The 57,671-nt window shown below is 60.3% G+C and carries 48 protein-coding genes and 1 pseudogene (1 of these 49 running past the window's edge); 18 read left to right on the top strand and 31 right to left on the bottom strand.

Features of this window, described 5'->3' with window-relative positions; genetic code table 11:
* From HNR46_RS15310 to HNR46_RS15250, 13 genes are all read right to left on the bottom strand, one after another.
* Window positions 1–1,449, bottom strand: partial view of a ClcB-like voltage-gated chloride channel protein gene (locus HNR46_RS15310; protein ID WP_184020349.1) — the 5' portion only. 321 nt of this gene lie to the left of the window's left edge; the window shows 1,449 of its 1,770 coding nt (coding positions 1–1,449); the start codon lies at window positions 1,447–1,449; its stop codon lies off the left edge, out of view.
* Entirely contained in the window at window positions 1,446–1,886 is a 441-nt protein-coding gene (locus tag HNR46_RS15305; protein ID WP_184020347.1) for a PTS sugar transporter subunit IIA, read from the bottom strand. Before HNR46_RS15305 ends, HNR46_RS15310 begins: the two co-directional genes overlap by 4 nt.
* A gap of 140 nt (window positions 1,887–2,026) precedes the next feature.
* Window positions 2,027–2,437, bottom strand: coding sequence for an ATP synthase F1 subunit epsilon (gene atpC, locus HNR46_RS15300; RefSeq protein WP_184020345.1), 411 nt, complete (start codon window positions 2,435–2,437; stop codon window positions 2,027–2,029).
* A gap of 100 nt (window positions 2,438–2,537) precedes the next feature.
* Window positions 2,538–4,001, bottom strand: a complete 1,464-nt coding sequence (atpD, locus tag HNR46_RS15295) for a F0F1 ATP synthase subunit beta (protein ID WP_184020343.1) — start codon at window positions 3,999–4,001, stop codon at window positions 2,538–2,540.
* Window positions 4,002–4,042: 41 nt separating this feature from the next.
* On the bottom strand, window positions 4,043–4,546 hold the full coding sequence (locus tag HNR46_RS15290; RefSeq protein ID WP_221285203.1) for a hypothetical protein: 504 nt from the start codon (window positions 4,544–4,546) through the stop codon (window positions 4,043–4,045).
* 17 nt (window positions 4,547–4,563) lie between these two features.
* A complete protein-coding gene (locus HNR46_RS15285) occupies window positions 4,564–4,950 on the bottom strand; it encodes a hypothetical protein (protein WP_184020339.1) in 387 nt (128 codons plus the stop codon).
* A 22-nt stretch (window positions 4,951–4,972) separates the two neighbouring features.
* Entirely contained in the window at window positions 4,973–5,869 is an 897-nt protein-coding gene (gene atpG, locus HNR46_RS15280) for an ATP synthase F1 subunit gamma (protein WP_184020337.1), read from the bottom strand.
* Between the two features lie 112 nt (window positions 5,870–5,981).
* Window positions 5,982–7,523, bottom strand: a complete 1,542-nt coding sequence (gene atpA, locus HNR46_RS15275; protein WP_184020335.1) for a F0F1 ATP synthase subunit alpha — start codon at window positions 7,521–7,523, stop codon at window positions 5,982–5,984.
* A gap of 48 nt (window positions 7,524–7,571) precedes the next feature.
* Entirely contained in the window at window positions 7,572–7,964 is a 393-nt protein-coding gene (locus HNR46_RS15270; protein WP_184020333.1) for a F0F1 ATP synthase subunit delta, read from the bottom strand.
* Window positions 7,965–7,999: 35 nt separating this feature from the next.
* Window positions 8,000–8,566 carry a F0F1 ATP synthase subunit B gene (gene atpF / locus HNR46_RS15265; protein WP_184020331.1) on the bottom strand — a complete coding sequence of 189 codons (567 nt, stop codon included), beginning with the start codon at window positions 8,564–8,566 and terminating at the stop codon, window positions 8,000–8,002.
* Between the two features lie 87 nt (window positions 8,567–8,653).
* A complete protein-coding gene (locus tag HNR46_RS15260; RefSeq protein WP_184020329.1) occupies window positions 8,654–8,863 on the bottom strand; it encodes an ATP synthase F0 subunit C in 210 nt (69 codons plus the stop codon).
* Window positions 8,864–8,934: 71 nt separating this feature from the next.
* Entirely contained in the window at window positions 8,935–9,837 is a 903-nt protein-coding gene (atpB, locus tag HNR46_RS15255) for a F0F1 ATP synthase subunit A (protein ID WP_184020327.1), read from the bottom strand.
* 129 nt (window positions 9,838–9,966) lie between these two features.
* Window positions 9,967–11,280 carry a YiiX/YebB-like N1pC/P60 family cysteine hydrolase gene (locus HNR46_RS15250; protein ID WP_184020325.1) on the bottom strand — a complete coding sequence of 438 codons (1,314 nt, stop codon included), beginning with the start codon at window positions 11,278–11,280 and terminating at the stop codon, window positions 9,967–9,969.
* A 167-nt stretch (window positions 11,281–11,447) separates the two neighbouring features.
* Here HNR46_RS15250 and HNR46_RS15245 point away from each other — a divergent pair, with 167 nt between their 5' ends.
* The 4 genes from HNR46_RS15245 (at window position 11,448) to HNR46_RS15230 (ending at window position 15,224) form a co-directional block, all read left to right on the top strand.
* Window positions 11,448–11,723, top strand: a complete 276-nt coding sequence (locus HNR46_RS15245; protein ID WP_184020323.1) for an HU family DNA-binding protein — start codon at window positions 11,448–11,450, stop codon at window positions 11,721–11,723.
* A 219-nt stretch (window positions 11,724–11,942) separates the two neighbouring features.
* Window positions 11,943–12,626 (top strand): hypothetical protein, encoded by a 684-nt coding sequence (locus tag HNR46_RS15240; protein ID WP_184020321.1) that lies wholly within the window; start codon window positions 11,943–11,945, stop codon window positions 12,624–12,626.
* Window positions 12,627–12,639: 13 nt separating this feature from the next.
* Window positions 12,640–14,025 carry a permuted SH3 domain-containing protein gene (locus HNR46_RS15235; protein WP_184020319.1) on the top strand — a complete coding sequence of 462 codons (1,386 nt, stop codon included), beginning with the start codon at window positions 12,640–12,642 and terminating at the stop codon, window positions 14,023–14,025.
* Window positions 14,026–14,030: 5 nt separating this feature from the next.
* Entirely contained in the window at window positions 14,031–15,224 is a 1,194-nt protein-coding gene (locus tag HNR46_RS15230; RefSeq protein ID WP_184020316.1) for a prenyltransferase/squalene oxidase repeat-containing protein, read from the top strand.
* On the opposite strand, the gene HNR46_RS15225 is transcribed toward HNR46_RS15230, so the two are convergent.
* The 5 genes from HNR46_RS15225 to HNR46_RS15205 all read right to left on the bottom strand — a co-directional run bounded on the left by HNR46_RS15225 (window position 15,202) and on the right by HNR46_RS15205 (window position 20,133).
* A complete protein-coding gene (locus HNR46_RS15225) occupies window positions 15,202–15,819 on the bottom strand; it encodes a hypothetical protein (RefSeq protein WP_184020315.1) in 618 nt (205 codons plus the stop codon). The two genes, HNR46_RS15230 and HNR46_RS15225, sit on opposite strands and share 23 nt — an antisense overlap.
* A 121-nt stretch (window positions 15,820–15,940) precedes the next feature.
* Window positions 15,941–17,218, bottom strand: coding sequence for an adenosylmethionine--8-amino-7-oxononanoate transaminase (gene bioA, locus HNR46_RS15220; RefSeq protein ID WP_184020313.1), 1,278 nt, complete (start codon window positions 17,216–17,218; stop codon window positions 15,941–15,943).
* Window positions 17,219–17,452: 234 nt separating this feature from the next.
* Entirely contained in the window at window positions 17,453–18,151 is a 699-nt protein-coding gene (locus tag HNR46_RS15215; protein WP_184020311.1) for a tellurite resistance TerB family protein, read from the bottom strand.
* Window positions 18,152–18,184: 33 nt separating this feature from the next.
* Window positions 18,185–19,558 (bottom strand): MATE family efflux transporter, encoded by a 1,374-nt coding sequence (locus tag HNR46_RS15210; RefSeq protein WP_184020309.1) that lies wholly within the window; start codon window positions 19,556–19,558, stop codon window positions 18,185–18,187.
* Window positions 19,555–20,133: a DinB family protein gene (locus HNR46_RS15205; RefSeq protein WP_184020307.1), complete on the bottom strand. Its 579-nt coding sequence runs from the start codon at window positions 20,131–20,133 to the stop codon at window positions 19,555–19,557. The genes HNR46_RS15210 and HNR46_RS15205 overlap by 4 nt, the downstream gene beginning before the upstream one ends.
* Window positions 20,134–20,184: 51 nt before the next feature.
* On the opposite strand from HNR46_RS15205, the gene HNR46_RS15200 reads away from it, so the two are divergent.
* From HNR46_RS15200 to HNR46_RS15180, 5 genes are all read left to right on the top strand, one after another.
* Window positions 20,185–20,577, top strand: a complete 393-nt coding sequence (locus HNR46_RS15200; protein ID WP_184020305.1) for a winged helix-turn-helix transcriptional regulator — start codon at window positions 20,185–20,187, stop codon at window positions 20,575–20,577.
* A 348-nt stretch (window positions 20,578–20,925) separates the two neighbouring features.
* Complete coding sequence (floA, locus tag HNR46_RS15195) at window positions 20,926–21,966, top strand: flotillin-like protein FloA (protein ID WP_184020303.1); 1,041 nt, start codon at window positions 20,926–20,928, stop codon at window positions 21,964–21,966.
* Entirely contained in the window at window positions 21,963–22,442 is a 480-nt protein-coding gene (locus HNR46_RS15190; RefSeq protein WP_184020301.1) for a hypothetical protein, read from the top strand. The genes floA and HNR46_RS15190 overlap by 4 nt, the downstream gene beginning before the upstream one ends.
* Complete coding sequence (locus tag HNR46_RS15185) at window positions 22,439–23,896, top strand: NfeD family protein (RefSeq protein ID WP_184020299.1); 1,458 nt, start codon at window positions 22,439–22,441, stop codon at window positions 23,894–23,896. Before HNR46_RS15190 ends, HNR46_RS15185 begins: the two co-directional genes overlap by 4 nt.
* A gap of 128 nt (window positions 23,897–24,024) precedes the next feature.
* Window positions 24,025–24,372, top strand: coding sequence for a P-II family nitrogen regulator (locus HNR46_RS15180; RefSeq protein WP_184020297.1), 348 nt, complete (start codon window positions 24,025–24,027; stop codon window positions 24,370–24,372).
* Between the two features lie 278 nt (window positions 24,373–24,650).
* Here the strand turns inward: HNR46_RS15180 and HNR46_RS15175 are convergent, their stop codons facing one another.
* From HNR46_RS15175 to HNR46_RS15165, 3 genes are read right to left on the bottom strand one after another with little or no spacing between them, the layout of a single operon-like run.
* Window positions 24,651–26,843: a transglutaminase domain-containing protein gene (locus tag HNR46_RS15175; protein WP_184020295.1), complete on the bottom strand. Its 2,193-nt coding sequence runs from the start codon at window positions 26,841–26,843 to the stop codon at window positions 24,651–24,653.
* A 34-nt stretch (window positions 26,844–26,877) separates the two neighbouring features.
* Window positions 26,878–27,621: a M14 family metallopeptidase gene (locus HNR46_RS15170; protein ID WP_184020293.1), complete on the bottom strand. Its 744-nt coding sequence runs from the start codon at window positions 27,619–27,621 to the stop codon at window positions 26,878–26,880.
* A 10-nt stretch (window positions 27,622–27,631) separates the two neighbouring features.
* The gene (locus HNR46_RS15165; RefSeq protein ID WP_184020291.1) at window positions 27,632–28,762 is read right to left on the bottom strand and encodes a citrate synthase; all 1,131 of its coding nucleotides are present in this window, start codon (window positions 28,760–28,762) and stop codon (window positions 27,632–27,634) included.
* Window positions 28,763–28,892: 130 nt separating this feature from the next.
* Here HNR46_RS15165 and tsaB point away from each other — a divergent pair, with 130 nt between their 5' ends.
* Window positions 28,893–29,546, top strand: coding sequence for a tRNA (adenosine(37)-N6)-threonylcarbamoyltransferase complex dimerization subunit type 1 TsaB (tsaB, locus tag HNR46_RS15160; RefSeq protein ID WP_184020289.1), 654 nt, complete (start codon window positions 28,893–28,895; stop codon window positions 29,544–29,546).
* Window positions 29,547–29,611: 65 nt separating this feature from the next.
* On the opposite strand, the gene HNR46_RS15155 is transcribed toward tsaB, so the two are convergent.
* Window positions 29,612–31,183 carry a LamG-like jellyroll fold domain-containing protein gene (locus tag HNR46_RS15155; protein WP_184020286.1) on the bottom strand — a complete coding sequence of 524 codons (1,572 nt, stop codon included), beginning with the start codon at window positions 31,181–31,183 and terminating at the stop codon, window positions 29,612–29,614.
* A 12-nt stretch (window positions 31,184–31,195) separates the two neighbouring features.
* Window positions 31,196–31,771, bottom strand: coding sequence for a sigma-70 family RNA polymerase sigma factor (locus tag HNR46_RS15150; RefSeq protein ID WP_184020284.1), 576 nt, complete (start codon window positions 31,769–31,771; stop codon window positions 31,196–31,198).
* 105 nt (window positions 31,772–31,876) lie between these two features.
* On the opposite strand from HNR46_RS15150, the gene HNR46_RS15145 reads away from it, so the two are divergent.
* The 4 genes from HNR46_RS15145 to HNR46_RS15130 are packed head-to-tail and all read left to right on the top strand — an operon-like array spanning window position 31,877 to window position 39,871.
* Window positions 31,877–32,725, top strand: a complete 849-nt coding sequence (locus HNR46_RS15145; protein WP_184020282.1) for a hypothetical protein — start codon at window positions 31,877–31,879, stop codon at window positions 32,723–32,725.
* A 32-nt stretch (window positions 32,726–32,757) separates the two neighbouring features.
* A complete protein-coding gene (locus tag HNR46_RS15140) occupies window positions 32,758–33,783 on the top strand; it encodes a hypothetical protein (protein WP_184020280.1) in 1,026 nt (341 codons plus the stop codon).
* Between the two features lie 35 nt (window positions 33,784–33,818).
* A complete protein-coding gene (locus tag HNR46_RS15135) occupies window positions 33,819–36,818 on the top strand; it encodes an FAD-dependent oxidoreductase (protein ID WP_184020278.1) in 3,000 nt (999 codons plus the stop codon).
* Window positions 36,819–36,853: 35 nt separating this feature from the next.
* Window positions 36,854–39,871, top strand: coding sequence for a hypothetical protein (locus tag HNR46_RS15130; protein WP_184020276.1), 3,018 nt, complete (start codon window positions 36,854–36,856; stop codon window positions 39,869–39,871).
* A 44-nt stretch (window positions 39,872–39,915) separates the two neighbouring features.
* Here HNR46_RS15130 and HNR46_RS21225 read toward each other — a convergent pair whose 3' ends face one another.
* Complete coding sequence (locus HNR46_RS21225; RefSeq protein ID WP_184020274.1) at window positions 39,916–41,940, bottom strand: glycosyltransferase; 2,025 nt, start codon at window positions 41,938–41,940, stop codon at window positions 39,916–39,918.
* A 93-nt stretch (window positions 41,941–42,033) separates the two neighbouring features.
* Between HNR46_RS21225 and HNR46_RS15120 the strand changes: the two genes are divergently transcribed.
* A complete protein-coding gene (locus tag HNR46_RS15120) occupies window positions 42,034–43,296 on the top strand; it encodes a Glu/Leu/Phe/Val family dehydrogenase (protein ID WP_246418128.1) in 1,263 nt (420 codons plus the stop codon).
* An 11-nt stretch (window positions 43,297–43,307) separates the two neighbouring features.
* On the opposite strand, the gene HNR46_RS15115 is transcribed toward HNR46_RS15120, so the two are convergent.
* Together HNR46_RS15115 and HNR46_RS15110 are read right to left on the bottom strand one after the other, a co-directional pair.
* Complete coding sequence (locus tag HNR46_RS15115; RefSeq protein WP_184020272.1) at window positions 43,308–45,950, bottom strand: GH92 family glycosyl hydrolase; 2,643 nt, start codon at window positions 45,948–45,950, stop codon at window positions 43,308–43,310.
* Window positions 45,951–45,988: 38 nt separating this feature from the next.
* Complete coding sequence (locus HNR46_RS15110; protein ID WP_184020270.1) at window positions 45,989–47,530, bottom strand: Na+/H+ antiporter NhaC family protein; 1,542 nt, start codon at window positions 47,528–47,530, stop codon at window positions 45,989–45,991.
* A 111-nt stretch (window positions 47,531–47,641) separates the two neighbouring features.
* Here HNR46_RS15110 and HNR46_RS15105 point away from each other — a divergent pair, with 111 nt between their 5' ends.
* Complete coding sequence (locus HNR46_RS15105; RefSeq protein WP_184020268.1) at window positions 47,642–48,097, top strand: YkgJ family cysteine cluster protein; 456 nt, start codon at window positions 47,642–47,644, stop codon at window positions 48,095–48,097.
* Window positions 48,098–48,136: 39 nt separating this feature from the next.
* Here the strand turns inward: HNR46_RS15105 and HNR46_RS15100 are convergent, their stop codons facing one another.
* The 4 genes from HNR46_RS15100 to HNR46_RS15085 all read right to left on the bottom strand — a co-directional run bounded on the left by HNR46_RS15100 (window position 48,137) and on the right by HNR46_RS15085 (window position 54,490).
* Complete coding sequence (locus HNR46_RS15100) at window positions 48,137–48,499, bottom strand: hypothetical protein (RefSeq protein ID WP_184020266.1); 363 nt, start codon at window positions 48,497–48,499, stop codon at window positions 48,137–48,139.
* Window positions 48,500–48,677: 178 nt separating this feature from the next.
* Window positions 48,678–50,864 (bottom strand): sulfatase-like hydrolase/transferase, encoded by a 2,187-nt coding sequence (locus HNR46_RS15095; protein ID WP_184020264.1) that lies wholly within the window; start codon window positions 50,862–50,864, stop codon window positions 48,678–48,680.
* Between the two features lie 16 nt (window positions 50,865–50,880).
* Complete coding sequence (locus tag HNR46_RS15090) at window positions 50,881–52,176, bottom strand: DUF1552 domain-containing protein (RefSeq protein WP_184020263.1); 1,296 nt, start codon at window positions 52,174–52,176, stop codon at window positions 50,881–50,883.
* A gap of 37 nt (window positions 52,177–52,213) precedes the next feature.
* Window positions 52,214–54,490 (bottom strand): DUF1592 domain-containing protein, encoded by a 2,277-nt coding sequence (locus tag HNR46_RS15085; protein ID WP_184020261.1) that lies wholly within the window; start codon window positions 54,488–54,490, stop codon window positions 52,214–52,216.
* Between the two features lie 209 nt (window positions 54,491–54,699).
* On the opposite strand from HNR46_RS15085, the gene HNR46_RS15080 reads away from it, so the two are divergent.
* Together HNR46_RS15080 and HNR46_RS15075 are read left to right on the top strand one after the other, a co-directional pair.
* A complete protein-coding gene (locus HNR46_RS15080) occupies window positions 54,700–56,097 on the top strand; it encodes a hypothetical protein (RefSeq protein ID WP_184020259.1) in 1,398 nt (465 codons plus the stop codon).
* The gene (locus HNR46_RS15075; protein ID WP_184020257.1) at window positions 56,094–57,242 is read left to right on the top strand and encodes an acyltransferase family protein; all 1,149 of its coding nucleotides are present in this window, start codon (window positions 56,094–56,096) and stop codon (window positions 57,240–57,242) included. Before HNR46_RS15080 ends, HNR46_RS15075 begins: the two co-directional genes overlap by 4 nt.
* A 159-nt stretch (window positions 57,243–57,401) precedes the next feature.
* On the opposite strand, the pseudogene HNR46_RS20670 reads toward HNR46_RS15075, so the two are convergent.
* Window positions 57,402–57,671, bottom strand: a pseudogene (locus tag HNR46_RS20670) (hypothetical protein); the annotation flags it as partial.

Below are 57,671 nucleotides of genomic sequence, written 5' to 3'. Positions count from 1 at the left end.
TCCCACCTCTCCAAATGACGCCCCAGGATCCAACACCGCAGCATCGGCGGTCATCAAATCGTCGATCTTCAAGGCCGCCAAATGCTGGCTCACCGCCGCCGCACCTTTACGCTCCAAAGCATCGCTGTAGAGCAATCGCCCACCCATGGCTCGCGTCACCAGGTAAGCCACCACGCTGGTCGCCATCGCCGGCAAAATCACCTGATCACTCAAAGTCAGCTCAAACAGCATGATGATCGCCATCACCGGAGCTCCCGTCGCAGCGGCCAAAAATGCCCCCATCCCCACCAGACCAAAGGAAGCGGGCTGGAAACCCGCTCCCGGCCACAGCGCGGCCAAAGCGGCACCAAAAAGATAGCCCGTCGCCGCCCCGGTAAAGAGCGTGGGCGTGAATACCCCGCCAACGGCCCCCGACCCGAACGTCGCCGAAGTCGCCAGCAATTTGAAAACCAGAACCACCGCCACCGCCTGCCACGGACCGGGGTCATGCAGCACCGCGAAAACCAAGGCGCGTCCGTTTCCCGTCACTTCCGGGTGCACCATCGCCAACAATCCCACCACCAAGCCCCCGAGAGCCAAACGCAAGGGCAACGGCAACTTCAGAAACGCGAAAAGCGACTCTCCTCCCTTCAACAAGCGGATGTAAACCGGCGCCAGTAGGCCACTCACGATCCCGAGAACCACATAGGGAATCACCTCCGCATTCGAGCGGAGCACAAAAAAGGGAGCCGAGTAGATCGCCTCCCCACCGTAGATTTCTCGCGTCGCCAAGGTGGCAATGATCGATGACACCACCAAGGGAGCCAACGATTCGACAGCCATCGAACCCAGCACGATCTCCGCCACAAAAAATGCGCCTGCCACGGGCGCATTGTAAGCACTGGCCACCCCCGCCGCGGCGCCCGAGGCCACCAGCAAGCGTTTGCGCGCCAGCGGAAATCGGAACAGTCGCCCGATCAATGACGAGACGACCGAAGACAGCTGCACCAAGGGGCCTTCGCGGCCGATCGACGCGCCAGAGGAACTCGAAAACCACGCCGAGAGCGATTTCACGAAGCTCGCCCGAGCCGAGAGATTCCCTTCCCCCACCACCACCGCTTCCATGTAATCCGAAGAACATTTGGCGGACTTCAAACGTCGATGCAGCAGCAACGAAGCGCCCGCCAGGAGACCTCCCACCACCGGGACCAGCACCCGGCGCCACTGCGGCATCGCGCGGAAAGTCTCGATGTAGCCCCCATGATGACCGGTGAAAATCCCGTGCAGCCATTCCGTCGCTTCCTTGAAGGCCGCGGAGGTCAACGCCCCGGCCAAACCAATCACCACCGCCCACAACAGCGTCACGTGAAACTCACTGAAACGAATCCGCTCGGATAGCCAGATGCGGACCTTGACCAACCGACGCTCCGGCCTGTCGAGGCCCGCTGCATGCCCGCTCGGTTCCCTCATGAAAGCCCCAACTCACATCGAAACGTCTCAGGATCCTCCGCCTCCAGCAGCGCTTGGCGCCGCCGAGGATCCCTCAGCCTCCGCGCCAACTCCGCCGTCATCTCCAGATACTCCGTCACCGCATGGGGCGGCACCCCAAATAAGAAAACCAACTGGACCGGAACTCCGTGAAAGTCGACTGGCTCCGGAACCCGAGCAGCCGCCGCCACGATCTGGGTGACCGCCCCACATCGAGCATGCGGCAAGGCAACTCCACCACCCAGAAGTGGCGGCTGAACTTTCTGGCGCGCCAACACTGCCTCGACAAACCGGGCAGGATCTTTCACTCCGGGATGCTCGGCCAGCATGCCCGCCACTTGGCGAATCACCGCTTCTTCCGATCCCGCATCCAAGTCGAGCGCCACAGGAAGGCTCGGACACAGCGCACCGATCAGCATGCCGACAATCTAGAGCCGTCTTTCCAACGGGGCACCAAAAAAATAGGTCAGCCGCTCCATCGGACCCTTGGCCTACCAAGCAAAACACGCCGCCTGGGATCCAGACGGCGTGCTCGAAAATCAGCAGTACCTGGCTCGTCTCAGCGAGCGCGGCGCTTCAAATTCAATTGAGCCAGTGACTTGGCAATGATGCCCTGAAGGTGAGCAACCTCCTCGGCATCGTCGTTGTGGGACATCGCGGCGAGTTGTTCCTCAGCCCGCTTCATGGCGGCCTCGGCCTTGGCTTCGTCGATCTGATCCTCGCCCAAAGCCATGTCGGTCAGGACATTGATGCGTTGCTGAGTCACTTCGGCAAAGCCTGAACCCACTGCCATCGTCACAATCTTCCCGCCCGCCTCATAACGAAGCTCGCCGGGTTGAAGAGCCGTGACCAAAGCGGCGTGGCCTTCCAGAATGCCCAATTCCCCATCGGCCCCCGGCAGGAGGACGTTGCTGACCGCACCCGAGAAGGCCCTGTGCTCGGGAGTCACGATTTCGAGGTGGAGAGACATGCGTTAAATGGATCGATTCAGGTTGTTTCGTTTCCGGGTCCGGGTTTCAGGGGGTTTCCCCAAAGTTCCCGGACGCGGAAAACCTGCCCGAGATCGGGCATCAGTCGCGGGCAACGGTCTCGATGCCTGCCTTCATATAGAAGTTGCCTTCCGGCACATCGTCCCACTTGCCATCGAGGATTTCGGCGAAGCCCTTGACGGTGTCTTCCATCGAAACCAGGGCACCAGGAACGTTGGTGAAGACTTCTGCCACGTGGAACGGCTGGGTGAGGAAACGTTGAATTTTCCGAGCACGGAACACCGTCAGCTTATCGCCATCCGAAAGCTCGTCCATCCCGAGAATCGCGATGATGTCCTGAAGATCCTTGTAGCGCTGAAGCGTTTGCTGAACGCCCCGAGCCACCCGGTAGTGCTCATCACCCACCACTTCTGGAGCCAGAGCCTTGGAAGTCGAGGCCAGCGGATCCACTGCAGGGAACAAAGCTTGCTCCGCAAGGGAACGCTCAAGCACCACGGTCGCGTCCAAGTGAGCGAAGGTGTTGGCCGGCGCCGGGTCGGTCAAGTCGTCCGCTGGCACGTAAACGGCCTGCAGCGAAGTGATCGAACCCTTGTTGGTCGAGGTGATTCGCTCCTGAAGGGTCGCCATCTCCTCGGAGAGCGTCGGCTGGTAACCCACCGCCGACGGGGTCCGGCCGAGCAGCGCGGACACCTCCGAACCGGCCTGCGAGAATCGGAAGATGTTATCAACGAAAAGCAACACGTCCTGATTGGCTTCATCACGGAAGTGTTCCGCCATCGTCAGGGCGGAAAGCGCCACGCGAAGACGAGCACCAGGAGGCTCGTTCATCTGGCCGTAGCAAAGAGCCACCTTGGAACCGTTGGTCAAAACCGGGTTACCCTTTTCGTCGAGCTTCGGATGACCGTGCTCGTCCTTCTCGGTCGCAATGACCCCGGACTCGATCATTTCCCAGTAAAGGTCATTCCCCTCACGGGTCCGCTCACCCACACCCGCGAACACCGAGTAACCCCCGTGCGCCTTGGCGATGTTGTTGATCAGTTCCATGATGACGACGGTCTTGCCGACGCCAGCACCCCCGAACATCCCACCCTTGCCGCCCTTGAGGAGCGGGCAAATCAGGTCGATCACCTTGATCCCCGTCGGCAGAATCTCCGCCGCGGCCGATTGCTCGGTCAGCGATGGTGCCGGACGGTGAATCGGGGAACGGAAATCCGGGCTCGGCAAGGGCACGTTTTCGTCCACGAGGTCGCCCGTCACGTTGAAGATCCGGCCGAGCACTTGCTCACCCACCGGCACCGCGATCGCCTTGCCGGTGTCCACCACCGTCATGCCACGCTTCAAACCGTCCGAAGTGGACATCGAAACCGTCCGCACCCAACCGTCGCCGAGGTGCTGTTGCACTTCCAGCACGAGGGTCGTTTGCGCTCCAAACAGCTCGTAGGAGACTTCGAGGGCGTTGTAGATCTCGGGCAGCTTGGTGGCCTTCGAGAAGTCGATGTCAACGACGGCGCCGATGACCTGGACGATGGTTCCTTGGTTGCTCATCGCGGGAGTTTGCTAGTGTTCAGTGATTCAGTTTTCAGGTCTTAAAGTCGTACGAGGCGAGCCCGTTCGTCGGAAGACAAAGTGTCAATCGAGACCACGGCGAGGGACCGGCCCTCTGTCATCTCGATGGAGGCCAGCGGCGCTCCCGATTGGTGAACGTCGTTCGGCAAGGTGAACATCGCGCCGGAGAGTGGATCAATGACGATCATGCCAATCAGACCACCAATGAGCACGTTTCCGACATACCAGCCACTCAGTTCACCCGTGAGGGTGCGGGTGCCGATCAACTTCCCACCGCGACGGAACTCGAACTGGTAGGTTGCGGGGCGAAAATAGGCAGAAGAGGTCTTCAGCCGAACTTCCCCAGGGGTGACGCCTTGGCCCACCACTTCCCCATCGGGCGTTTTGACGGTGAAGCTCATCCCGCTCGGCTCGCTGGTCACTTTGACCGGCTGCACGGGGCGATTGAAAACGGTGGCACAGCTGGTCATCGCCATGGTGGCGACGAGAGAAGCAGCAGTCAGCAAGCGGAAAGGTGACATCATTCGGTGGGGAGAAAAAATTAGCGGACGGGCAGGGGCTCACCGGGATCCAAGATCGCGGCACCGTCAAAGTAAGCATCGATATAGCAGCGCGTAGGAGCACTCTCACCCTTCTTCAGGTAGAGGCCGCCGCGTTTGCCGTAGCGCATGCCAGAGTCGAAGACCTGCAGGCTGTCCGGATACTCGTAAAAGTAGCCTTTAGGGCTCTCGTAACGGGCATGGTACTGGCCCGCTGGGAAGGTGAACTTCTTCTTCCAAAACCCATCTCCCCAAGAGACGTCCTGAGTGAGAGTGACACTTTTGGCTGCCGGAACCGAATGCAGCTCCCCGCGACGATCGCTGGTGACACCACAGCTCGACAAGCCTAGTGCAAGGCCCGGAACGATGAGCAATTGAGCAAGTTTCATGGTCAAGCGAAGCTCCTCATGCTCACTCCATCGCCTTCATGGCAGTGGTGATTTCCAGCAGTTCGGCAGTGATCGCAGCCTGGCGCAGCTTGTTGTATTCGAGAGTCAGTTCCTTGATGAACTTCTTCGCATTGTCCGTCGCTGCCTTCATCGCCACCATCCGGGCGGAGTGCTCGGATGCTCGGCTTTCCACCAGCATCTGGTAAACTTGGAAGTTCACATAGAGCGGCAACAGAGTGTTCAACACGCCTTCTGGGCTCGGCTCGAACAGGTAGTCCTTCGACAGGGCTGCAGCATGATCGGTCTCACCAACCCGTCCACGGCCCACGCCTTCATAATCTTGCTTCTCACCCAAGGCCGCTGCGCTGATCGGCAACAGCTGAACCACCATCGGCTCTTGCACCAGGGTGCTGACGAAATTGTTGAAGGCGACGCTCACCTTGTCGTACTTCCCTTCCAGGAAGAGAGAGGTCAGGAGCTTTGCGATAGGGCGTGCTTCCGCGAACGGAACCGGGTCCTTCACCTCGAAGTCGGCCACCATATTGCGGCCCGCCTTGGAAAGCTGCTGACGAAGCTTGCGACCCACGGTCACGAAATCGGCGTCGGGAGACACCTCTGCCCGGATCTTCTTCCCGAGGTTGGTATTGAGGGCACCGCAAAGCCCCTTGTCAGTGGAAATCACCAACACGAGTTCCTTGCCACCCTCACGTTGCTCGAGGAGCGGATGGGCCTCCTCGTTCACGTTCTCCTTCAGGTTCACCAAGACCTGATTGAGAAGATCCGCGTAGTCCCGGCCGGCGACGGCCTGGTCTTGCGCCTTCTTCATCTTGGCCGCAGCGACGAGCTGCATCGCCCGCGTGATTTGGGCGGTGTTTTTGACCGACTTGATGCGTCGGCGGATGTCGCGGAGGTTGGCCATGCTTTCGCTAAAAGATTGGTAGAAAGAAGAACGGTCGAGGAAAAGGGGCGAGGCTTGGATCAAACCGGGCGATCATCGCCCCTTTCCATTAGGGATCCTGTGAGTCGAAGGGTTACTTCCAGGTGTTCTTGAAGTCGGCGAGGGCCTGCTTCACGGCGTCCACCATGGCGGTGTCCTTCTTGAGGTCAGGCTTCTCGTTGCGGATCTTGTCGAGGAGGTCCGTCTTGCGGGTTTCGAAGAACTCACCCATCGCGGTCTGGCAATCCTTCACACGATCCACCGCCACGTCATCGAAGTAGCCGTGCTGCATCGCGAACAGGAACACCGACTCCATTTCCATGGACAGCGGCGAATATTGGTTCTGCTTGAAGAGCTCCACGATCCGACCACCGCGATCGAGCTTCTTCTTGGTCGCCGCGTCGAGGTCCGATCCGAACTGGGCGAAAGCCTGGAGTTCACGGAACTGGGCAAGGTCGAGTTTCGTCGTGCCCGCCACCGACTTGATGGTCTTGGTCTGCGCCGCGGAACCCACCCGCGACACCGAAAGACCCACCGAAATCGCAGGACGGATGCCTTGGTAGAAGAGGTCGGTTTCGAGGTAGATCTGGCCGTCGGTGATCGAAATCACATTGGTCGGAATGTAGGCCGAAACGTCACCCGCCTGGGTTTCGATGATCGGCAATGCCGTCAACGAACCACCGCCAGCAGCATCGGAAAGACGAGCGGAGCGCTCGAGAAGCCGGCTGTGCAGGTAGAACACGTCACCAGGGTAAGCTTCACGACCGGAAGGACGCTTCAGAATCAACGACACTTGGCGGTAGGCCACGGCGTGCTTGGAAAGGTCGTCGAACACGATGAGGCAGTCCTCACCTTGATCCATCAGGTACTCCGAAATGGCGCAACCGGCATAGGGGGCCAGGAACTGCATCGCGGCCGCATCCGAGGCCGAGGCAGAAACGATGGTCGTGTATTCCATCGCACCGGCATCTTCCAGGGTCTTCTGGATCCGGGCCACGTTGGCGAGCTTTTGGCCGACGGCCACGTAGATACAATAAAGCGGCTTGTGGTTCTGCAGCTTACCTTGCTCCGCCAGCTTGTTCTGCTTCGCTTGGGAAATGATGGTATCGACCGCGATTGTCGTCTTGCCAGTGGCGCGGTCACCAATGATCAGCTCGCGCTGGCCACGACCAACCGGAATCATCGCATCGACCGCCATGATGCCAGTCTGCACCGGAACGGAAACCGATTTCCGCTTAATGATACCGGGAGCGATCTTCTCCATCGGATACTGGGCGGCGGCTTCAATCGCACCCTTGCCATCGACGGGCTGGCCGATCGCGTTCACCACGCGGCCGAGCATGGCACGGCCCACCGGGATGGAGAGCAGCTTGCCAGTGGCCTGGCATTCGACGCCTTCGGTCACCGCGGCGTAATCGCCAAGGAGCACCACGCCGACTTCCCCTTCTTCAAGGTTCATCGCGAGACCGGTGACGCCACCGGGGAAGGCAATCATTTCGTTCAGCGAGACGTCCGAAAGGCCTTCAACCTTGGCCACGCCGTCGCCCACCTCGCGGACCACGCCGACATTGGTCTTGTCGACGGAGCTGGTGACATTGGCGATCTCCTTTTCAAGTTCCTGGAGGATGCTGCTCATGACGAGAGTTTGCTAATATTCAGTTTTGAGAGTTCGGCCGGAAGGCGTTCAGAAGGCTTGGGCGAGGCGGTCGAGGCGGTTTTTCACCGTGCCGTCCCAGACATCGCTTCCCACGCGGACGCGCAGGCCGCCAAGAAGGGACGGGTCCACTTGATATTCAAAAGTCAGGGTATCGCCATACTTGGCGCGGAGGCCAGCGGCCACACGCTCGCGCTCGATCACCCCGAGCGGAATGGCACTGTGGATCACCGCGTGGCGGCGTTCCAGCTCAAGGCGCACGAGGCGCTTGAGCGCGACCAGAATGCCGCGGTAGTCACGAGGTTTCCCGGCAGCGATCTGCTTCACCGCGAGAGAAAGCTTAGCCTCATCGAGGCCGCTCTCATTTTGGCAAAGCCGGAAAATGCGGCGGGCAGTGGTGGTGGCGACCTTGGAAACCTTCATGGCGACGGGGCGAAAATGAGTCGAGGTTCAGGAGATCAGGCTTCGACCTTGGCCAGGGCCTCGTCGTTGATCCGGCGCATGTCGTCGTCGGAGAGCACCTTGCCGGTGACTTGGGCGGTGGTGGCCGTTACCAAGCGACCGAATTCCTTCTTCAGCTCGGCGGCGATCTGCTCGCGCTCGGCTTTTGCGGCGGCTTCGGCCTTGGCGAGAATCGACTGTGCTTGAGCGACCGCTTCCTGAGCCTTCGACTCCGAAAGGGCTGCAGCGCTGTCGCGGGCCTCCTGAATCAGGCGGGTGGCCTCCTCGTTGGCCTTGGCAATCGCCGCAGCGGTCGTCGCTTCGGATTCGGCAAGTTGTTGCTCGATGCGCTTGAGCTTCTCCTCGCCCTCGGCGATGCGGGACTTGCGTTGCTCCAGCATGTTCTGAATCGGTCCAAAGGCGAACTTCTTCAGAAGGACGGCGACGATCAGGAACGAAACGCACTGGCTGATGAAGAACGGCCAGTCGACCTTGAACGTGCGCAGGATTTCACCCACGACCCCACCATCACCTTCTGCGACGGCATGGGGCTCAACTGCGAGGAGATCGAGGAACGGAATCATCGGAGAGTGCGAAAGTGGATGGAGTGAAACCTTGGGAAGAAAAAGCAAAAGTGGCGCGGGAGCCGGTCGACCCCCGCGCGGGAAGACTTACCTGGCGAGGAAGATCGCGAAGAAGACGATACCTTCGATAAGGGCGGCAAGAATGATCGAAAGCGTCAGGATGTTACCTGCAGCACCCGGATTGCGACCGGTCGCTTCGGCGGCCTTGGAACCAAGGAGACCGATGCCGACAGCGGCAGCGAGGGCGGCGGCGGCAACGTGAATGTTACCGGTGATTTCAGCGAGGAGCGAAGTCATGATGTCGTTGTTGGTTTGGTGGTGTCGCCGCCCTCCACAGTCGCGATGCCATGGTCCGAGCGGGAGAGTCTTCAGTGGTGATGTTCTTCGTCGTGATGATCGCCGTGATCGCAGATCAGCTTGAGGAACACCGAAGTGAGGAGCGTGAATACCAGCGCCTGAATGAGGCCAACCAGAAGCTCCATGAAGTAGAAGGGAATCGGCGGAAGCCAAGCGAGCCACTTCTTGTCTCCCACCACCATCATCATGTTTTCGAGGATGTTCTCACCCGCGAAGATGTTGCCGTAGAGACGGAAGGAGAGGGCCACAGGGCGGAAGAGGATGGAAACCACTTCGAGAACGCCGACGAAGAGGAAGACGACGATCATGAGCACCATCATCACGCCGCCGAATTTGCCTTTGGGAGCGAAAATGTGGGCCAGAAAGCCCTTCAGACCGTTTTCGGTGATCGCCCAGTAAAACCAGAGGATGGCGAAGGTGAAGGCCATGGCGGCCGTCATGTTGAGGTCCGCGTTCGCACCGCGGAAGAACGGGCGGAAGGTGTCATGAGGATCCACTCCGGAACCACTCAAGCTCCAGCCAATCGTGCCGATGCCCGGGAACAAACCGGCCCAGTTGGTAAAGAGGATCAGAACAAAGATCGTCCCGAAGAACCAAAAAGTCCGCTTCACCAGATGAGGGCCCAGAATCCCCTCAAGGAAAACGTAGAGGCCTTCGACCAGCCACTCGACGGCATTTTGCAGACCACTGGGGATCAGCTGCAAATTTTTCGTCGCCGCCTGGGCCACTAAAATAATCAGGCCGGCCACGATCCAAACCACCAGCATGGAGTTGGTGATCACGAAGGGCCCAAGGTGGAGAACCTCCTCAGCGTGAGCAGGAAGATGGTCGTGCCCACCCTCAGCCGCCATGGCTGGTGCGAAGCTGCCAAGCCAAGCGAAAAGAATGAGAAAAATGGAGCGACGGGAAAACATGGAAAATTTCTGTCCTTGCGACGGGGCGCGGGGCGTGTATCAGACCGTTTCGCCGTCGAGCAAGACCCTTTTGTGAAAAATTTCACAAGCGGGTTAATCCTTTGGTTTCCCTCAGATTATCCGGGCACTTCACAAACCGCATCGAGAACGGTGCAAGGCGAGCTCCGCAGCCTGTCCGCGAAGGCACCCTCCGCCATCGATTCCACAGGAAACGATCACCCGGAAGCCTTGCTGCAGAGCCTGTTGAATCAACTCTTCGGCAGGCAGGCAAAGTCTCCCGCCAGTTTCGACCAGCTCAAAATGCAGGCCGCCGATCCCATCGAAACCACGGTAAACGACCTCCGTGCAGGCCAATCGGTCACTCCTCCGGAAGTCGAAAACGAAATCGTAACTTTTCCCCGCATGGGCACGAGCCCGCGCCAACGCCACTTGCATTTCCTCGAATTCGAGGGGCGGGCGCAGCACCACCAGGGAATCCACCTGGAGGGTTTCCTCTGCCTTGCGAAACCTCACCCCATCTTTCTTGGCTTCTAAAAACTCCGCGCCCTCCTCCCCATAATAAAGGGCGGCGTGCGGCCAGAAGCCCGGCAGGAAGAGATTCGAGAGCGCATCGTCATGCCGGGTCACGAAAACGTCCCCCGGCCTCACTCCCTTCAGGACCTCCGTACGCAGGGCCGCTGAAATCCGCTTCGGGCCGCTCGGACGAATCCCGGGTTGCCGCCAATCAGCGATCGCCGTTCCCGACCACCGGAACAGGGTGAATTCTCCCAGCTTCCATGCCGAGTGATGCCGCCGCCGGAACGAAAACCATCGATAGCGCCACCTTTCCCACACGGCGCCAAGCCCCAGTGCGACCAGCGGCCGCCCACATTCGGAATCAAGCACCTCCAAGAGATCTTCCATCCCGGCAGGGATCGCCTCTTCCCGGAAGGCCTCCTGATGACTCAAATAGTGGTCCCTCGCCATGCGCAAGAGCCCCAGGCGACTCAATCGAGTCGTCGCCCGATACTGGCTCGCAAAGGACTTTCGGTGAACCCCCCGGGCACCATCGGAAAGGTCGAGCGCCTTGCGAATCGGCCGGCAGGCTTCCGCCAACTCAATCCATCCCCGCGTTGACCGCACCAAAATCAAGCCAACCGTCAGGCCCAGAAGGAACGCCGGCGCCTCACGCTGCCACCGCACCCCCGTGCGCCCCGCCCGGGACTCCATCGCTGCCAGAACCTGCAACAAGGCACCACGACGAACCCAGTAGGCCGAATACCGTACTCGTAGTCTTTCATCCTCTTCCGGAGTCAGGTAGCCACGCACCAAAATCTGCCCAATCGATTGAAATTCATGGAGCGGCGAACCTTCCTCTTCCAAGGCATGGAAAACTGCCACCGCCGTGCGCACCATCGCATCGAAATCCCGCCCCTCATCACCTCCGATAACCTCACCCTTCATTTACTATTTTTGCCGTAGTTAAACATCTCCAAAACGGAGGCTTGTGAAGCCGAATTCAACGACGCCCCGATCAGCCGCTATCCTTAGAACTACAGGGATTTCAAGGCGAAAGAAGCCATTATTTTATCTTGCCAAAGTTCGGACCCACCAGCAATACCGTCCCTGCCATGAACAAAGCTGAACTTGTTGAAGCCGTCCAAAAAGCCCTGGGTAAAGACGCCACCAAGCGTGCCGCCGAAGATGCGGTTTCCGCTGTCCTCGACTCCATCGCCAAAGGCGTGAAGAAGGACAAAAAGGTCCAAATCATCGGCTTCGGCACTTTCGAGGTGAAAAAGCGGGCTGCTCGGATGGGCCGCAACCCGAAGACGGGTGAAGCCATGAAGATCGCCGCTTCCAAGTCGGTCGGTTTCAAGGCCTCTTCCACTCTGAAGAACAGCCTCTAATCCGTAGGTTTTGATCTCGGCCGGGCCGTTTCTGCGGCCCGGACGGGGTCCCACCCTCACCCGACCTCAAAAATCCAAATGAAGACCCCGGCCCGGACAAGGCCGGGGTCTTCGTTTCCCGGGGACCGAGCCAATTGCTGGAAGTAACGGCGAGGAAACTGCTTCCAACGATCCCGGGGCGGATTTTCCGACCATTCTCTTCCCCACCGCGAGCCTTTCATGAAACCCCGCGTTTTTCTCGAACAAATCCAGCTGCCCTCGGGCGCCACGCTGTGCCTCCACGAGCACGATGGACGGCACCAATTGAGCCTGGAGGGTGAACCCTTGGCCGGCCCCCAGACCCGGGCCGGCGAACTCGCCCTCGCGGAGCTGGCGCTTTCCCCTTTCCGCCCGGTTCGCCAACCTGTGATCTACCTCGCTGGACTGGGACTCGGTGCGACCCTCGCCGCCGTGAAGGCGACTCTGCCCCAGAAGAAAGGCTGCTACTGGGTGGCGGAGCCCTGCGAGGCCCTCCCGCGTTGGGTTTCCACTCACGTCGATCCCTCGCTCCTCGATGATCCTCGGGTCATCCTTGAAACTTCCATTTCACCCGGCGACCTCGCCCGCCATCAGGACGAGATCCACGCCATTCTCGTGCATGCCGACACCGCGCCACCCGCCGAGTCCGGTGGCCTGCTGGTGAACCAATCTCGATGGCTCGCCGCCGCCTACGACGCACTCAAGGAGGGCGGCCTGCTGGCCATCACCGCCTTGCGACCCATCCCCAAGCTTGAAGCGCTGCTTCGCCGTGCGGGCTTTGAGGTCGCCCATCACGAAATCGAAAGCTCTCCTCAAGCCCGCCGTCCGCGCCGCCTCCCCCTGTGGATCGCGCGCAAAGGCAAATTCGTATCCTCGCATCGCTGATGCCCACGACTCCATGATCCGCCCGATATTTCTCCTCACAGCAGCCAGCGCCTTTGCCGGCGAAGCCCCGGTGGCCCGCGGGACTTTCCGCATCGAAAAGGAATTCCAAGCGACCGCCTTGCCGGCAACTCCGGGCGTCCTTGAGCTGGAGCCCGAGTCCTGGACCTCCTTCGTCGTCGATTCCCTGGTGCCTCATGGAACCCAAGTGAAAAAGGGCCAGACCCTGATCTCCTTCGAACGGGAAGACTACGACCGACGCCTTGAGGATCTGAGCCGCGCCGTGGCCAAACAGGAGGAAGACCTCAAGAAAGCTCGCGCCGGCTTCGTCAAACTCGAGAAAACCTCCGCTCTCCAACTTGAGGCGGCACAGCGGACCCAGGCGCAAGCCGCCGAAGATCTCGCCTACTTCAAGGAAACCGGACGGCCAGCAGCGGAAGCCACTGCCAAACATCAAATCGAGGGTTCCCGCTTTCGCCTCGCCGGCGAAGAGGAAGAACTCAAGCAGCTCCAGGCGATGTACGCCGAAGACGACCTCACCGAGGAAACGGAGGAAATCATCCTTGAGCGTCAGAAATTCGCCGTCGCCGACGCGAAATTCGACCTCGCCGCTGCCGAGCGCCGCACCGAACGCACCCTGCATGCGGAGCTCCCCCGTCGCGAAGAGCAGCTGGTTCAAGCCGCCGCCGAAGCCGAAGCCGCTCTCGCCGAGGCCGAAATCGCGATCCCCGCCAGCGTCGCCGCCGCCAAGTCCGACCTCACCGCCGCGGAAGTCGCTTTCGAGCGCCAGAAAACAGAACTTTCCCGCCTCAAAGCCGACGGCAAATGGCTCGCATGGGCCGCTCCAGCCGATGGCATCCTGCTCCACGGCGGAATCTCCGAGGGCGAGTGGAAGCTAGGCGACCTCGCCAAGGCGCTCCGCCACGGGTCCAGTGTTCCCCTTCACCAAGGGCTTCTCAGCGTCGCTCCGACCGGTGGCGCGCTCGCCGTCACTGCCGATCTCGATCCCGCCCTCGCCGCCCAACTGAGTGAAGGCACTCCCGTTTCGGTCCACCCCATCGGCCGCGAAGACCAAGGCGCCGAAGGCAGCGTGAAGGTCGTCGCGGAAATCCCGGACGCTTCCGGGAGACACCATGCCGAGCTCGAACTTGCATGGGAGAAAGACCACATTCCTCACCCGACAACTCCGCTGGTCTGCCGCGCCACCGTCTACCTCAACGAAGAGGCCATCCTGCTCCCGGCCAACGCTCTGCACGCCGAAAAAGAAGGCTGGTCCGTCACCGTCAAGCTGGCCGACGGCAATACCGAGAATCGTCCCGTCGAACGCGGTCGGGTCAATGGCGACAAAGCTGAGATCCTCTCGGGTGTCGAAGTCGGTCAAGTCGTGGTGACCCCCGAGTGATTCCCATGCGATTCTTCGCCGCCACCTTCGGATTGCTTTCGTTCGTCGTTCTTCATGCCGAGGAACGACCTCATGCCGAAGTGACCGCGGAAGCCGTCCAGGCGTCGATCACCCGCGGCGTCGATTTCCTCCTCACTCACCAGAACCCGAATGGTTCGTGGGGCGGACCCACCCGCACCAAGGGGCTCAACATCTACGCGCCCCTTCCTGGAGCCCACCACGCCTTCCGCGCCGGTGCCTCCGGTCTCGCGCTATCGGGCCTCATCGACAGTGCAGATCCTCGGCCTGAAACGCTCGAAGCCATTCGCCAAGGGGGCGAATGGATGGCCGAGCACCTTCCGAAGCTCCGCCGCGCCGATCAGACGACCACCTACAACGTCTGGGGCCACGCCTATGGATTGCGGGCCCTTAGCCGCCTCCACCGCACCGCTACGGACGCCACCCAGAAAGCGCGCTGGGCACGACTTGCCGATCAGCAAGTCGAGTTGCTCGACCGCTACGAAGACGTCAACGGTGGCTGGGGCTACCTCGACCTCTACGACGGCATGATGACCCGCAAGCCCAGCGGCATGCCGACCTCTTTCACCACGGCGACCGTCCTTCTGGCCATGGCCGAAGCCCGCCAGAAAATGGGCACTCAACTCGATCAGGCCATCGTCGCTCATGCCCTTTCAGGCCTGAAAAAACAACGGACACCCGATTTTTCCTACGTCTACTCATTCGATCATTGGGTCGCTCCCCGCTCGCCCATCAATCGACCTGCCGGCTCGCTGGCACGCAGCCAGGCTTGCAATGCAGCCTTCCGCGCCTTTGGCGACCCCGCCATCACCGATGATGTGCTGCGCACTTGGGCCCGGCGATTCATCGATCGCGAAGGCTTCCTCAGCATCGGGCGCAAGCGCCCCGTGCCCCACGAGACCCACTTCCAGATCTCCGGCTACTTCTACTACTACGGCATCTACTATTTCACCGAATCCGCCCGCTTCCTGCCGCCCGTAGAACAACCGGCTCTGGCCCGCGAACTCGCCCAAATCATCCTCTATCGACAAGAAAAGGACGGATCCTGGTGGGACTACCCGCTCTACGACTACCATCAGCCTTATGGCACCGGCTACTGCCTGATGGCTCTCGCCTGGTGCCGCGATGTGATGGCCTCCCACCCCCCCGCTGCGCCAGTCAGTCCTGATAACGGACCATGACTTGCAACGCTCCTCCGGATTTCTGAGTCGCATCCACCTCCAGCTGACGACCCGAACCCGACCACGAGTGGGAAAAAGATCCACTGGTTCCCAACGCATAGGACGACACCGAGCTGGATTGAGCCCAAGGGGCCGAGGATTCATAAAACGCCTTCGCCATCTCCAAGGTATCGTGGGTCGTCAAAATAAAGACACCCTCTGTTCCCGTGCGAGTGCTCCGCTGGACCGAGATGCCTGCCTCCGCAACATTAGGATAAACCGGCACCCAGGAGGGCGGAGTCACCGCCTCCGCCCCTAAAGTGATCGTCTCCCCTTCGCCATTCACAAAAGCAAAGCGCCCCGCCACCACCTCTTCGTAAGTCGCTTCGACCCGCTCACCGGTTTCCAAAACGCGCAGCACCATGCCGCCGTGGCTCGGATCGTCGCTCACCCACTCGACATCCGGTGAAACCTCCACCACGGCCACCGCCAACGGCCGCGCAGGATCCTCATTCATCTTCTCCTTCATTTCCGAGTAGACCTTCCTTCCCGCCCGAAACGCCAAGGCACCCCCGAAAAGCATCAGCACCAACAACACCGCACAACCGATTCCCAATCCCGCCCATGGGGAGAACCCCTTTTTCCGAGGGAATTCCGGTGGCCTCGGTGATGGAACCGGCGGCGGACTCGACGGAGGGACGGGTGGAGGGACGTGGGATGATGACATGCCCTCGAAATTACTCGCAGCCACCCGAAACGGAAGCCTGCGCTTTCCTCGCAGCCCTGCGAATGGCCTCCACTGCCATGTCGAGATGATCCTTCTCCACGCACAGCGGAGGCATCAACACCACCGTATCGCGAATCGGTCGCGTCAACAATCCGAACTCCCGCGCCAATACGCACGTTTGAGCGCCCAGACCGGCCTTCAACTCGATCCCCGCCACCATCCCGCACTGGCGCACATCCACCACCTCCGGGCAATCCCTCCGAAGCTCATCCAACCTCCAGGACAGGTGAGCGATTTTTTCCGGCAAGCTTTCAAGGGTCCCCTCCGATTCAAACAAGGACAAACTCGCCAATGCCGCGGCACAACCCAGAGGATTCGCCGTAAAACTATGCCCATAGTAAAAAGCTTGATCTGCTGCCCCGCCAAATGCCTCGTAGATCCTTCGTGTGGTCAACGTCGCCGCCAACGGCAAGTAACCTCCGGTCAGTCCCTTCGCCACGCACAGGAAGTCTGGAATCACGGCCTCCTGCTGACAGGCGAACATAGTTCCCGTGCGGCCAAATCCGGTCATCACTTCGTCGAGAATCAACAGCACTCCAGCCCGCTCGCTCCAAGAGCGCAACTCGCGAAGCATGCCCGCCGGCCAAGGTCGCATTTCGTTCACCCCCTGGATCAAAGGTTCGATCACCACGGCGTGGACTTCTTCTGCAGGCATCGCCCTCAGTTCATCAAGCGATCGCACAAAGCGCACCTCCGGCCCCATTCCCCGGAATCGTTCGAAGAACCGTGAAACTCCACCCAAGGATGCCGCCCCCAGCGTATCCCCGTGGTAACCTTCCGCAAACGCCACAAAAGCTCGCCGATCCTCCGCCCCGGTTTGCATGCGGAATTGCAGCGACATCTTCATTGCGCACTCCATCGCCGTCGAGCCGTCGTCCGAGAAGAACACCCGCTCCAACGTCTGCTCGGGAAAAAAGGAGGTCAGCTTCTCCGCAAGTTCACTCGCCCGCGGGTTGCCAAACCCGAGATAGGAAGTGTGCGCCACCTGCTCCAACTGCGTCCGAATCGCAGCATTGATCACCGGATGAGCATGGCCGTGAATATTCGTCCAAATCGAGGCATTCCCATCCAGATAACGACGGCCCTCCGAATCCCACAACCAAGGCCCCTCGCCACGCACCAAGATCAGTGGATCGTGATCCGCATGCGTCCACTCGTCCTGAGGGGTGAAGGGATGCCAAGCATGCCTCTTGTCCGCTTCGATCCAGCGTCGCGTGTCGTCCCGCATGCGCCCAAGATGAGCCCAAGCCCGGGGGCGACCAGCGCGGATTGCGGCACCTCATGCCGGGGAACCCGTACGTGAATGCGGAATGGAGATGCCTCCTTCTCCTCTCCAGTCTCCCGGCATCACACATTGGGGACACCACCCCCCCTAAAAAAGAGGCGGCCGACGTCCCCGAAACTTCACGATCTCGGGCACCCGTCGGTCGTCTCTCCTTTTCCACCTTCGAGCCCCCAGCCCTCAAGCCGGTCGACCTCCATCCTTTTCAGGAGATGCAAAGCCAGGGAGCGGCGGTGGGGATGCCTGAACAGGAAGTCGACCTTGCTGCTGAAGCAGGCTCGCCAAACCCTGGCGGTGACTGGCAGTCAGACCGACCGAATCGGCCACTTGATCCAGCAATGCCGCTTCTTGGGCATTCATCGGTCCATTGGCCGTCGCGACGCGCCATGCCACTTCAAAGAGTTTCTCCCTTCCACCATCGCTCAGCCGCGGAGCCACCTCCGCCAACAAGGTCGGCACCACGAGGCCGGCGGATTGAAAATCCGCCGCCTCCAGATTCACATCCCCCGGATACATCGGACGCCCCGTCATCTCCTCATAGAGACGGCAAACTTCCGCGGATTCGGCAGCATCGATCGATCCGTCCGTCAGCACCATCGCGATCATCAGCTTCCTCGCCGCGGCATGGAAGGCCACCTCGAAGGCCTCCGCCTGTTTCCCCGGGTCAAATTGCAGCACATCCAGATGATACTGACTCTTGCACTGCCCACACTCGATGTATTCTCCGAGCACATTGAGTGGAATGATCGGAATAAAATAGAGGGTAAAGAACCTCCTCACCCGCTTCCGCTTGAAAGCCGATCCCGGCCCGCAGCTGGGACACCAAAAAACGCCCTTTTCCGGTGTGGTCGTCACCCCACGAGTTCCAAAGATGATCATCGGATCTCATAGGATATGGTTAGGTCAACTCTGTCAATCCTGGGAAACCGCCTTTATTGTTGAAAGTGAAGGCCTACAGAATCTTCGATACCCCCAATAGAGAGAAAATAGCGCGGCACTCCAAGTCACGCATGTGATGCCCCACCAAATTCCCCACAAACCCCAGCCAAGGCCAAACGCTAAAGTTTGGTAGACCAGAAACGGCGCCACCAACTGGCGGCTGATCCCCATCCACAATCCATACGCCGGGCGCTTGATCCCCTGCATGGCGAAGACCGTGATGAACAGGATCGGATAGGCCGCCAGCGTGATGGCGGACGTCAGGAGATAGTCGCTCCCATGCGAAATCACCGTTTCATCCGGCGTAAATAACCGCATCGCCGGGCCCCGCAGGAACCCCACAAAAAACCCACCAAGAATCATCAGCCCGGCACCTGCTTTGATCGCTGTCACCCACGCCTCACGGACCCGCTCGGGAAGCCCTGCTCCGTGATTTTGACCCACGATGCTCAGGACGGCGGTGTTCAAGCCCATGGCGGGTAGCAGCACAATTTGCTCAACCCGGGTGGCAATCCCAATGGCGGCCACCGCTTCCTTGCCGAAGCGCTGGACGAACCAGGTGATCACAAACACACCGAGCGCCACCGTCAGCATGTTCAGCGCCGCCGGCACCCCTTGCCCGGCGATTTGCCGCAACACCGCCGCATCCGGCTTGAAATGGGAAGCCGCCAAACCGTGCCCCACCTCCGAGCGCCATGCCTGCCGCCCGAGAAACCCCACCCCGCCAGCCTGAATCAACACGGTGGCGACCGCCAACCCCGACACTCCCATTTCGGGAAAGGGACCCCAACCCCACATCAGCACCGGATTGAGCGCACAATTCGCCACGAACCCCCCTATCAGAAAGTTCCGAAAATGACGCGTCTCTCCCAAGGCCATCAAAGCCGCATTCAATGCCATTGGCATCAAAATGAAGATGCTGCCATACAACACTGGGCGCATGTAGTCTTGCGCCTTGGTCAAATAACTACCCTCGGCACCAAGCAGCCGAAAGATCGGGCCCGCCGCCAAGTTCCCCACCACGCTCATCACCAAACCCGCCGCCAAGGCCAGCAACAACGACTGGGCAAACACATGCTTGGCCTCCTCTGGCCGCCCCCCACCCCATGCCTGAGCCATCAAGGCGGTCGTCCCCTGACTCAACCCGCTCCCCGTCACCATCACCACCATGAACACCGGAAAGGAGAGCGATAGCGCCGCCAACGCCTCCGTCCCCAGCCACCCTGCGCACCAGGTGTCGACCACGTTGTACATGGTATTGAAGAACATGCCGATGCTCATCGGCCATGCGATTCTCCAAGTGAGCCGGTCGATCGGGTCGGTGGTCAACGAAAGAGCGCGGCTCATCGCCGCAGAGCTTCGGTGATCCTTTCGATCTGTCCACGGTGGATCCTCAAATGCACCGGAATGATCAGCGACCATCCCGCCGCGTCGAGCGGTCCAAACCAAGGATGCTCGTAGGTGGCCGCAGTTCTCCAGTCGGGAAGTTGGGCAAGCACCGTGCCGAAAGCCTCACAACTCCCCTGAAACCGGGCCTCGGACTCTTGTCCCGCCCCAGATGACGGCTTGACCGACGCCGTGCTGGCCTTTCCTCCCGGCGTTTCACCCCTCCCCAGCCGCTCCACCACTCCGGAGAATGCCTCCTGACAAATCCCAAGATGCTCCAAGGTCATCCATACCGACCAATGGCGGCTGCTGTCCTCCATGCCGCGTAACCGGGGAATCAGCACCCGCTGGGACCGCTTCTCCACCGGGCACCGCTGCCATGCGAGGTCGAGTCGCTCTCTTTCACGCGCGAAGGCATCCAGAACGCCCTCGCGAGTCGCGGAACGGAGACCTCGAGAGAATTTCCAACGAATCAATGCGAGCTCCCACGCCGGGAGCCCAGCACCCGGTGGAGCGAGTTTCGGTGCTTCATCCATGACTCGAACTCCCATCATTACTTTCACTTTGCAAGTCTTTTTACTTTTGAAATGCAAGTGTTGCTGTGGCATCACTTTGAGGTGACCTCGAATTCCGATTCCTCCCCGCGCCGATCCCCCTGCCCGGTGGCCTGCTCTCTCGATCTTTTTGGGGACCGATGGACCCTCCTCGTGATCCGTGATCTGATGTTCGGGGCGACACGCTTCAAAGACTTTACCCACTCGCCAGAGGGGATCCCTACCAACATTCTCAGCGACCGCCTGGCCCGTCTGGTCGACGGCGGACTTGCCGAGAAGGGGCCATCCGAATCCGGCGGCAAACGGCAGATTTATCGCCTCACCACCAAAGGCCAATCCCTCAAGCCCGTGTTGCTAGCCATTCGCGACTGGGGGCTCGAATGGGAGCCCGACACGCGGTTGCTCGAACCTCCCTTCGATTCATAACGGGCATCCCCCGACGCTCGCCCACTTCGGATGACCCGCTCATCTTTGCCGCCGTCTTCGATCCCATCAGCCAAGCCGGTTTCGAACAGCTTCGGCGCCGCTATTTCCCCCCCAGAAAGAAACCTCATCCCCGCCCATCTCACGCTCTTCCACCACCTGCCGGAGTCTCAAAGGGCACCATTGGACGCCACTCTCGCGACCCAACCCACCCCCCTCATCCGGCACCATCATGGCTCTGCGCTTGTGGGCATCCCTCGGCGGGCCCTGGAAATGCCTACGAAACTTCCCTCTGGGCAAGTGAACGCGAGAGGACGTTGCACAAAGCCACGTCTTGGCTAGGTTGGCCCCATGATAGCTCCTATCGCTGCGGGCACCAGCGGCTCCTATGTTTTTCTCTTGGTTGTGATCGTCCTTTTGGTGATCGCCGGACTGGTCGTCACCATGTTCTTCAAAACCTGGTTGCGAGCCCGCCTCTCCAACGCCCCGGTCTCATGGGGCAACCTGATCGGCATGTTCTTGAGGAAGGTCCCCTTCGGCCGCATCGTCGATGCCCGCATCACAGCCGCGAAAGCCGGTCTCCCTTTCACCTCGGAGACTCTGGAGGCCCACTACCTCGCCGGCGGTGACGTCGAAAACGTCGTGCTGGCCCTGATCGCCGCCGACAAGGCGGGCATCGCCCTCACCTTCGACCGCGCTTGCGCCATCGACCTCGCAGTCAAAGGCACCACCAAAACCGTCCTCGAAGCCGTCCGAACCTCGATCAACCCCAAGGTCATCGATTGCCCCAATCCCGAGGCTGGCATCACCAAAATCACCGCCGTCGCCAGGGATGGCATTGCCGTCAATGTCCGCGCCCGCGTCACCGTCCGCACCAACCTCGACTCCTTCATCGGCGGGGCCACGGAGGAAACCATCATTGCCCGGGTCGGAGAAGGCATCGTCACCTCGGTTGGCTCCGCAGCGAGCTACAAGCATGTGCTCGAAAACCCCGACTCCATCTCAAAACTCGTTCTTCAAAAAGGAGTCGATGCTTCCACCGCCTTCGAGATCCTTTCCATCGACATCGCCGACGTCGACGTCGCTGACAACGTCGGAGCCCGACTCCAAACCGAACAGGCGGAAGCTGATAAACGGGTTGCTCAGGCCAAAGCCGAAATGCGCCGCGCCGCCGCCGTCGCCGTCGAACAGGAAATGGCCGCACGCACCCAAGAAATGCGCGCGAAGGTCGTCGAAGCCGAGGCTATGGTCCCGCAAGCCATCGCCGAAGCCTTCCGCTCCGGAAATCTCGGCGTCATGGACTACACCCGGTACCGCAACATCGTCGCGGATACCGACATGCGGTCTTCGATCGCCAGCGATGACGGCCCCGAATCCTCCATCTCCGAATGATCTTCGCCATCAATTTCTCGGATCTTCCGGCCGATGCGATTGGCCTGGTGGTCATTTTGCTGCTGTCACTCCTCAGCGTTCTCAAAGACAAGCTATTTCAGCGCTCCCGGGAACCCGACGAATCGGAATTCACTGAGGAAGAACGGGAGATCATCTGGCGGCGCCAAGTGGAAACCCTGCCGCCACCCCTCCACCGGGCCACCCCGCCTCAGATCGTCATCCATTCTGTGGTCAAACCGACCCCTCCGCTAGCCCCTCCCCAACTGCCGAAAGTGGTCGCCCCCAGCGACCGCGAACTGGAACTCGCCCGCGCCTTTGAAGTTCGCGGATCCCGCAAGGGACGCACCGGACATCGCAGAGAAATCGACCGCCTGCTGCGTTCCCCCTACGCCGCCCGCAATGCCGTGCTGCTTACCGAAATCCTCGGCCCTCCCGTGGCCCTTAAGGCGGACGCTTCCGATCACCTCCCAAGATGACACTCCTCCTGCGCGCCCTGCTCGGCCTCCTCCTTCTTCTGCCCGCTTGGGGCGAGCAAGATCCGCCCGATCGTAACCTCTTCGGGAGGTCCGCGGAAAGCTCCCTGGCGGGCCAAGTGGTCGTTCTGCCCATCGGCCAGAAGGACCTCACCAACGCCCAATCGTTCCGTTTCTGGCAGCGCACCCTCAAACGCGCTAAAACCGAGGGAGCCAAGGCCGTCGTGCTGCGCCTCGACACACCCGGCGGTATCGCTTTCGACACCCGTGACCTGATCATGGATGACTTTGCCGATCTCCAAATTCCCTTGATCGCCTGGGTCGAGCGCGAAGCCCTCTCCGCAGGTGCCCTGATCGCCTTTTCCGCTGACCGGATTTACATGGCCCCCGGAACCACCGTCGGTTCCGCCGCACTCATCAATGGCACCGGCCAGGAAATCGAAAAAGTCATGCGCGCCAAACTCGAAAGCGCCTTCGAAGCCACCATGCGCTCGGTGGCCGAGAAAAAGGGCCGGAACATTGATGTGCTACGCGCCATGATGGTCGTCGACGACGAAAACGAGCGCCGATTCGGCCCCGTCACCGTCCGAAAAGGCAGCCTTCTCAATCTCACAGCCAGCGAAGCCATCCTCGAAGTCGACGACCGTCCCCTCTTCGCCGATGGGCTTGCCTCCTCCCTAGAGGAAGTTCTTGAAAAAGAAAACCTCACCGGAAATTCGGTCACCACTCCGACTCCTACCGGCTTCGAGACTCTCGCGTGGTGGCTGGCCGCTTGGTCTCCCCTGCTCATCGCCGTCGGTATCGGCGCCGCTTGGTTCGAAATGAAAACCCCCGGGTTCGGCATCGGCGGTTCCCTCGCTCTCCTCGCTTTTGGATTGTTCTTCTTCGGCAATCACGTCGCCGGAAACCTCGCCGGCTACGAACTCATGACCGTATTCCTCCTCGGCATCGTTCTCGTCATCCTCGAAATCTTCGTCCTCCCTGGTGGAATCGCCGGCATCATCGGCGCCCTGCTCGTCTTCGGTTCGCTCACCTTTGCGATGGTCGATCGCACCGACTTCCACCGCGACCATGCCGATCAAATCCTCACCTCCACCCTCGACGACCTCCTCATCCGCCCCGGCATCTACCTCGGGCTCGGCCTGCTGGGCGCTCTGACCTTCGCCCTCCTCCTCGGCCGATACCTGCCCCACATCCCCGGCCTTCGCGGCCTCGTCGCCACTCATCACCTTCCTGCCGGACAAGCCCCCGATGCCCAACCCATCGCGTCCCTGATCGGTCAAATTGGCATCGCCATGACTGATCTTCGCCCCTCCGGAACAGTCGATATTAAAGGTCTCCGAAGAGATGCGGTTTCACGCCATGGACTCATCCTTGCGGGCACCTCCGTGAGGGTCCTCCAAGAGGGCATGACTTTGCATGTCGAGGCTCTCCAGCCCCCTCCCGAAAGAAAATGAAAAGTTAGATTGGGCACGAATTCCTCTCGCCATTTCAAGGCGTCACGACTAGGGTTAGGAAATTTCAAAATTTTGATCAGAGCGTTTGGCACGCCTGTTGCTTTGAAGTCCTACACCAACCGCGCAACATGAAAAAAATCGAAGCGATCATCAAGCCGTTTAAGCTGGAGGAAGTGAAAGAAGCCCTCGCTGAAGTGGGCATCCAGGGCATGACTGTGACCGAAGTGAAAGGCTTCGGTCGCCAAAAGGGTCATACCGAAATCTATCGCGGCTCCGAATACACCGTGGACTTCCTCCCCAAGGTTAAGATCGAGATCATTGTTGATGACGCACAAGCCGGCGCGGTGAGCGAAGCGATCGTGAAGAGCGCGAACACCGGCAAGATTGGTGACGGAAAAGTGTTCATCTCCCCCGTAGAAGAAGCGATCCGCATCCGGACCGGCGAGACTGGCTCGTCCGCCGTGGCCGTGAACTGATTTCGATTCGTCTTCTCAAGATTGGCTTTTTGAAGGCCGCTCCGGGCTCGGAGCGGCCTTCTTCGTACGCGCGAGAGGCCATCCTCATCTTCTCCATCTCCCTTCACGGGCCTCCGTCGCCCTTGGCGGTTCGAGCACCACTCAGGATGCCCGCCTCAGCCCCTGGCAGGCTCCTCCTCGCTACCGCCATCCTCCCCCCATCGCCAAACAAAAAGCCTGGCTCATGCCTCTTTCGAGACCGGCCAGGCCACTCAGCTGCAGCGAAACGTTTCGCCCGCTTACGGGACCAAAATCTCGGCAACCGGACAACTCTTCGGATCGAGCCGTTCAGCCAAAGCGCGGCGAATCACCGACGCATCCCGCTTCGCCGAAACCTCCGTTTCCTGTCCATTCGCACGCAACGTCAGCGGCTGCTCCAAATCGACCATGCCAGGTCCCAAAAGCACCCGCGTTCCCGTTGGTACCTTCCCCTCCAATTGGATCGTCTGACCCTCCCGGGTGGCCGTCATCGCATCACCGGCCGCGGCAGAACCTCCTTCCGGAAGCTCCAGCCAATAAAAGCGCGAATGGGTCACGTCGTCCTGCACCCATACCACCCGTTCCGGCCAGCTCTGACGCGTGAATTGGGCCATCCACGGCACCGCCTCCGCATCCTTGCGCTCCATCCAGTGCCCCAGGCCTTCATAGACCCGGCCTAGATGGACGTAGCCTTCAGGATCATCCGCCTCCAACTGATCCAGCTTCGCAATCCGCTCCCGCGCCAAACGATTGCGATCATACGCAGCATCCTCGCCCCCCATGAACACCGCGAAAGGCAAATCTCGCAACGGAAGCAGCGAGGCCTCATTCGGGTGTCCTGCCATCATCGAGGCGGCGGCAAATCGGTCCGCCATCCGCGGAGCCACCTGCCACACCCCATCGCCTCCCGCCGAATAACCCATCAGATACACCTTGTCGGGATCCACCCCGCGCAGCGCGACCATGTCTTCGATCAGCCGCGAGAACAACGGATCAATGTGGTCCTGATGCCACATGTTCCACGAATTCGTCGGTGCTCGCGGCGCGACATAAATCCCCTCGGCCGGCTCATAGAGTCCGATCTGATTTTGCCACTGCTGGTCGTTCACCTCCTGAGTGGTGCCACCACCACCATGCATCGAAATCCATAAACTGCGTTCGCCTGCTGGAGCGTCTCCAAATTCACGCTCCATCCAGCGCAGCTCAAACTCCCCATGGACGATCTTCTTGGCATCCAGCTCCGCCTGGCGGGCTTCCCGTGTGCTTTCCCGGGCGACCTCGGTCAAAAGGGCGATCACCCGTAATTCCTCGTTGCCTGCTATCTCTGGAGAGGCGCCCGGATTCTCCGCCAACGCCGCCAGCGCTGGCGACAATGGGGTCATTTCCGCCGGACGCACGTCTCGGGTCGCCTGCCCACTCTCCGCCACGAAACTCTCCGTCTCCCCAAGCCCCGGAAACCACAAGCGATAGCGCTGACCGACCACCACCGGCACCCGCGGCAGGTCATTGAGATCCGCCGTGCCACCCTTCGTCGTGAAAGAAGCGATGCGCCGACCCGATTCGCTGGTCAACCATCCCTCCCTCGCCACCCGTTCCCCTGCCACATCCCACAACCGGATCCCCAGCTCGGGAGTCGGCTCCTTCGCCTTGGCATAGCGGGCCGTCACATTCACCGCAGGCACCCCCGTCGCGCTAGGCGACCAGACCATGGGAAAACTCAACCCGGTCTTCTTCCAAGAAGTGGCATAGATCGCATGCTCCGGCACCTCCGCCTGAGCTTCCGCCGCATCGCCGGTAAACCACCCACGATCGAGGCCCTTTTCGTCAAACTCATCAGCCCCGGTGAAATGCCAATCTCCATCCCAGATCTCCACCCAGGTGTGATTGCCGCGACCATTCGACCACATCGGCGTCCCCACCGCCCGGGCTGGAATGCCCACCGCCCGACAAACATCCACCATCAAAATGGACAAACCCGTGCAGGTCGCCCGACCCTGCTCGATCGACTCCTTCGGGCTCTGGTTGGTCCGCTTGCGCTCAGTGTGGTAGTGGGTATTCACCAGCTTAAAGAACTCGCGATTCAGAGCCTGCGCCGCTTCAGTGGTCGTCTCTGAACCCTCCACAATCGGGGTCGCCATCTCCAAAAACTCAGCTCGCCATGGGTCGCGAGGCTCATCGAACACCGCATAGGGCAACACATCATTGAAAAACAGCGCCTCCGGAACCTCAGACGCCCACGGAAACGTCTCCCGCGCTTTCAATGCCAAGTCGAGATTCTCCATCAGAAACCCGGAATCCAAAGCTTCGCGGTCCTGAGCCGGCATCGACTCCACCAAAAACTCTGCCGCCCTTTCACCCAAGTCCCCGTGTTTCTGCGCCGCTGCGGCGATGAATTCTTCCACGGTTCCCGCCCCTGCCGGGACAATCAGCACGCAAGCTGCCAGCCATTTCATGGGCCCACCCTACGTCGGTGACCCGCCGGATCGATCAAATTGGCGCCGGGATGGCCGTGGAATCCGCCACGGCTCCAAAGGCGGCCACATGCGCGCTCACCCGTTTCGCCAAATCCGCCGAACTCGGCGTCTCAAAAGTGAACGAAATCGGGCACCCCCGCTTGGCCAAAAAGATCGCTTCGGGCCAGTGCTCCGGCAAATCCGCCTCCGCCTCATGAAATATCCAGCCCGGCTCTCGAGTCGCATGATCGTCAATGCTCGCTTCCGGCTCAGGAGGAAACCACGGAGCCACCGCAGCGAGAATCCCATGCGCACGCGCCGGGTCATCCGCCAGCAAGTTGATCTCGTAAAAATAGAACCCGCTGCTCTCCCAATCCTCGTGGAGGGAGAGGAAGGCGTGCGGCACCGGCAAGGTTTCCAGCCAGGCCGCATGGGCTGCCACTTCCTGACTCATCCGCGCCAAATAATCGCGATTCAAATCCAGTCCGGCCGCATTCTCCCGAGTTCCCGCCACCAGGCCCGCCGGATTCAGGGCAGGACACACGATCCAGCCCTGATCGAGCTGCCCGCCACGCAACAATTCCAAAGCCGCCAAGGGGCCGGCCGGTTCATCGCCGTGCATCCCGGCAGAAAGATAGCGCACGCCCTCAAGGCGCGGCGGCACCCAAGCCATCACCGGCCCAGCGGAAGTCTCCGCAAGCCGGTGGGATTGAAGACCCCGCTGTGCCGCCTCGGACCCGAATTGCTCCAGGAATCCCGCTGCATCAAACGCGCTCACCGTCCTCTCCTCAACGTTGCTCGATCGGCGGAACCGGAACCGGCTCCTTCGGTCCGATGTAAAGCGTCAACGGCCGATAGAGGCGGTTGTCCCGAAGTTGCTCCAACACCTGCGCCGTCCAGCCACTGGTCCGCGCAATGCCGAAAATCGGAGTGAACAGATCCGTCGGAATCCCCAGCGAGTAATACACCGTAGCAGAGTAGAAATCGACGTTCGCATTCAGGTTCTTGCGCTCACGCATGATCTCAGCAATCCGCTCGGACATTTGAATCCACTTCGGTTCCCCCAATTCCTCCGTCAGCTGGATGGCCAACTTACGGAGGTGCGGAGCCCGCGGATCGAGGGTCCGATACACCCGGTGGCCAATGCCCATGATCTTCTCTTTGCGCTCCAGCTTGCCATCGACGTAGGCATCCACCTTATCGAGTTCTCCAATCTCCAACAGCATTTGGATCACGCCCTCATTGGCACCGCCGTGCAACGGTCCTTTGAGGGTGCCCACCGCCGAAGTGACCGCGGAGTAAATGTCGGAAAGCGTCGCCACCGTCACTCGCGCCGAGAAGGTCGAGGCATTCATCCCATGATCGGCATGCAGCGTCAGCGCAACGTCGAGGATTTCCGTGGCCCGGGCGGTCGGCTCCTCGCCGGTGATCAACCAAAGGAAATGTCCCGCCTCGGACAAATCCGCGCGAATCTCGGGAAGTTCCAACCCTTGGCGGAAGCGATGGAACGCCGCCACAATCAACGAAACCTTCGATACCAGAGAAATTGCGCAAGCCGCCACGTTCTCAAGGTCCGGCTCGCCAATCTCAGCCCGATCGTCGTAAAGCCCCAGCATCGAGACCCCCGTGCGGAGAATGTCCATCGGGTTGGCTTCCTTCGGGGCCGACTTCAAAAACTCGATCACACCCTCCGGCAAACTGCGCTCGGCACGCAGGGCTTTTTCGAAAGCCGTCAGTTCTTCTGCATTCGGAAGCTTGCCGTGATGAAGCAGGAAAACGACCTCCTCGTAAGAGCAATGGGCCACGAGATCATCGATTTCGTAGCCCACATAACTCAGTTTTCCTTCTTCACCACGCACTTCCGAGAGCGCGGATTCGTTGGCGATGACTCCTGCGAGGCCTTTCGAGTATTCGGTCATGACTGGTGAAAATTCTGGGGAAACCGCACAATACGACGGTGCTCAGGCAACAAAGCGGACTGTTGGAATCCCTGCAAGGGGAGAATCCGCAATCCTTGCTCGTTGGCTCTAGGTCAGGTATCTAGGCCCGGTGCCGTATCTGCTCACCATCGAATCCAGCACAAACCGCGCCTCTCTCGCGTTGTTCCGCGACTCCGAATGCGTTTTCGAAGACGCCTTCGAAAGCGACCGCAATCACAACGCCCTCCTCTTCGCTCCCCTGGAGAAAGCGCTAGCACTGCTCGCAGGCGAATCACTCACCGAGGTCGTCATCGGCACGGGTCCAGGCAGTTACAGTGGCACCCGCGTCGGCATCGCCGCCGGTCAGGGCGTGGCCCTCGTCCACGCCTGCCCGGCCATCGGGCTCTCCTCGCTCCTCGCCACCTCGGTCACCGAAGGTGTCGCCATTGGCGATGCTCGCCGCGGCAGCGCCTGGTGGGCCGCGATTGGCACCGCCCTTCCCGAGCCCGAATTGATCGATCCCCACGAGCTCGCCGAGCGACTTCAGAGTGCTGAAAACGTCTTCTCTTTCGAAAACGTCACCCGCCTCGGCCTCCCGAAGAACCTCGAAATCGCGCATCTCCATCCCACTGCCGCCGCGCTTGGCCGGGCCTGGTTCGACCTCGATGACGATGCTCGCCGCTCCCTGCGCACTCTCCCGCCTCAACCCGCCTACCTCCGCCCTCCGCACATTACCGTCGCCAAAAAAGGCCATCCGCTGCTGCGCGGGAATCCCGGGGCCTGACCCCTTCCCCGAAAACAGCATGCCCCCTGCCCGGAGAAAGTCCGGACATTCACGCCCCCCACGGATCACTCACCGCGGCCCCAAGCCCCGATTTCCTCCTCGCTCAGGGCCCGATCAAAAAAGGCGAACTCTTCGAACCGGCCATTGAAGTTCCGCGTCACCTCGGCTCCCGACAGATCAGGAGAAGCCGCATCGAAATTTCCCAGATTCGCCTTTCCCAACTTCACCAAGGTGGGCCGAGAAATCGCAGCTTCCGCCACCAACCGCCCATCCACGAAATGCCGCATCTCCCCGGCATCCCCATCGATCACCGTGGCCAGCACCATCCAGTGACCCAGATCACTCTCCGCCACCACCGGTGGACTGACCAACCGCTCCCACGATTCAAAAGCCCTCTCGGAACTCGCCCGCAGGCCCAACAACAATCGCCCTTCCCGATCCAGCTTCCAATGGATCTCCCCTTGCTCACCAGGCGTCATCGACAGCAGCGCATTGTGATCGTGCGGCAAACTGTCCACTCGCACCCTCGCCATCATCGTCACCGAAGGCACTTCTCCCTCCAACCAAAAGCGCACCCGGTCACTGGTTCTCGCAAACCCCAATGCCGGCTTCTGTGGCCACCTCCCCGGCACCGCTTCGCAACCGATCAGGGTGCCGTCACTCTCAGCGGGAGCCGCTCCCGCAAGATTCGGGATCACTCCTCGAGGATGGATCCGAAAATCGTAATAAATCTTCAATCCTGCGGCCAAGCGGATCCTTTCAGAGGTCGATTGCCACTGCTGCCATCCTCGTTGACGAGCCTCCTCCGTAGCCACCAGCAGAGCCCCAGGATTGGCAAAGGCCCCCCGGTCCGCAGGCAAATCGGTCGCCGAACCGTCTTGGATCGCTACCGCACCGCCCCCGAACAACGAACGCACCGGCGCCACCCCATCCGCGGAATGAAGCTCCACCTCACCATCAAACACATGCACCTGCAACGCCTGGTCATCCCCGACACTCATGCCGAACTCCGTACCGCGATCCACCACCTGCACCTCATCACTCAGCACCGTGAATCCATGGGCTGGCGGAGGAACTTGCGCGGTCAGCCGGCCCGACTCCAAACGAGCCAAATCCGGCGAAACCAAATCCAAGGTCGCAGGCCCCTCCAGAAACACCTTGGCGCCACTGTAAAAGTCCAATCGCACCAAGCCGCCCGCCAATTGCAAGGGCCCCTTCGGCAAAGCCTGCCCCATGTGATAGGACTTCGCGTCGTCTGCCCAGCGGACGTCCACTGCGGCCGCCAACAAAGCCACGTTCTCCACAGCAGATTCGGACTTCTCCACCACCACAGGAGACTCCGCACGGTCGACACCAGGCTGCCACCAAAGCCAGCCCACCCCACAAGCCGCCAGGCCCACCGCCCACGGCCGCCAACGCGACCGCGACCGAGTGATCTCCCCCGCGACGGTGGCGTTTCCTTCCTCCCGCAACGCCCACTCTCGCAACAGCCCATGGTGAGTCGTCCGTTCGTGAAATCGCTGCCGCGCTCGCGACGAGCGGATCAACATCTCCTCCAACTCCAAACGACCCGCCTCTTCCAGCTCCAGGTCAAGGTAGGCATCGATCAGTGCTTCCAAGCGGACTTCATCGATCATTCGAAGGGGAAGTTAGAGTGATTTCGGCTCCATCTTGCGCTCCACGCACTCACGCAAGAACGTCCTGGCTCGCGACAGGGTGACGTTGATCGAGCCCACCGTGCAACCCATCAACTTGGCGATCTGAGGTGGATTGTGATCCCCCCGGTAACGATACTCGATCGAGCGCCTCGCTTGAGGTGCCAGCTCTTGGATACAAGACTGAAGGAGCTCGATCCGTCGATCCACCTCCCGCCACTCGCCATACGGATGCGGCTCGGCATCGAGCACATCAAGGACCTCGTCCGACAACACCAAGCGCGGGTTTTTCTCCCGCCGCAAAGTTTCCAATGCCTTGAACCGGGCAATCGTTTTGACCCAGGCAGGAAAACTGGACCCTAACTCAAAACTCCCGGCCTTGCGACTGACCACCAGAAAGGTCTCCTGCAAAATGTCGTCCGCCAAGCTGAAGTCCGGCACGATCGACAGAATGTAACTGCGCACCATCGGCTGGAATTTCAAAAATAGCCCTTGGACGGCCACCGTGTGCCGCTCGGCATCGATCATGTTGGAGTCCTCGGGCATCGTCGCTTCCCAGAAACATGCCATGGGCAGAGCCGAAAATTAGCACCGAGAGAAATTTTCACCTCTCTGCTAAGGCGGAGCCCATCGAACTGCATGAGTGGGATGTCATCTTAAAAACCCTGCAAACCCATGAAAGCAAGTTCCCTCATTTTGACCTCCTGCATCGGCAGTCTGTCCGCCGCCAACCTGATGCTGGATTTCGGCCCCACCACTGTCGCGTCCCCCTATGAGACTCTCAGCCCGGCCCACCATGCCGGCACGGTGATCTCCACGGAAACTTCCTGGAACACCCTGTCGAGCTCTGCCGACCGAAGTGACCTGGTTTTCTCCGATGGCTCCTCAGCAGTCGGCATCACTCTCAACCTCGGCCAGGAAAGCACCTCCGGCAACGGAATCATCTCCTTTTCCACCGAGCTCACCAAGCTAACCCTGGCAGGAACAGGCGGAGGAGCCGCCGGCCAACAAAGCCTTCTGGGAACCGGATCGATCTACGGCTCGGACAGTAGCAGCACCGCAGCTGGACGCGATGGAGTCTTCGGCGATGGAAGCGGAGGCGCAGGATCCGCCATTGGAATGCGCGTGGATGGACTCGCAGCGGGCTCCTACACGATCTACTTGATGGGCCGGAACACGAATTCGAATGTCGGCTCGCTTCCCATGAACCTCTTCGCCGCGGTGGGTGCCGATTCCAGCACCTTTGATTTCAGCTCACTTTCTCCCACCGTTCAGTCGAATCCTGGATACGCCACGGCCAGCTATGCGGGCGAATTCACCAGCTTCACCTCCGGGGACAACTTCGTCTCGATCGACGTCACCGTGACGGAAGGTCAGTCCCTTTTCCTCGTCAGCGACGGAGCCGATGCCGCGGAGACCCGAGGCTTCCTCAACATGGTGCAGATCGTCGAGGTGCCGGAACCCTCGACCGCTTCCCTCGCCCTCGTCGCCGGTGCTCTGCTGCTCCGCCGTCGCCGCCTGTGAAGGATCCAAGTGCTTCGATCTCACGTTCACCCATGAATCCAAGATGGCTGCTGATGGCGGCATTGGCAGTCCCCTGCCATGCCGAGTTGCGAGTCCACGAACCCTTCGATGCCGACGAGGGCCCAATCACCGGGCTCCATGGCGGCATCGGCTGGGCCGAAGCCTGGACTCAGGATGGCGACGCCTGCTCCGTGGTGAGCGGGTCCTTGGTCTATGTCGACGCCGATGCCCGATCTTTGGTCACGACGGGGGCTAAGCTCGATACCGCCGGTCCCGCCACCACCCGCAGCTTTCGCTCACTGGCAGGAGCTCCGATTGAGGAGGCATGGATCTCCTTTCTGTGGCAACTGCCTGCAGCCAATTCACTCTACGAAGGCGTCAACTTCTTCCGGGGTGCGACCTCCATTTTTGCGGTAAGCAATGCCAGCACCTCCACCAGCGCTCAACTTTCGCTCAATAACTTTCCAGCAAATTCCAGCACCTCCGCGGGAGGAGGAAGCTTCGGCACCACCCACTTCATCGTCCTTCATCTGAGCTCCACTGCCCAGGGAGACCAGATCGAATTGTTTCTCGATCCACCCCTCAGCGGACCGAATCGATCGCCCAACGCCACCATCGTGGGAGACGACTTCAGCTTCGACCGACTGCGCATCGCCGGCCAATCGGGAGCCTCCCTTGCAGTGGATGAAATTCGCATCGGCGATGCTTTCAGCGAGGTCGCACCGTATCTCACCCTCGACTCGGATGGCGACGGCTTGCTCGATGCCATCGAACTTGAATTGGGCCTCGATCCTGCGGTTTCCGATGCCGACCTCATTGCGGCCATCCAGGCTCACCCCGACTACTTCCAACTTCTCAGCCGCGACGGTCTGCGGAACCTGGCAGGAGCAGGCTCACTGCTTGAAGCCACCGACGGTACAGCCGAGCTCGTTTTTGAAATCCAGCACAGCGACGACCTTTCCCATTGGGCCTCTTTTGAATCCGTCCACCGCTCCATCTCTCTCCCTGCCGGGAAATCCTTCCTGCGGCTATCGCCGCGTGTCTCCACCACACCGTGACTTCGACACCTTCCACCTACCCGTCCCTTCCAGCCGTGCTTCGATCCCTACCATCGCTCTTGTTGTCCTGCAGCCTTTCCCTCTCCGCGGCCGAGCCTGCACGGGACATCATCGTCTATGGCGGCACCTCCGGCGGAGTCACCGCCGCCGTCCAGGCCGCTCGTTCCGGTCGCTCGGTCGTGCTCATCAGTCCCACCGATCACCTGGGGGGCCTTACTTCGAGCGGACTGGGATGGATCGATTTGGGAGACACCGAGATTTTAGGCGGCCTCAGCCGTGAATTCTTCACCGCCGCTTACCAACATTATCAGAATGACTCGGCCTGGAACTGGGAAGAGAAGAACCTGAGCATGCCAGGGCAAAATGGCCCCGCCTTTCTCAGCGCCGAGGAGATCGCGTCGGTCTTCGAACCCAAGGTGGCCGAGGCCATCTTCGACCACCTCATCGAAGAAGCCGGTGTTAACGTCGTCCATGGGTTCTTGGACCCGGAGAATGGAGTCCTCCGCGAAGGCACCTCGATCACCAGCTTGCGCCTCGAAGATGGCCGCGAATTCCCCGGGGCCATGTTCATTGATGCCTCCTATGAGGGAGACCTGCTACCGGGCGCAGGCGTCAGTTTCATCGTCGGCCGAGAAGCGAATGCCACCTACGGCGAAACCTACAATGGCATTCAAACCTCCCGAGCCACCAAAAACCAACTGCCTTCGGGGATCGACCCTTACATCACTCCTGGCGATCCCTCCAGCGGTTTGATTGCCGGGGTCAGCGGAGATCCGGCGGGCACCGATGGCGAAGCCGACGAACGGTTGCAGGCATTCTGCTATCGCATGGTCCTCACCGATGTCGCGGAGAACCGCGTGCCCATTCCGCAGCCAGCAGGATATAACGAGGCGGACTACGAGTTGCTGTTTCGTGCGATCGAAGCCGGCCAAACGAGCACCTTCTTCAAGCTCTCCATGATGCCTAACAGGAAGACGGACTCGAACAATGCCAGCGGCATGTCGACCGACTTCATCGGGAAGAACTACGGCCCCGGCTGGAATTGGACCACCCTCACCCATGCCGAGCGAGCGGCCTTGGCCAAGCAACACGAGAATTGGCAACGCGGCCTGGTCTGGACCCTGCAAAACCACAGCCGCGTCCCCGCCGCGATTCGCAATGCCTATCAGAAATGGGGACTGCCCGCTGATGAATTCACGGACAACGACCATTGGCCCTGGCAGATCTACGTCCGCGAAGCCCGCCGCATGGTATCGGACTTCGTCATGACGGAGGACCATTGTCGCGGCATTCAGGTGGCCTCGGACCCCATCGCTCTCGGCGCCTACGCCATGGATTCCCACCATGTTCGCCGCCAAGTGGTCCAAGGGGAGGTGCGCAACGAAGGAGATATTCAAGCCGCCCTCAGCGCTCCCTATCCGATCGGCTACCGCGCCATCATCCCAAAACGCTCGGAGTGCTCCAACCTTCTGGTCCCATGGAGCCTCTCCGCCTCACATATGGCATTCGGCTCCATCCGCATGGAACCCGTCTTCATGGCTCTCGGGCAATCCGCCGCCTTGGCCGCGGACCTGGCCCTGGATCAAGGCATCCCCGTTCAGGACCTCAGCTACTCGCAGCTGCGTCCCGTCCTGCTCGCGGCTGGCCAGGCCCTTGGCGAACTTCCTCCACCACAGCCAGAGGTGGTGCTGGATGATGCCGATCCTTCCGTGACCTTTGTTGGCACCTGGCTGGAAAGCTCGAGTACTGAAGGTTTCGTCGGTTCGGGCTATCATCACGACAACGATCAAGGCCAGGGCAGCAACAGCGCCTTCTACCCCTTTCAGCCGAGCCAGGCAGGCTTTCAACGCGTCTACCTCCGCTGGACCTCTCACGCCAACCGTGCCACCTCCATTCCTGTCGACATTCTGCATGCAGATGGCGCCGCCTCCGTCCGTGTCAACCAGCGCACCCATGGAGGAAAATGGAACCTCCTTGGCATCTTCCCATTCTCCTCAGAACCAGGACAGGGCATTCGAATCCGCACCACGGATGCAGACGGATACGTCGTGGTCGACGCAGCCGGATTCGCTCCTGTCGCGGAGGACGACGACTCCGATGGCGATGGCATGCCCGATATTCAGGAGGCAGTTTTGGGTCTCGATCCGGATCAATCCAACGCCCTCCTCATCGAAGGAGTGAAGCGCCACCGCGCGCTCTTCGGGTTGCACGACGTCTCAGAGATTCAGGACCTCACCCTCGATGGCCCGGAACTCTCCCGCAATGGGGCCGACACCGCCGAATTGAAGATCTCACTGAGCGACGATGAAGGCACGCTCGATGCGCTCAGCCGCAACCTCGCGACCACCGAGCAGCGCCGATTTTTCCGTGCTCAAATCGCTGGAGAGCCGGCCGGTTTTCTCCCGAAACTCGCTGCTGGATCTCCCCTGACCATGGTTGCCTACGGCACAAGCCTTACCGCCAACGGAGCTTGGGTGGGAGTGGTTCGCGATTGGTTAGAGGCCCGCTACCCGGGACAGGTGACCGTCATCAACAGCGGACTCAGTGGAAAGAACTCCGCCGAAGGATTGGCCCGACTTCAGGCCAAGGTTCTCGACTACCAACCCGACGTCGTGATCCTCGAATTCGGCACCAACGATGCCTTCCGTTATAGCGATGGCACACCGTCGCTCACCGTCGCTGAAGCCCGGACGAATCTGGAGCAAATGCTCGACCAAATCCACGCCGCCCAGCCGGATAGCGAATGCATCCTGCAGACGATGAATACCGTCTGGAACTCTCCTGCTGGCAGCAACGCATCCGCCACCCTGCGACCCGAGCTCGCGGACTATTTTCAGATGTACCGAGAAGTGGCCGCCGCCCGCGGTCTGCGTCTCATCGATCACGAGCCCAATTGGGCAGCGCTTCAACTGCGAGACCCAGCCGCGTTTGAAGCCGCGATCCCGGATGGCGTTCATCCGACCGCCGCCGCCCTCGAGGCGCACATGATCCCCTATCTGAAATGGAAGCTCGCTGGCGGCTTACCGCTGCCCTAAGCCGCCCTGCTTCTCAAATCCAGAGAACACAACCCATGAAAAACCCATACCTTACCGTCCTCGTGATCTCCACGTGGGCGACGATCGCTCGTGGCCAATTGCCCATCGATTCCATCGACCTCTCCGGCCCGACCTTGACGGGAATCCACGTCGGCGAGACATCCTATACCTCTCTGGTGGCACCGACTTCCTTCGTCGATCTCAAAGGCTCCACCGACTACATCCACCTCTCTGAAACAGCACCATCCTCGCTCGCCGCAGCCATTGGTAGCTTTGACATCGAAAGCGGATCTCTGAACCACCACTTTCAGGTTCAATTTGGCCAGCCGCTGTTTGGCTCCACGTTGATTTATCTGATGGCCAATGAAAATGACGCCACCATCAACGATCGGATGACGATCTACCCGCTCGATGCCACCGGCCAGCGCATGGGCAAGCTCTCCGCCTACATCCGACTCCTCGACTACGGATCTCTGCCCGTTCTTGCCGTCAATACGTACTTCCGGACCACCGAGGGTGCGGACAATGGCACCCTCAACCGCACTGTCGGCGGCATCGCCTTCAGCCTCGATGACCTTGGCATCGGCAACATCGCCGGAGTCGAAGGTTTGGAGTTCGAACCCACCACCAACGACTTCCTCGACCCACAGGAAATCGGACTCGCCCAGGCCGGATCCAGCATTGACCCCGTGCTCCTGCGCGATGTCACCACGGCCGATCCCGACCTGGACTTCGGCACCACCTTTCATGATGGAGGTGAGCTTCCCGAGCGCACCATCCGATACGTCAACGGAGGCCCGACCCAAAATATCCCGGTCGACTCGGTGACCATCACCGCGGGCTTTGAAATTACCGCCATTTCCAAGAATGGCTCTCCCCTGGCTCCACCATTCAACCTCGCGGTCGGAGACTCGATCGAAATCTCCGTCCAACCTCTCCCCAGTCCTGATTCGGAGCCGGTTTCCGGAACACTTCAGCTCAACGAAAATACCCTCGAAATCGACGCAACCTCCACCGTGCTCCGCGCCGGAGCTCGAATGAACCCCAACCCCAAGTTCGCCGACGGTGCCGGAACAGCCGTCGATTGGGCAGGTGGACACGCACGTCTGAGCACCGGGCTCACTCCGGGTTCCGCCTCCACGATCCGCATCTTTGGAATCGGCGATCCTAGTGGCTCCTCTGTGGGCGGAGCCGCTCAAAGCACTTCCGTCCCGAACGGCGCCAGCAACTTCGAAGCTGTGTTCCTCTTTTCCCCAGTGGCGGATTTCTCTCCCTACAGCGGAGCGGCCGCTGACGGCGGATTCACCGATCGCGCCATGCAGTACCTGCTGCTTGCCAGCGACACCACTGTCGCCAGCGGTGCCACCATCACCCCTGCGGACACCGCCAATGTGCTCATCAACCTCGCCTACATGCCGGATGGTATCACCAGCAATGGCACTCCCGGATTCTACGTTTTCGATGGGCTGACTGAATCCTGGCAATTGGCTATCGCCGCCGACTTAGCAGGCTCGGTAGATGCCAATGCCGATGGTGTGCTCGATCCCGCTACGGGAGATACCGTCGCCGCCTACCGTGTCGCCATTTCGGGCAGCGGATTCGGAACCAGCTCGGCCTTCTATCAGATTCAGGTCGCCCAAGTGACCGAAAGTGGACTCACCGATGAACTCAGCTCTTCCGCTCTGACGATATGGCATGGGACCAGTGGGGAAACCACCGGCCCGGCCGCGCATCTCTTCACCAGCGCCGACCAAAGCGATTCCAACGAGCTCGCCGGCTACGTGCCACCGTTCTGGGTGGACTTCTCCGCGCTCTATCAAGGCACCCAAGCAGGTGCGGCGCTCACCGTGGCGGGGACCCCATCGATTCTGTTCACCAAGATCGAAGACTCCCCCATCGCTCAGGGAACCCTGACCCTCCGCAACGATGGCGACAGCGAGAACCTGGAGATCACCGCAGTGAATTTCGAGAACGCTGCTTTCTCCGTAGCGGAAGCGCTTCCACTCCTGATCAATCCGGGCGCCACCGCCAACCTGACTCTGAACTGGGAAGCCTCGACCAGCGCTGCGCGCACCACCTTCGAGGTCGTCAGCTCCGACACCAGTTCTTCGCCGATTGAATCGCTGATTGCCGGCGCGACTTCCAACGCGGCCTTGAACCCGAACTTTGATTTTGAGGTGCCAGGCAATGACCCCTCGGGAGCCGACCCCTTTGCGTTCTGGAATGATGGCACCCAGATTCGGGCCGTACCCGGTCTCCTCGCTGGTTCGCAGACCGCAGCGCGAGTGAATGGCGGATCTGCCATGGGAACGACATGGGTACGCTCTTCTCCGTACTGGAGCGGTGGTGGAACTTGGGTCGCCGAAGCGGTGTTCGCCATCGGCGGCACCAACAACCGCATTTTCAATTTCAAGGTCCGCGAAGAACTGAATGGCGAGAACTACACGGAAATCAATATCCGCTACGAAGCCTCAAAGTGGCAGGTCTTCCACGGCATTCCAGGAAATGGCGGCTCGTGGATCGACCTCGTTGACTTGAGTGCATCCCCCTTGGCCGTCTCTGTGGATGCGGATGACAATGGCAGTCTCGATGACCCTGGCGATACCAAGGTGCCCTACCGTCTGCGGATTTCCGGCTCCGGCTGGGATGGTTCTTCCCCACCAACCTTCTCCTTCACCTTGATGGCGGCGGACGGCACCCTTCTGGGATCCGCTCAGAATCGCACCGAGTTGCTCAACGGTTTCGTCGTGGAGGATGTTCCCACCACCGGTCCGAACTATCTTGAAGTTCGTAACAGCGGCTCGGCTTTTTGGGTCGATGACATCGTGATCGCCACAGCCGCTGCCGGCACCGGCGTCCGAATCCTCGACGTCACAGGAGGACCAGGCGGGCTAACTCTGCACTACGACTCAGGGGGTGCCGCTGTGCGCATTGAGCGCTCGGCTCCTGGCCTGGACGACTTCCAGGAAATCGCCGGCGGAGAAACTTCAGGGATCTATCTCGACACCACCGCACCCTCGGGCCGCGCTTTCTATCGGATCGAACTCGAATGAATGAGCTCAGAGATCGGGGGTATCCGCCCTCGATCTCTTCCGTTTCATCCCTTCTCCCTCCACTCCCTTCTAAGAATTCGTGTCACCCCGTGATCGTGTTTTTCACACGCGATCAAGACCCGGCGGTCGCCCTTCTCCAAATCCCACCCATCTCCCGCCGAGCCCGCCTGCCAGCCGGATTCAAGCCAGTCGCGGAGTACCTCTTCCCGCGACTGCTTCGACCACTCTGAAAACTCGCGAACCACGGGTGCCCGGGGTTTTCTCGGTGGTGAAACGGGGCCGATCCAAGTCCCCGTCCGCGCCTTTGCGCGGATGCGTGGAGCCAGCCAACTCAGCACCTTCAACAAGCCTCGCGTCCATGGGCGATCAAAGGCCACGTCGAGATCACGCAGCGGCTGCATGCGTGCCAGAACGCCTTGATACCCCGCCAGCCCCATCGGGCCATGGTAAATCACCTCCTCACCGGTCGCCCGCACCGGCGCACCTGTATAAATGACCCCCTGCCAACGTGCATCCCCGGCCGGTGAAAAGCGCTGGGGAAACTTCGCCATCAACAAAGCCTCCGCTCGGCCGTATCCTCGTTGCTGTTTTAGATATCCCAGAGCGCACGGACGCCGGTGGTGCCAAACGAAGGCGTTCGGAGCGAAGCCGATGCGCATCCCCGCATCGCGAAGCCGCCAGCAGAAATCGACGTCGTCGCCTGCAGTTCGAAACCGCCCATCAAAGCCACCTATCGCAAAAAACGCCCCCCTCCGCACCGCCAGATTGCAACCCGGTACGTGCTCCGCTTCCAAATCGTCGAGCATCACCTGGCTGGCCGCGCCCGGCGCCGAGGCGATGGCTGCCGCAATCCCATCCGCGGGTGGCGGAGGCAGGTTCGGCCCCCCCGCTGCATCCCAGCCCGCCGCAAACACTTTCGCCAGCTCCACCAACCAATCCGGATCCACCTCACAATCGTCGTCCGTGAACGCAAGAACTTCCCCCGTGGCCACCTCGGCACCAGCATTTCGAGCCGCACTCAGGCCCGAAGGCGGCAAGCTCACCAAGCGAATCTCCGGGAATTCGTCCGCGACCCTCGAAGCGGTCCCATCGGTCGATCCATCGTCCACCACCACGACCTCAGGCGTCGGCCCCCTCAATTGCGTCAAGGACCGGAGACACGCCCCAATCCTTTCACCCCCATTCCGGGTGCACACAATCACCGAAAACCCCGGCATTTCCGGCTCGGGCAATGCCTCCCGGAAGGCCACTGACACCGCCGCCAATGCTGGCTTTTCCTGACCCTCCCGATCGGTCAGCCCGAACGACCAATCCTCCACGACCTCTCCTGCATTGAACCAACGATCACTCCACGCATACAAAGCCATTCCCGCTACCCCCTCCTCCCTCGCCACCCGCACCGCCCCCGCGAGCAACTCCGCTTGCCTCTCCGGCCCGTGCCGTTGGGAGTCCAAACCGAACTCCGAAATCAATACCGGCCGGTCCCCGGCAATCTGCTGCAAACGTCTCAGATACCTTCGCAAGGCCTCCACGTCCTCGAGATACACGTTCATCGCCGTCAGATCTGCCTGTCCCGGCTCAAGATACTCGGTCGTGGGGTAGTTGGCATACGCCCAGATCAACATCGGCGCCCTCTCGCGGCCAAACTCCACCAAGGACTCAAGCTGCCGACGCGTCCACTCCGGGCCCATCCAGCGCACCAAATCCGCTGGCACCTCATTGCCCACGAACACCCCGGCCAGTGCCGGGTGCCCCGATGATTCCGCAAGCCCCCCCGCCAACGAAGCTCGTGCCACCGCCAACGCCTCCCCATCGCGGAAATCCACCGATTGCGGCCACTCCGCCGCCGCAAACACCAGCAATCCCGCCGCCCTCGCCCCTTCCAACAAATCCCGAGAGGGCCACCCATACAGCCGCACCCCATCAAATCCCGCTGCACGGATCTTCACGAACTCCTCCGCCATCTCGCACGGCCAGCCGCCTGGAAAGGGCCCGTAAGTCACAAGGCGCAAGAATACCCGCTCCGCCCCTCGGCGAAGAAACCGTCCATCGACCCGGAGACGCTCCATTTCCCAGCCACGCTAGGAACGATGACGAGGAACGACGAGCAAAGACCGCCATTTCCCTCGCGCCCCTCCTCACCCGCATCTATCCATTTTCCCATGAGGAGCGAACTCCTGAACAATCCGATGTTTTCCATGGCCGCCACCCAATTCGATGGCGTGGCTGACTTCTTGGAGCTCAATGATGAACTCCGCGAACGCTGCAAATGGCCCAAGCGGCTCATCACCGTCACGGTCCCCGTCCGCCACGACGACGGCACCACCCGCGTCTATTTTGGCCATCGCGTCCAACACCACCTCACCCGAGGTCCCGTCAAAGGGGGACTCCGCTACAGCCCAGACGTTGATTTGGGCGAAGTCGCCGCCCTCGCCATGTGGATGAATTGGAAATGCGCCCTGATGAACCTACCCTTCGGCGGAGGCAAGGGAGGCATCAACTGCGATCCCCGCGCGCTTTCCACCGGAGAACTGGAGCGCATCACCCGCCGCTTCACCATGGAGATGATTCCCTTCATCGGTGAAGACATTGACGTCATGGCCCCGGATATGGGGACCAACGAACAAACCATGGCATGGATGGTCGATACCTATGCCACCCATGCCGGCCATCTCGTCCCCGGCATCGTCACCGGAAAACCCCTCTGCCTCCAGGGATCCGCCGGTCGCACCCGAGCCACAGGTCACGGCGTGGCATTCCTCGCCTCACGGGCACTCGACAAGCTTGGCGTGCCCATTGGCCAAGCCACTGCGGTGGTCCAGGGCTTCGGCAACGTCGGCCTTCATACCGCCCTCACGCTTTCCTCCTACGGCGTCAAAGTCCGCGGCATCGCCGACATCACTGGGGCCGTCTGGAACGATGCCGGGCTCGATCTTCCCCAACTCTCCGCCCACGCTCGCGACCAGGGAGGCGTGCGCGGATTCTCCGGAGCGGATGCCATCGACCCAGCCGAGCTCCTCTGCCAGCCCTGCGACATCCTCGCGCCTGCTGCTGCCGGCATGGTCATTACCCAGGAAAATGCGCCCAAGCTTCGCTGCAAAGTTCTCGCCGAAGGGGCGAACGGCCCGACCACTCCCGCCGCCGATGCGATTCTCAACGAGCGCGGAGACGTCTTCATCATTCCCGACGTCCTCTGCAATGCCGGTGGTGTCACCGTTTCCTACTTCGAATGGGTCCAGAACCTCCAGCGCTACCAGTGGACGGAACGGGAAGTCATCACCCGCCTCGAAACCCAGATGGAGGCGGCCTTCACCCGCGTTCTCAACTTCGCAGAGCGCTTCCGGCTCCCCATCCGAACTGCCGCTCAGGCTCTCGCTGTCAAAACAGTCTCTGACGTCAAGGCCCAACGCGGCATGTTCCCCTGAGCGCCCCCCCTTTAGCGGGTCACCATCACGGCTTTCAGCGACCCTTTCCCTTCCGTGGAGAGGGTTGCTTCCTCCCATCGATATCCCTCCGGCTTCGGATCACTGCCCGTAAATGAGGCGATCAGAGTTTCATCGGCCTCGCGGTAGGCCGCGGCCAGAAAATCGATCCCCTCCTGCTCGTTCCTGCGGAGGGTCAAGACCAGACGGCAAGCTCCGGCTCCCGCCGCAGGCAGCGAATCCCGAGCCACGATCTGGTCCGCCTTGCGGAAAACTCGCACGCCGTCTTTCTCGATCGAAGTGGTGGCCCAATACGGCCCCAGCCCCCACTGGAAATCGGTCACTTCTTCCGCAGTCGCAGGCTCATAGCGCGCCACCAAGGTCACCGCATCTCCGGCCTTCGCCAAATGGACCGTCGGAACCTTCGCCCGCCGCCGCCCATCCACCTCTTTCCATCCTTCCACGACCCGGGATCCTCCCAAGGCGGGTTGGAAATCATCACCCGTTCCCCACAAGGACGGGACCGGGCCCATCACAAAATGAAGCGTGCCCCCTGCCATCAAATCGGAATGACGGATGCGCGGCCGAGTCCATGGCTTGCCCTGCCACGTCACGGATTGGATGAAGAGGTTATCCCCCCCCGCATTCTCCGCCTCCAACACCAACGACTTTCCTCCCTCCAAAGCGAACGCGATCTGAGGGACGCGGGGCCCATGGAGATAATACAAATCCTGGCCTGCTACCGGGAAAATCCCCGCCGTCAGGAAAAAATACAGGGAAGACATCGCCCCGGAATCCTCATCCCCAGGGAATGAATAGGCCCCGTAGTGATCCCGCAGCCGGTCCGCCCAATGCGACGTGAGCGCAGGTCGCCCCGCATGCGCGAACAGCCAAGTACTGTGAAAGCACACCTCATTGGTGTAGTCCACATACGCGTTGCTCTCCTGCCGGAAGGCGAAATCCAACCGCTGGAGGAATCGCGCCCGCCCGCCCATCTTCTCAATCATCGCATCCCGTTCGTGCGGCACATTCCACGAATAGTTCCATGCCGTGCCCTGGTAAAAATCATCCCCCTTCGTCAGGCCCGTCGTACTAAATTCCCCGTTTTTTTTCCGCGCCCGTACGAACCCGGTGAACCCGTCCCCCGTCGCACTCTCGTCCCACACTTCCCGCCACGCCCCGGATCGCTTCTCCAGACGCTCTGCCACCGCCCGGTGACCCAGGCCTCGCGCCACCTGAGCTACCGCCCAGTCTTCATAGGCAAATGCGAGGGTCGATGACCCCGAGCGGGTCCGCCAATCGTAGTCGCCATGCTCCCCATCGCTCGCCACATACCCGAGCTTCAAATAATCCGGCATCCGGCGCTTGGCATGCGCCTCCAACAACTTCCAAACCTTCCCCCAATCGATCCCCGGAACCTTTTTGGCGAAAGCATCGGCGATGATCAGGTCGACCTCATCTCCCCCTTGCCCCACTTGGTAGTCCCTTCCCTGAATGAACGCCGTTTCCGCCCGGCCCCGGTGTTCATAGCGCTCTCCAAACCCATCGATCATGGAGGCCAGTGCTTCCGGTTGCACCACGGTCAATAAAGGGAACAAGGTCAACCAAGTGTCCCAACACGTGTAGTGATCGTCCCAAAACGGCGCGGTCTCCGGAAAATCCTCCGCATCTCCCGTCCGATCCCGCGGCTGAATCAAACTATGAAACAAGGAGGTGTACAGGCGCCGTCCTTCTTCCGGATCAATCCCCGGGGTCTCCACCCGCGACAGAGCCTCGACCCACGCCTGCCGACCCTTCGCCTCCAGCGCCTCTGCATCCCAATCCGGCAAGTCCGCTTCCAAAAACGCCTTCGCCGTTTCCACCGAGCGGAAAGAGACCGCCACCTTCAACTTCACCGGGCCCTCGGCTTCGGGATCGAACGCCATCCACCCTCCCAACCGGCCCCGGTTCTTCAACTGCGCGGCTGTGCCCCCTTCCTCCACTCGATCATTCTCCCAAGTTCCTACCCCCGTCGGTTTCCGATCCACCTTCGCGTAGAAAAACACCTCATAGGGAGCCGGATTCCAATTCCCATCAAAAGTCCCACCTCCCGAGATGGTCCCTGCCTCCGCGTCGATCGCAACGGAGCCTTCCACCATCCCATCGCTCTTGCCCAACTTCCGGGCCACATCGAAGTAGATCCGCGCATCCTCTCCTCGCGGAAACTCAAACTCATACAAGGTGGCCCGCCGCGCTGGCACCACCGTGCACGCCGTCTGCCACCGCTCCAACTTCGTCCGCATCGCCCAAGGCTTCGCCTCCATCCCCGTCACCTCGGAAGCATGATCCTTCTCCCCCATGCCCGGACCCAAACGCGGCGAAACCAAAAAGTTCCCGAAGGAAACCGTGCTGCTCCCAGCCCCCAGCGCGTGCAACTGCGAAAACCCCACCACCCGGCTGCCATGCTGGTATCCCGAAGCTGCCGTTTCCTCAGTATCGGGGCTCGGATACACCGAGGCGTGTGGAAGAACCGGGCCCGGCGGGCATGACCCCCGATCCGCAGCTCCGATCATCGGATCGATCCATTCGACCGCCTCCTCCGAATCCGCTCGCGCCAGCGGAATCCACACATTCAGAACAACAACAGCAAGGGCAGGAAACAGACTTCGAAGCATCATTGTGGAGCGGGAAACTACCCCCGAAAACGCGCCAAGGTTTATTGCCGATTTGAAAAACTTGCTCGGCGACAAGCCACCACCACCCCACCCAACAAACCCAACGCCCCCAAACCGGTTGCCAGTGGAGCGGCGCAACCCACTGCCATCAAGGCATAAACACCGGCCGAAACCGCGGCCACCACCGCCGCATAGGGCCATTGGGTCGCCACATGCGCCACTGGCTCACAACCCGAGGCCAGCGCACTCACAATCGTCGTATCCGAAAACGGACTCGCATGATCTCCAAACACCGCCCCACCGAAAACCGCCCCAATCACGGCCGGAAGAGCCGCCGGATCGAACCCCGCCTGCGCCGTCGCCAAGCCTAGAGCAAGGGGCATCACCAAGGCCATCGTCCCCCACGAAGAACCCGTGGCGAAGGACGTCAGTGCCGCCGTTCCAAAAACCGCCAACGGCAACCATGGCGCCGCCACATGCCGGCCCAAAGTTCCCTGCAAAGCTTCCGCAGCCCCCATTGCCTGAAACACGCTCCCCAGAGTCCACGCCAACACCAGAATCACCAACGCGGGCAACAAACCCGCTGCTCCTGCCACCGCCGCCGCTCCTGCCCGATCCCTCCTCGGATGACAGCCCCAGGCCGCCAATAATCCCGCGACCGCCCCCGTCACGAGGGCCACCGGACCCGCCGAACTCGACGCCGCCTGCCTCCATGCGTCCAACGACAAGACCCTCACCGGATTTCCAGAAAACCACTGCAGCGAAATGGCAATCGATCCCGCCAACACCATCAGAGGCACCACGGCCCGCCACGCCGCAGTCGCCACCATCGCCTCCTTATCATCCCCCAAATCCACCGCCCGAGCCCCCTTCATCGGCCCCGGCTCCCAACGGAAAAACACCGCCACCGGAATCAACAACAAGGTCAACACACAGTACGGATTTGCCCCAATCGACCGGAAATACAGCCCGTATGCATCCGCCCCCGGAAGACTATCTCCAATCAAGGTCAGCTGGGTCGCAATCCACGTCGAAACAAACGCCACACACGCCACCGGTGAACTCGTCGAGTCCACCACCCACGCGAGCTTCTCCCGGGAAACTCCGGCCCGATCCGCCGCCTGCCGGCAAATCCTCCCGACCAACAAACTGTTCGCCAACCCATCGAAGAAACAAAGCAAACCCATCGCATAGGCCGATCCCAGCACCCGGCGATCCGCCGCACCACGGCCCAACATCCGTTGCAGGATCGCCGCAAATCCCCCTGACGATTCCAGCACCCCTGCAAATGCTCCCAAAAGCAAAGTGAACACCAGCGCCCCGACATGCCAGGAGCCCTCCAGGGATGGAAATCCATGCTCCTCCATCGCCACCCTCACCATCTCCACTGGACGCCCCTGAGCCAACAACAGAGCCCCTGCCAGCACCCCCGCCGCCAAACCCACGATCGCCTGCCGACTCAACAAGATTCCGACCAATGCCACGGCTGCTGGCCAACAGGTCACCCACCCCCCCTTCACCCCTCCCAAGGCCAAAGCCCAAGTCGTGGCGAGCAATCCCAATGCAACCCCCAGCTTTTTCATGCTTCCGAACATGCCCTCCGTCATCGCTTTGCCCAGCCGGAACCTCCGCCCCCTCACCGTGCTTGCTTTCCCCACCCGGCCGGATACCAGATCTCGCACCCAACCACTCCCATGTCGGCCGACCCGATTCCCGTCATTCCCCTCCACCCGGCCAATCCCTGCATGACCTGCGGTGCTTGCTGTGCGTTCTTTCGGGTCTCCTTTCACTGGGCAGAATCCACTGCGGGCAGACCCGATGGCGTTCCCGAGGAAATGACCTCCCAGGTCACGCCTCACCGCGTTGCCATGCTCGGCACTCTCTCCAAACCTCCCCGCTGCATTGCCCTCCATGGCACCGTGGGCGAGGCGGTCTTTTGCTCCATCCATCCTGCCCGCTCGTCCCCATGTCGCGATTTCGCCGCCTCCTGGGAAAATGGCGAACCCAATCCCGATTGCGATCGCGCCCGCGCTGCCTTCGGCCTTCCTCCCCTCGAACCCGGCTGGTGGCAGCCCGAGCATGACGGTGATGAACCGCCTCACGAACCCCGCCCCATTCGCCCCCGGCGCCGCCGCAAACGCGCTGCTTGAGGCCGCCGCCTCTCCGCCCTCGATCAGTCTCCGCGGGGATCATCCCTCCACCCGACCCGCCAACTTCACGCGCACCGCCGCCACCTGAAAATCATCCTCATAGAGGATTTCTCCCGGTTGATCAGTCGATTCGACCTCCATTCTCAGTTGGTATTTTTCAGCAAGACCCTTGTAGAACGAAAGGCGGCTCAAAAGAGGATGCTCCATCGCGGATTCCTTAAACCAAGTAATCGCCCTCCGGGGGTTCCCCTCTGCATAGAATGGAGGAAGGGGCAAATGCTCCTCATACCAATTCCGGTGGTCCCAGTATTCCCTTTCCTCATCCTCCGTCACCCGGCCATCTCGAACCAAATGCCATACGGCGACAAAAATCCCATACCGCTCCCCAGTATAAGGACTCACCGCGTCAGAGCAGTAACGATAGAATCGCATCATAGAGAGTTTCCACCCCCCCCACTCTATCGCCGGGATCTGCTGGAACAAGTCCCAGGACGGGAAGCCGACTGATCCCCCACGACCTCCTCGCCCCCTCGATGGCTCTTCAAACGTTACTATCGCACCCGCCTCCTGGGAACGCTTCTCATTCGATTCCCCACTCGGCCAACGGCCCCGCAATGGCATCCGCCCAGCGCCGGTATCCTTCCGCGGATAGATGAAGCAGATCCGGCATGATCTCGCGCGACAACCTCCCGTCTTCTTCGAGAAAGACCCCACCCACATCGAGATAACGGACCCGCTCACCATCAGCGAAAGTTCGCAGGCGGTCGTTGATCGCCCGATTGTTCAAGCGCGCCGGATCCCACGCCGTCTCCCCTCGGGGAAAGATCCCCAAAAGCAACACCCGGGTGTCCGGAGTTTGCTCTCGGAGCGTCTCTAAAATCACCTTCACACCCTCGGCAACCTCCTGAGGTTCCTGCATCCAATGCCCGGTGTTGTTGGTGCCTATCATCACCACCGCCACCTTGGGTTTCGCTTCGCATTGCCGTCCTTCCGTCAACCGCCACAACACATGTTCCGTACGGTCCCCCCCAATGCCTAGATTGATCGCCTTGAGCTTGCCGTAGCGATCCTGCCAAACCTGCTTACCGGTGCTTTCCCAACCGTGCGTGATCGAATCCCCGATGAAGGCCAGATCGTAGGGACCCTCACTTGCCAGTCGAGTCAGCCTCGCATTGCGCTTTTTCCAGGTGCGTTCCTTCCCCTGACGCTCGTCGCCACGGGTCGAGGGAATGATGGCCGACTGCACACCAAAGAACTTCCGGAGATCAAAGTAGCGCTTTTTCATGCCCTCGAAAACCTCTCGGTACAGTGGGTCGTCATGCACGCTTCGCAGCTCGTGGGGATCTTCCACGAGATCAAAAAGTTGCCACTCCCGCGTGCGGGGAAATCGCATCAGTTTGTAACGATCGTTGCGAATCCCATCGTGCTCGGGCACCTCGTGAATCGCATCATTCTCGTAGTAGGCATAGTAAACTGCATCTCGCCAACCACTGGGCAGGACCTTGGGATGCTCAATCACTGGCATCAAACTACGACCCTGAATGTCGGAAGAAATCGGAACCCCCGCCGCCTCGAGAAAGGTCGGCGCATAGTCAATATTCTGCACCAACGCCGTCGGCCGACTCCCGGCCTCGATGACCCCTGGCCACCGCATCAACAAAGGCATCCGCATGGACTCCTCAAACATCCACCGTTTGTCGAACCACCCATGCTCCCCCAGATAAAAACCCTGATCGGAGGCATAAACCACCAGCGTGTTCTCGGCCAGCCCGCGCCGATCCAGTTCGTCCAGGACCCGCCCCACATTTTCATCCACCGCAGCCACGCACTTCAGGTAATCGCTCAAAAATCGCTGAAACTTCCAATCGACCACATCGCGATCCGTCAGGCTTCCGGCTTCCAGCTCAGCGAGAAATTTTTCATTTCTCGGCTCATAGTAGTCATCCCATGCTTTCTTCTGGGCCGGACTCATCCGTCCATATTCCTCATTCTTCATCCCGGAGGCGAAGAATTCCGGAAACCGGTTTGGCCCCTTGAATTTCAGGTCATGCGCCCACTGAAGATCCTTGGCGATCGACATCTCGTTCTCCTTCAGCAAACCACTGCGCCCCTCGTAATGATCGCCGAAAGTCTCCGGCTGAGGGAGGACTTCCCCTTCCAATCGATCCAAGAACCGCGGCGCTGGTGACCATCCACGATGCGGTGCCTTGAACTGGCACATCAGGAGAAATGGCCGCGATGGATCGCGACTTCCCAACCACTCCATCGCTCGGTCCGCAATCACGTCGGTCGAGTACCCTGGGTAGCGACGCAAGCTCCCATCCATCTGGCGGAAGTCCGGATTGTAGTAGTGCCCTTGCCCAGGCAACACCTCCCAATGATCGAATCCTTGGGGATCACTCCCCAAGTGCCACTTCCCAAAGATCGCCGTCTGATAGCCAGCCGCCTGAAGCATCTTCGGAAAAGTCGGCTGATCACCATCAAAGCGATTTGAATTGCGCCGAAATCCATTCACGTGGCTGTGCTTCCCAGTGAGGATGCACGCCCGCGAGGGACCGCACAACGAATTGGCACAAAAAGAGTTTTCAAAAACCGCCCCCGCTTCAGCGAGCCGATCGATCTGCGGTGTGGTCGTAAGCTTCGAGCCATAGGCGCTGATCGCCTGCAACGCATGATCGTCAGAAAACAGAAACACGATGTTCGGCCGCGGACGCTCCGCGTGAACTCTGACCGCCAAGGCCAGGACCCACAGCAACAGAATCTTCATCGAAAAAACTGACCCATCAGATTCCCGCCAGCACCCCAGTCGAATCTCCGACCCGCTCGGCCTGCACTCCCATCCGCTCCAACAGGGCGAGGTGAAGATTCGTCATCGGCGTTCCCTCAGCCGCATGAAGAATCTGGCCTGGCTGGAGCGAGCCGCCGCCGCCGCCCGCAAGAAGCAGCGGAAGGTCGTCGTGATTGTGGCGGTTGCCATCGCCGATGCCGCTTCCGTAAACGATCATCGAATGGTCGAGAAGCGAGCCCTCGCCATCCGGCGTCTCGGCCATGCGACGCAGAAACCCAGCAAACTGCTCAGCGTAAAAACGGTCAATCGTCGCGATTTGATCAAGCAGCTCCGTGTCATTGCGGTGGTGGGAAATCGAATGGTGACCATTGGCAATTCCAAGCTCAGGGAACGGCCGGTTCGATCCATCGTGCGCCAACAAAAAGGTGGAAACCCGAGTGCTGTCGGTCTGAAACGCCAGCGCCATCAGTTCGAACTGCAGTTGAATGTGCTCCGCGTAGCTTTCGGGAATCCCTGCCGGACAGGCAATCGGAGGTTGGGGCGGATGATGATTCTCTGCACTCTCGATCCGTTTTTCCAATGCACGCACGGAGGTCAGATACTCCTCCACTTTGCCGCGGTCCGTGGCTCCCAGGCGCCCTTGCAGGCGCTTCGCGTCGCCGCGCACAAAGTCGAGGATGCTCTTGCGGCGGACGCGGCGCGCCGCGTCCTGCTTGGCATTGCCCGAACCAAAAAGCTTCTCAAAGACCAAACGGGGATCCCGCTCCGCCGGAGCAGGCGTGTCTTCATCCAGCCAGGAAAGGTTGAACTGATAGGCACACGAGTAACCCGAATCGCACTGCCCGGAACGCCGCGCCGGATCGGTCGAAAGCTCCAGCGAAGGGAGGCGAGTTTCATGCCCCATCTGGCGCGCCGCGATCTGATCCACTGAAATACCGGCCCGGATATCCGCCCCAGCAGTCTTCCGCGCCTGACAACCCGTCAGGAACGTTGCATTCGCCCGGGCGTGATCTCCGGCACCATCCCCGTTGGCCCGGGCCTTATCGTGATCCAGATGCCTTAGCAGGGAAATGTGCTTCTCCAGCCCTGCGAGGGGTGCCAGCGAATCCGCGAAAGCAAGAGTGTCCCCTTGCGGCAACCATCGCGATAGATTCACCCCGTTGGGCACATACACGAAGGCAAGGCGCCGCGGCGCGGCGGCAAGCGAACCTACCGGAGATCCGAAGGCTTCCAGTGAGGGCAGGGCCAGCGTGGCGGCCAGGCCTTGAAGAAAGTGGCGTCGCGAGGTCATGGCAAATGGGGCTACGCAAGATCAGGGAGGAAATGTTTCATCCATCTCCCCGTCGCTTTTGAAAGGGCACCGAGCGGGTGACGGCATGGATCATCGCACGAAACCCTCCACCCGTCGCTTCGGTTTCCGCCAAAATGCGATCCAGTGCAGGTTTGTCATACCAATCCGTCCCCCGCCCCAAAGCGTAGGTCAGAATCTTCGACGCCACGGATCGAAGCAACTCCTCGCGGTGCTCCCGCACCAGGATCTCCCGCAATTCCCCCGCCCCGGTGAAGGCTCGTCCACCCACCAATTCACCACTCACGTCCAGTGGCTTTCCATGGTCCTCCGTCCGCCATGTGCCATCCGCATCGAAGTTCTCCAGACCAAATCCAATCGGGTCCATCAACGCATGGCAGGCTGAGCAGTTCGGATCCTGACGATGCTTCTCCATCTGCTCGCGCAGGGACAAATGCTCCTTGCCTCCACCCTGTGGGGGATCGAGTTGCGGCACATTCGGCGGGGGAGGTGGCGGAGGAGTATCGAGCAAATTCTCCAGCACATACTTGCCCCGCATCACCGGAGACGTCCGAGTCGGAAGGGAGGTCAGCAAATGAAACGATCCCTGGCCGAGCAGTCCCCGGCGCGGCGTGCCCTCCAAATCCACCAGACGAAACTCCGGACCCTCAACCCCTGCGATCCCATAATGATGCGCAAGCCGCTCATTCAAAAACGAATAGGAGGCATTCAACAACTCCGTGACCGGTCGATCTTCCCGCAGCAAATACCCAAGAAAATGCTCCGTTTCCCGCCGCATGTCGCCGCGAAGTGCCAAATCAAAATCCCGGAAAAATCGAGGCGATGGACGCGAAGCCGCCAAATCGCGCAGTTGCAACCATTGCCCACCGAAATTCGACACCAACGCCGAAATTCGATCCGAGGCGACCATCCTCTCGACCTCCTGAGTCCATTGCTCCCGCAACTTCCCCTCGTCCGCCAGCATCATCAGCCGCTCGTCCGGCATCGTCGACCACAGGAAATACGACAGTCGCGACGCCAGCGCATGCTCACCAATCTCATGCACCGAACCCGGTTCATCGGGCTCCGGTTGCGGCTCCTCCCGATACAAAAAGGACGGGGACACCAGCATCGTTTCCAAACCCATTGCCACCGCTTCGTCGGCAGCCATTTCCTCGCTGCGCAATGCGTGAAACAGACCGAGGTAACGATCGATCTCCTCTGCCTCCACCGGCCGTCGGAAAGCCCGACGGGCGAAATCCCGGAAAATCCGTCTCACCTCCTCGTCCTGATCACCTCGCAAATCTCCCTCGCCAAAAATCCGACGATGCGAGGCCGGCTTTGGCAATCGCGGTCCATCCAGCGGCCCCACCAAAGCCACCGACTCCAGCCGCAGATTCGTGTCCCGAGCTTCCGGCTCCGCCTTTTCATCCCACGAATCATTGATGAAATGCAGAGCGATCTTTGCGCGATCCGAACCTTCCACCGCCAAGTCCATGACCAGCACTTCAGGATTCTCCATAGAAGCCGTGGCAGTGATCTCTCCAAGGGATTGGCCGTCGACCTCCACCCGCATGGTCGGGGCCCCGGAAGGCCCACGAGTTCCTCCTGCCTTCACCTCCAGACGATAGCGCCCCGAGGTCAGACCACTGAACTCCGTGCTCACCACGCCATTGGTATGAAGGAACTTCCCGTTTCCGTCAGCCCTGCCATCTCCCCCCAGCTTGCGTCCAAGCCGCTTCTGCTTCGGAAAAGGCATCGGGCCTAGATGAACCGCCTTGCCGACCGCTAACCGCGCCGCATCCAAATACTTGTCCAGATGCGCCGGGGATAGAGTCAGCACATCCCCAATGGTGTCGAAGCCGTACCCCGAGTCATCCGGCGGCAACAATTCGACCACTCGCAAATCGATCCCCAGAAGATCGCGCAAAGTATTCTGATACTCGATCCGATTGAGCCTTCTCAGGGTGACACGACCCGGATCTGGGTGGTCGGGATCGACGGGAAAGACTGCCGCATCGATCCAATCGATCCATGCCTGGCGCTCTTCCGCCGCCGGTTGATATTCATCCGGCGGAGGCATCAAATGCTGCTCCAAATTGAGCCGAATCCGCTTCCACACCTCGCGATCCGCCTGCATCGAGGGGATGTCCGAAAATCGATCAAGATCGAGTTCGCCCTTCTTCACACCATCCCCATGGCAGTCGAAGCAATACTCGAGCAGCATCGGCTGGATCGTTTCCTCCCACGCCACCTCCGGCGGCACCGCTTGGGCCGCGCCGAGAAAGGCACCGAGAATCAAGGAAACGATCCGCATGATGGCGGGATACGCAGCGATTGGCCGAGTTTTCACAGGAGTTCGCCATTTCCGCCCAAACCGTCACCTCCCCCGTCCGCCCGGCACCACCCGCGATGACGCGTTCCCCCGGCTAGTTGACGGTTCCACCGTTGAGTCCTAGACTGCGCGGGCCGTCCGCCCGGGTCCTTCCCTTTCAAGGGCCTGCACCCACCCCCCTATTTCGTCCCATGTCTCCCGACGACCGCGAGGACCCCGTGTCCTTTCCCCGCACCCGGCTTCGCGTGGTGGTGGAAGCGCTTTTCTGGATTTTCATGCTTTCGTTCTCCCTCGACTATCGGGCGGCCGAAGCACGGGCCGGAGGAGCGGGTGCAGGACTCGACCAACTGGTTTTCCTCATGATGGCGCTCGGTTCCACCGGCGGCCTGCTCGTGCTCGGCTGGCGGACTCTCACGGTGCGCCCCGGTGCCTGGATGCTCGCCTTCTGGGGAGCCTTCCTCGCCTACATGCTCGGAAATGCCTTCCTCCAAGGGGTCAATCCAGGTCGATCGCTGCGCATCATCCTGCCCCTTATGTTGTGCTACGCAGGCATGATCAACGTCCACATTGCCAGCTGCCTCGGCGTTCGGCCCGCCAAGCTCGTCACTCCGATTCTCGCCGCCGCCTGCATCAATGTCGTGTGGCGAATGATTCAGGGATTCTTATTCAAAGGGGCTGAACTCGATACCGTAAGAACCGAGGTTCTCAGCTTGGCAACGGCATGGCTCACAGCCTTCATTGCTTGCTCCATCCTCCTCAGGCCACGGCTTCATTGGACTGCGATCATGGCAAGCGGTGTGCTTTTTGTGGGGATCATCATCACGATCACGCGATCATTGATTCTTCCCATCGCAGCCGCAGGCGCCACAGCAAGCCTCGGCTTTCTGCTAGGAGTCAAATGGGGTGCATTTCAGTGGCGCGATGTTCCTCGCAGACTTGCGCCCATCTTCATGATGGGAGGATTGGGAGGATTCGCCCTCCTTCTCACATGGATCGTTCAACCTCACATCATCGAACGATGGAATGAGCGCCTTTTCCACTACTCAAACCTTCGAAATACCACTCGCGACATTTCTTGGCTGACGCGCGAAGCAGAAGCGTCCGCCATCTTTCACATCCTGGGCTCCGATCCCATCTCCTACCTCTACGGAAAGGGTATTGGAGCCTCCTACTATTGGGATGCCGCCTACCTCCCCGAGATCTACCTCGTATATCCGAAGGAAGAACAACTCGGAGTGGACGTGTGGTTTTCGGGTCATTCGATTTGGACCTATTCCATGTTCTCCGGGGGAATCATCGCTCTGCTGTGCGTGATTGGATTGTTCATCGCCACCATCGTGCAATCGATCAAGGCAGCAAAAGCCAATGCGGGGATGCCGGGCCCAGACTACTGGATCGCCTTCATGCCCCTTGTTTTCACCGCGTGCTTCCTGAGTCTCACGCTGACTTCGAATCCGTTCGATGAACGACTGCTCGCTCTCATGTTCGGAGTCATGGCCACGCTTCCCCAAGCCTTCTTCATCCGCGGATCTTGGATTCACTCCTTCACAGATCGCCTCATCACGAGCGATTCTCCGACGAAATCATGAGCCCAATTTCCTCGTCTACGGTCGCAGCTCAGGCACCCAAACGCTTCGCATACGTCGACGAACTTCGCGGGTTTGCGGTGCTTCTGGTCGCTTTCGTTCACATCGGTTTCTATTTCGACGAAGACATGGGAATTACCCATATTTCCCGATATGGACAATATGGAGTGCAGTTGTTCTTTATGCTGTCAGCCTTCACGCTTTGTCACAGCATGGATCGCCTTCCACGGATGGGGCAAGGCGACTACCAAGCCTTCTTCATCAAACGCTGGTTTCGTATCGCTCCCCTCTACTTCTGCGCCTTAGTTTTTTATACACTTTACTCTTTAGCCAGCCATCAGCTTTTCGGCAAAACTCCATGGACAGAGCCATCGGCCTTTTCCCTCGGCGGCTTTCTTACCAACCTCACTTTCACTCATGGACTCTGGCCGCCAGCCGTCAATCAAGTTGTCCCGGGGGGGTGGTCCATTGGCTGTGAGTTTCTCTTTTACTCGCTTTTTCCATTCCTATTTTTCGCCACTCGAAATCGCCCTTGGCTCTTAGGGTGCCTGATCGCCGTCTGCATTCCTATGGCCTCCGCACTACCCAAGGTTCTTTCGACCTTGGGGTGGCTTGAGCCGCCCGGAAATGACAGCTTTGCCTATTTTTCGGTGATCAATCAGCTCCCCTGCTTCCTGATGGGAATGATCTATTTCCATTTCAAAGACCAAAAAGTCTTTCGCTTTCTCGGGATCGGAATGATGGCTCCCCTTGGAGTTCTTCTGGCGGTCCTCCATCCTCAATCATTCGGTTGGAACTTCACACCTCTTGTTGCTGGCATGCTGTTTGTTGGCTTCGCACTCCTGATCGAAGTTTTACCTCGCTTCCAGATCTTAGCTCGAATTGGAGAATGCTCTTTTTCGATCTACCTAGTCCATTTCTTCATCACTTGGAATCTGGGCGTGCTCTTTTTGAGGAAGTTCCCCGCTTTCCTTTCACAGCCCCTATCGGCTCTCGCCATCTACGCTGCTGTCGTGATCATCAGCTACATCGTATCTCGTTGGACCTATCAGCACATCGAATTGCGATCCATTGCAAAGGGACACGCCGTCGCCGGTTCGCTCAAAGAAAAGCGGAAGTTGAAGATGGTCAATCTTCGACCCGAATAAGTTCGATAACCCACGGATGCTCCGAGGGTCACCAAGTTGGATGCCTACCCTTTCGGCAAAACCAAGCTGGGCTGGCTTGGATCACTGCTTCGGTCAGCAGGTGCATCAACGAATGCGTCTGCCATCAGCACCTCCATGCTTCTCCCGGCACAATCGAGTTCAGAACTCGAATTCACATCCACCCCGGGGAGAAAGACGCGCGGTGATGCCTTCAAGATCATCAGCCACCAAATACCCGCCCTCTTCCTGACCTCCCCGCCGGATGAAGGGGTGCTGAGTTTCCACCGGGCTCAGGTCGCGGAAGAGTGCCAACTCCTCCTCCCGAGATGGGATTCTAGTGCATCGTCCGAAAAGTAGCAGGCATATCAGGTGATGCCAGCGTCTTGGGCGAGCTTGGTTAGTTGGATGATCCGACTGAGCTTCTTCGGG

This window comes from Haloferula luteola, assembly GCF_014201715.1.
In the GTDB taxonomy this organism is placed as follows: Bacteria; Verrucomicrobiota; Verrucomicrobiia; order Verrucomicrobiales; family Akkermansiaceae; genus Haloferula; species Haloferula luteola.
Note: the sequence above shows the minus strand (reverse complement) of the source record. Positions and strands in the feature narration are given on the sequence as shown.

Excerpts from the sequence above, each read along its gene's own strand:
- HNR46_RS15290 (WP_221285203.1), bottom strand. The coding sequence starts at position 4,546 with ATGATGTCACCTTTCCGCTTGCTGACTGCTGCTTCTCTCGTCGCCACC.
- HNR46_RS15210 (WP_184020309.1), bottom strand. The coding sequence starts at position 19,558 with ATGAGCCGCGCTCTTTCGTTGACCACCGACCCGATCGACCGGCTCACT.
- HNR46_RS15075 (WP_184020257.1), top strand. The coding sequence starts at position 56,094 with ATGAGCCCAATTTCCTCGTCTACGGTCGCAGCTCAGGCACCCAAACGC.
- HNR46_RS15140 (WP_184020280.1), top strand. The coding sequence starts at position 32,758 with ATGAATCCAAGATGGCTGCTGATGGCGGCATTGGCAGTCCCCTGCCAT.
- HNR46_RS21225 (WP_184020274.1), bottom strand. The coding sequence starts at position 41,940 with ATGGAGCGTCTCCGGGTCGATGGACGGTTTCTTCGCCGAGGGGCGGAG.
- HNR46_RS15090 (WP_184020263.1), bottom strand. The coding sequence starts at position 52,176 with ATGACCTCGCGACGCCACTTTCTTCAAGGCCTGGCCGCCACGCTGGCC.
- HNR46_RS15200 (WP_184020305.1), top strand. The coding sequence starts at position 20,185 with ATGCAAGTGTTGCTGTGGCATCACTTTGAGGTGACCTCGAATTCCGAT.
- HNR46_RS15080 (WP_184020259.1), top strand. The coding sequence starts at position 54,700 with ATGTCTCCCGACGACCGCGAGGACCCCGTGTCCTTTCCCCGCACCCGG.
- HNR46_RS15235 (WP_184020319.1), top strand. The coding sequence starts at position 12,640 with ATGATCCGCCCGATATTTCTCCTCACAGCAGCCAGCGCCTTTGCCGGC.
- HNR46_RS15185 (WP_184020299.1), top strand. The coding sequence starts at position 22,439 with ATGACACTCCTCCTGCGCGCCCTGCTCGGCCTCCTCCTTCTTCTGCCC.
- atpC (WP_184020345.1), bottom strand. The coding sequence starts at position 2,437 with ATGTCTCTCCACCTCGAAATCGTGACTCCCGAGCACAGGGCCTTCTCG.
- HNR46_RS15270 (WP_184020333.1), bottom strand. The coding sequence starts at position 7,964 with ATGAAGGTTTCCAAGGTCGCCACCACCACTGCCCGCCGCATTTTCCGG.
- HNR46_RS15120 (WP_246418128.1), top strand. The coding sequence starts at position 42,034 with ATGAGGAGCGAACTCCTGAACAATCCGATGTTTTCCATGGCCGCCACC.
- HNR46_RS15305 (WP_184020347.1), bottom strand. The coding sequence starts at position 1,886 with ATGCTGATCGGTGCGCTGTGTCCGAGCCTTCCTGTGGCGCTCGACTTG.
- HNR46_RS15115 (WP_184020272.1), bottom strand. The coding sequence starts at position 45,950 with ATGATGCTTCGAAGTCTGTTTCCTGCCCTTGCTGTTGTTGTTCTGAAT.
- HNR46_RS15260 (WP_184020329.1), bottom strand. The coding sequence starts at position 8,863 with ATGACTTCGCTCCTCGCTGAAATCACCGGTAACATTCACGTTGCCGCC.
- HNR46_RS15150 (WP_184020284.1), bottom strand. The coding sequence starts at position 31,771 with ATGGCATGTTTCTGGGAAGCGACGATGCCCGAGGACTCCAACATGATC.
- HNR46_RS15250 (WP_184020325.1), bottom strand. The coding sequence starts at position 11,280 with ATGAAGGGTGAGGTTATCGGAGGTGATGAGGGGCGGGATTTCGATGCG.
- HNR46_RS15105 (WP_184020268.1), top strand. The coding sequence starts at position 47,642 with ATGTCGGCCGACCCGATTCCCGTCATTCCCCTCCACCCGGCCAATCCC.
- atpB (WP_184020327.1), bottom strand. The coding sequence starts at position 9,837 with ATGTTTTCCCGTCGCTCCATTTTTCTCATTCTTTTCGCTTGGCTTGGC.
- HNR46_RS15095 (WP_184020264.1), bottom strand. The coding sequence starts at position 50,864 with ATGAAGATTCTGTTGCTGTGGGTCCTGGCCTTGGCGGTCAGAGTTCAC.
- HNR46_RS15155 (WP_184020286.1), bottom strand. The coding sequence starts at position 31,183 with ATGATCGATGAAGTCCGCTTGGAAGCACTGATCGATGCCTACCTTGAC.
- atpF (WP_184020331.1), bottom strand. The coding sequence starts at position 8,566 with ATGATTCCGTTCCTCGATCTCCTCGCAGTTGAGCCCCATGCCGTCGCA.
- floA (WP_184020303.1), top strand. The coding sequence starts at position 20,926 with ATGATAGCTCCTATCGCTGCGGGCACCAGCGGCTCCTATGTTTTTCTC.
- HNR46_RS15130 (WP_184020276.1), top strand. The coding sequence starts at position 36,854 with ATGAAAAACCCATACCTTACCGTCCTCGTGATCTCCACGTGGGCGACG.
- HNR46_RS15175 (WP_184020295.1), bottom strand. The coding sequence starts at position 26,843 with ATGAAATGGCTGGCAGCTTGCGTGCTGATTGTCCCGGCAGGGGCGGGA.
- HNR46_RS15285 (WP_184020339.1), bottom strand. The coding sequence starts at position 4,950 with ATGAAACTTGCTCAATTGCTCATCGTTCCGGGCCTTGCACTAGGCTTG.
- atpA (WP_184020335.1), bottom strand. The coding sequence starts at position 7,523 with ATGAGCAGCATCCTCCAGGAACTTGAAAAGGAGATCGCCAATGTCACC.
- HNR46_RS15180 (WP_184020297.1), top strand. The coding sequence starts at position 24,025 with ATGAAAAAAATCGAAGCGATCATCAAGCCGTTTAAGCTGGAGGAAGTG.
- bioA (WP_184020313.1), bottom strand. The coding sequence starts at position 17,218 with ATGCGGGACGACACGCGACGCTGGATCGAAGCGGACAAGAGGCATGCT.
- HNR46_RS15240 (WP_184020321.1), top strand. The coding sequence starts at position 11,943 with ATGAAACCCCGCGTTTTTCTCGAACAAATCCAGCTGCCCTCGGGCGCC.
- HNR46_RS15165 (WP_184020291.1), bottom strand. The coding sequence starts at position 28,762 with ATGACCGAATACTCGAAAGGCCTCGCAGGAGTCATCGCCAACGAATCC.
- atpD (WP_184020343.1), bottom strand. The coding sequence starts at position 4,001 with ATGAGCAACCAAGGAACCATCGTCCAGGTCATCGGCGCCGTCGTTGAC.
- HNR46_RS15145 (WP_184020282.1), top strand. The coding sequence starts at position 31,877 with ATGAAAGCAAGTTCCCTCATTTTGACCTCCTGCATCGGCAGTCTGTCC.
- HNR46_RS15085 (WP_184020261.1), bottom strand. The coding sequence starts at position 54,490 with ATGCGGATCGTTTCCTTGATTCTCGGTGCCTTTCTCGGCGCGGCCCAA.
- atpG (WP_184020337.1), bottom strand. The coding sequence starts at position 5,869 with ATGGCCAACCTCCGCGACATCCGCCGACGCATCAAGTCGGTCAAAAAC.
- HNR46_RS15230 (WP_184020316.1), top strand. The coding sequence starts at position 14,031 with ATGCGATTCTTCGCCGCCACCTTCGGATTGCTTTCGTTCGTCGTTCTT.
- HNR46_RS15190 (WP_184020301.1), top strand. The coding sequence starts at position 21,963 with ATGATCTTCGCCATCAATTTCTCGGATCTTCCGGCCGATGCGATTGGC.
- HNR46_RS15245 (WP_184020323.1), top strand. The coding sequence starts at position 11,448 with ATGAACAAAGCTGAACTTGTTGAAGCCGTCCAAAAAGCCCTGGGTAAA.
- HNR46_RS15110 (WP_184020270.1), bottom strand. The coding sequence starts at position 47,530 with ATGAAAAAGCTGGGGGTTGCATTGGGATTGCTCGCCACGACTTGGGCT.
- HNR46_RS15215 (WP_184020311.1), bottom strand. The coding sequence starts at position 18,151 with ATGATCATCTTTGGAACTCGTGGGGTGACGACCACACCGGAAAAGGGC.
- HNR46_RS15205 (WP_184020307.1), bottom strand. The coding sequence starts at position 20,133 with ATGGATGAAGCACCGAAACTCGCTCCACCGGGTGCTGGGCTCCCGGCG.